Source organism: Desulfoluna sp. CLI2B (assembly GCF_056847375.1).
This window is the reverse complement of record NZ_CP186557.1, coordinates 4,907,462-4,965,132: the sequence shown is the minus strand read 5'-3', so window position 1 is coordinate 4,965,132 and position 57,671 is coordinate 4,907,462. Positions and strand designations below refer to the sequence as shown.

The 57,671-nt window shown below is 60.6% G+C and carries 38 protein-coding genes, 2 pseudogenes and 1 riboswitch (2 of these 41 running past the window's edge); of the genes and pseudogenes, 12 read left to right on the top strand and 28 right to left on the bottom strand.

Annotated elements, in window-relative coordinates:
- From murA to ACOYW2_RS23050, 3 genes are all read right to left on the bottom strand, one after another.
- On the bottom strand, positions 1–598 hold the 5' portion of the coding sequence (gene murA / locus ACOYW2_RS23060) for a UDP-N-acetylglucosamine 1-carboxyvinyltransferase (RefSeq protein ID WP_482768138.1). It extends 659 nt beyond the left edge of the window; only the first 598 of its 1,257 coding nucleotides appear in the window; it begins with the start codon at positions 596–598; its stop codon lies beyond the left edge, outside the window.
- 310 nt (positions 599–908) lie between these two features.
- Positions 909–2,648, bottom strand: a complete 1,740-nt coding sequence (locus ACOYW2_RS23055) for a PAS domain-containing sensor histidine kinase (RefSeq protein ID WP_482768137.1) — start codon at positions 2,646–2,648, stop codon at positions 909–911.
- Positions 2,649–2,983: 335 nt separating this feature from the next.
- On the bottom strand, positions 2,984–3,946 hold the full coding sequence (locus ACOYW2_RS23050; RefSeq protein WP_482768136.1) for a thioredoxin family protein: 963 nt from the start codon (positions 3,944–3,946) through the stop codon (positions 2,984–2,986).
- Between the two features lie 699 nt (positions 3,947–4,645).
- On the opposite strand from ACOYW2_RS23050, the gene ACOYW2_RS23045 reads away from it, so the two are divergent.
- Positions 4,646–5,452, top strand: coding sequence for an SPOR domain-containing protein (locus tag ACOYW2_RS23045; RefSeq protein WP_482768135.1), 807 nt, complete (start codon positions 4,646–4,648; stop codon positions 5,450–5,452).
- Positions 5,453–5,554: 102 nt separating this feature from the next.
- Here the strand turns inward: ACOYW2_RS23045 and ACOYW2_RS23040 are convergent, their stop codons facing one another.
- The 12 genes and pseudogenes from ACOYW2_RS23040 to ACOYW2_RS22985 all read right to left on the bottom strand — a co-directional run bounded on the left by ACOYW2_RS23040 (position 5,555) and on the right by ACOYW2_RS22985 (position 22,066).
- Positions 5,555–9,169 (bottom strand): DUF3683 domain-containing protein, encoded by a 3,615-nt coding sequence (locus ACOYW2_RS23040; RefSeq protein WP_482418256.1) that lies wholly within the window; start codon positions 9,167–9,169, stop codon positions 5,555–5,557.
- Positions 9,169–10,783: pseudogene (locus ACOYW2_RS23035) on the bottom strand (peptide chain release factor 3). The gene ACOYW2_RS23040 and the pseudogene ACOYW2_RS23035 overlap by 1 nt, the downstream one beginning before the upstream one ends.
- 503 nt (positions 10,784–11,286) lie before the next feature.
- Positions 11,287–11,562 carry a hypothetical protein gene (locus ACOYW2_RS23030; RefSeq protein ID WP_180142278.1) on the bottom strand — a complete coding sequence of 92 codons (276 nt, stop codon included), beginning with the start codon at positions 11,560–11,562 and terminating at the stop codon, positions 11,287–11,289.
- 318 nt (positions 11,563–11,880) lie between these two features.
- Positions 11,881–13,404 carry a sigma-54-dependent transcriptional regulator gene (locus tag ACOYW2_RS23025; RefSeq protein WP_482768134.1) on the bottom strand — a complete coding sequence of 508 codons (1,524 nt, stop codon included), beginning with the start codon at positions 13,402–13,404 and terminating at the stop codon, positions 11,881–11,883.
- A 353-nt stretch (positions 13,405–13,757) separates the two neighbouring features.
- Positions 13,758–15,440 carry an energy-dependent translational throttle protein EttA gene (ettA, locus tag ACOYW2_RS23020; protein WP_180142281.1) on the bottom strand — a complete coding sequence of 561 codons (1,683 nt, stop codon included), beginning with the start codon at positions 15,438–15,440 and terminating at the stop codon, positions 13,758–13,760.
- 404 nt (positions 15,441–15,844) lie between these two features.
- Positions 15,845–16,312 (bottom strand): TFIIB-type zinc ribbon-containing protein, encoded by a 468-nt coding sequence (locus tag ACOYW2_RS23015; protein WP_482768133.1) that lies wholly within the window; start codon positions 16,310–16,312, stop codon positions 15,845–15,847.
- Positions 16,296–16,526 (bottom strand): double zinc ribbon domain-containing protein, encoded by a 231-nt coding sequence (locus tag ACOYW2_RS23010; RefSeq protein WP_482768132.1) that lies wholly within the window; start codon positions 16,524–16,526, stop codon positions 16,296–16,298. Before ACOYW2_RS23010 ends, ACOYW2_RS23015 begins: the two co-directional genes overlap by 17 nt.
- Before the next feature lie 179 nt (positions 16,527–16,705).
- Positions 16,706–17,839, bottom strand: a complete 1,134-nt coding sequence (locus ACOYW2_RS23005; protein ID WP_482418253.1) for an SPFH domain-containing protein — start codon at positions 17,837–17,839, stop codon at positions 16,706–16,708.
- A gap of 340 nt (positions 17,840–18,179) precedes the next feature.
- Complete coding sequence (locus tag ACOYW2_RS23000) at positions 18,180–18,764, bottom strand: DUF2914 domain-containing protein (protein ID WP_482418252.1); 585 nt, start codon at positions 18,762–18,764, stop codon at positions 18,180–18,182.
- A gap of 54 nt (positions 18,765–18,818) precedes the next feature.
- A pseudogene (locus ACOYW2_RS22995) lies at positions 18,819–19,112 on the bottom strand (ArsC family (seleno)protein); the annotation flags it as partial.
- A 187-nt stretch (positions 19,113–19,299) separates the two neighbouring features.
- Entirely contained in the window at positions 19,300–19,782 is a 483-nt protein-coding gene (locus tag ACOYW2_RS22990) for a YchJ family protein (RefSeq protein ID WP_482420196.1), read from the bottom strand.
- A 127-nt stretch (positions 19,783–19,909) separates the two neighbouring features.
- Positions 19,910–22,066, bottom strand: coding sequence for a DEAD/DEAH box helicase (locus ACOYW2_RS22985; protein ID WP_482418250.1), 2,157 nt, complete (start codon positions 22,064–22,066; stop codon positions 19,910–19,912).
- 412 nt (positions 22,067–22,478) lie between these two features.
- Here ACOYW2_RS22985 and ACOYW2_RS22980 point away from each other — a divergent pair, with 412 nt between their 5' ends.
- The 3 genes from ACOYW2_RS22980 to ACOYW2_RS22970 all read left to right on the top strand — a co-directional run bounded on the left by ACOYW2_RS22980 (position 22,479) and on the right by ACOYW2_RS22970 (position 25,613).
- Complete coding sequence (locus ACOYW2_RS22980) at positions 22,479–23,807, top strand: hypothetical protein (protein WP_482768131.1); 1,329 nt, start codon at positions 22,479–22,481, stop codon at positions 23,805–23,807.
- On the top strand, positions 23,752–24,099 hold the full coding sequence (locus ACOYW2_RS22975) for a hypothetical protein (protein ID WP_482768130.1): 348 nt from the start codon (positions 23,752–23,754) through the stop codon (positions 24,097–24,099). The genes ACOYW2_RS22980 and ACOYW2_RS22975 overlap by 56 nt, the downstream gene beginning before the upstream one ends.
- A gap of 521 nt (positions 24,100–24,620) precedes the next feature.
- Positions 24,621–25,613, top strand: coding sequence for a hypothetical protein (locus ACOYW2_RS22970; RefSeq protein WP_482768129.1), 993 nt, complete (start codon positions 24,621–24,623; stop codon positions 25,611–25,613).
- 505 nt (positions 25,614–26,118) lie between these two features.
- Here the strand turns inward: ACOYW2_RS22970 and leuB are convergent.
- Positions 26,119–27,201: a 3-isopropylmalate dehydrogenase gene (gene leuB, locus ACOYW2_RS22965; RefSeq protein ID WP_482420191.1), complete on the bottom strand. Its 1,083-nt coding sequence runs from the start codon at positions 27,199–27,201 to the stop codon at positions 26,119–26,121.
- A gap of 314 nt (positions 27,202–27,515) precedes the next feature.
- Here leuB and ACOYW2_RS22960 point away from each other — a divergent pair, with 314 nt between their 5' ends.
- The 3 genes from ACOYW2_RS22960 (at position 27,516) to ACOYW2_RS22950 (ending at position 30,834) form a co-directional block, all read left to right on the top strand.
- Positions 27,516–28,010 (top strand): TrmO family methyltransferase domain-containing protein, encoded by a 495-nt coding sequence (locus tag ACOYW2_RS22960; protein WP_482768128.1) that lies wholly within the window; start codon positions 27,516–27,518, stop codon positions 28,008–28,010.
- Between the two features lie 96 nt (positions 28,011–28,106).
- Complete coding sequence (locus ACOYW2_RS22955) at positions 28,107–29,315, top strand: MerR family transcriptional regulator (RefSeq protein WP_482768127.1); 1,209 nt, start codon at positions 28,107–28,109, stop codon at positions 29,313–29,315.
- A 238-nt stretch (positions 29,316–29,553) separates the two neighbouring features.
- Positions 29,554–30,834, top strand: coding sequence for a GNAT family N-acetyltransferase (locus ACOYW2_RS22950; protein WP_482768126.1), 1,281 nt, complete (start codon positions 29,554–29,556; stop codon positions 30,832–30,834).
- A gap of 218 nt (positions 30,835–31,052) precedes the next feature.
- Here the strand turns inward: ACOYW2_RS22950 and ACOYW2_RS22945 are convergent, their stop codons facing one another.
- The 11 genes from ACOYW2_RS22945 to ACOYW2_RS22895 form a co-directional block, all read right to left on the bottom strand.
- Entirely contained in the window at positions 31,053–32,093 is a 1,041-nt protein-coding gene (locus tag ACOYW2_RS22945; protein WP_482768125.1) for a magnesium chelatase ATPase subunit I, read from the bottom strand.
- Between the two features lie 335 nt (positions 32,094–32,428).
- Positions 32,429–34,399: a putative cobaltochelatase gene (locus ACOYW2_RS22940; protein ID WP_482768124.1), complete on the bottom strand. Its 1,971-nt coding sequence runs from the start codon at positions 34,397–34,399 to the stop codon at positions 32,429–32,431.
- Positions 34,396–38,169 carry a cobaltochelatase subunit CobN gene (locus ACOYW2_RS22935; protein WP_482768123.1) on the bottom strand — a complete coding sequence of 1,258 codons (3,774 nt, stop codon included), beginning with the start codon at positions 38,167–38,169 and terminating at the stop codon, positions 34,396–34,398. Before ACOYW2_RS22935 ends, ACOYW2_RS22940 begins: the two co-directional genes overlap by 4 nt.
- Positions 38,170–38,501: 332 nt before the next feature.
- On the bottom strand, positions 38,502–39,242 hold the full coding sequence (locus ACOYW2_RS22930; protein WP_482768122.1) for an ABC transporter ATP-binding protein: 741 nt from the start codon (positions 39,240–39,242) through the stop codon (positions 38,502–38,504).
- A complete protein-coding gene (locus tag ACOYW2_RS22925) occupies positions 39,239–40,099 on the bottom strand; it encodes an ATP-binding cassette domain-containing protein (protein WP_482768121.1) in 861 nt (286 codons plus the stop codon). Before ACOYW2_RS22925 ends, ACOYW2_RS22930 begins: the two co-directional genes overlap by 4 nt.
- Complete coding sequence (locus tag ACOYW2_RS22920) at positions 40,096–40,914, bottom strand: ABC transporter permease (protein ID WP_482768120.1); 819 nt, start codon at positions 40,912–40,914, stop codon at positions 40,096–40,098. Before ACOYW2_RS22920 ends, ACOYW2_RS22925 begins: the two co-directional genes overlap by 4 nt.
- A gap of 3 nt (positions 40,915–40,917) precedes the next feature.
- Positions 40,918–41,862, bottom strand: a complete 945-nt coding sequence (locus tag ACOYW2_RS22915) for an ABC transporter permease (RefSeq protein WP_482768119.1) — start codon at positions 41,860–41,862, stop codon at positions 40,918–40,920.
- A complete protein-coding gene (locus ACOYW2_RS22910; RefSeq protein ID WP_482768118.1) occupies positions 41,859–43,511 on the bottom strand; it encodes an ABC transporter substrate-binding protein in 1,653 nt (550 codons plus the stop codon). Before ACOYW2_RS22910 ends, ACOYW2_RS22915 begins: the two co-directional genes overlap by 4 nt.
- 92 nt (positions 43,512–43,603) lie before the next feature.
- Positions 43,604–45,664: a TonB-dependent receptor plug domain-containing protein gene (locus ACOYW2_RS22905; protein ID WP_482768117.1), complete on the bottom strand. Its 2,061-nt coding sequence runs from the start codon at positions 45,662–45,664 to the stop codon at positions 43,604–43,606.
- Between the two features lie 221 nt (positions 45,665–45,885).
- A riboswitch (cobalamin riboswitch) is annotated at positions 45,886–46,076 on the bottom strand.
- A 150-nt stretch (positions 46,077–46,226) separates the two neighbouring features.
- Positions 46,227–47,186: a bile acid:sodium symporter family protein gene (locus ACOYW2_RS22900; RefSeq protein ID WP_482768116.1), complete on the bottom strand. Its 960-nt coding sequence runs from the start codon at positions 47,184–47,186 to the stop codon at positions 46,227–46,229.
- A 618-nt stretch (positions 47,187–47,804) separates the two neighbouring features.
- The gene (locus tag ACOYW2_RS22895) at positions 47,805–49,430 is read right to left on the bottom strand and encodes a PfaD family polyunsaturated fatty acid/polyketide biosynthesis protein (RefSeq protein ID WP_482768115.1); all 1,626 of its coding nucleotides are present in this window, start codon (positions 49,428–49,430) and stop codon (positions 47,805–47,807) included.
- 1,019 nt (positions 49,431–50,449) lie between these two features.
- On the opposite strand from ACOYW2_RS22895, the gene ACOYW2_RS22890 reads away from it, so the two are divergent.
- Positions 50,450–51,115, top strand: coding sequence for an aminotransferase class I/II-fold pyridoxal phosphate-dependent enzyme (locus tag ACOYW2_RS22890; RefSeq protein WP_482768114.1), 666 nt, complete (start codon positions 50,450–50,452; stop codon positions 51,113–51,115).
- 665 nt (positions 51,116–51,780) lie between these two features.
- Here ACOYW2_RS22890 and ACOYW2_RS22885 read toward each other — a convergent pair.
- On the bottom strand, positions 51,781–52,887 hold the full coding sequence (locus ACOYW2_RS22885) for a M20 family metallopeptidase (protein ID WP_482768113.1): 1,107 nt from the start codon (positions 52,885–52,887) through the stop codon (positions 51,781–51,783).
- Positions 52,888–53,207: 320 nt separating this feature from the next.
- Here ACOYW2_RS22885 and ACOYW2_RS22880 point away from each other — a divergent pair, with 320 nt between their 5' ends.
- From ACOYW2_RS22880 to ACOYW2_RS22865, 4 genes are all read left to right on the top strand, one after another.
- The gene (locus tag ACOYW2_RS22880) at positions 53,208–53,900 is read left to right on the top strand and encodes a GAF domain-containing protein (protein WP_482768112.1); all 693 of its coding nucleotides are present in this window, start codon (positions 53,208–53,210) and stop codon (positions 53,898–53,900) included.
- A complete protein-coding gene (locus tag ACOYW2_RS22875; protein WP_482768111.1) occupies positions 53,833–55,491 on the top strand; it encodes a sigma 54-interacting transcriptional regulator in 1,659 nt (552 codons plus the stop codon). Before ACOYW2_RS22880 ends, ACOYW2_RS22875 begins: the two co-directional genes overlap by 68 nt.
- Before the next feature lie 418 nt (positions 55,492–55,909).
- Positions 55,910–57,280, top strand: a complete 1,371-nt coding sequence (locus ACOYW2_RS22870) for an acetyl-CoA hydrolase/transferase family protein (RefSeq protein ID WP_482418237.1) — start codon at positions 55,910–55,912, stop codon at positions 57,278–57,280.
- Between the two features lie 138 nt (positions 57,281–57,418).
- Positions 57,419–57,671 carry the 5' portion of an acyl-CoA dehydrogenase gene (locus tag ACOYW2_RS22865; RefSeq protein WP_482420167.1) on the top strand. It continues 1,550 nt past the right edge of the window, so only the first 253 of its 1,803 coding nucleotides appear in the window; its start codon is at positions 57,419–57,421; the stop codon falls past the right edge of the window.

The window sequence follows — 57,671 nt, the reverse complement described above, 5'->3', positions numbered from 1 at the left end:
CGTTGAGCACATCGGCCAGGGCCATGATCTCGGGCTCCCGGGCCGCGTTGGAGAGAATGGTGACCCCATCGGCCAGGGTCGCGGCCATCATCAGGTTCTCCGTTGCCCCCACTGAGACGGTGTCGAACACGATGCGTGCCCCTTTAAGGCGGTCGGCTGTGGCCTCCACATAGCCCTGCTCCAGGCGAATGGTGGCGCCCATGGCTTCCAGCCCTTTGAGGTGGAGATCGATGGGGCGATCCCCGATGGCGCACCCTCCGGGCATGGAGACCTTGGCCCGGCCCATGCGGGCCACCAGGGGGCCCAGGACCAGAATGGAGGCGCGCATTTTTCTTACCAGGTCGTAAGGGGCCTCCACACAGTCCACGGGGCCGGCATCGATGGTGACCTTGTCTTCGGTTCGTTCAACCGTTGCCCCCAGTTCGGCCAGGAGGCAGGTGATGCTGTGGATGTCCATGAGCTCAGGGACATTGCAAAAGGTGGTTTTGCCCTTAACCAGAAGGGAGGAGACCAGAATGGGCAGGGCTGCATTTTTGGAGCCGCTGACCCGAACACGTCCGTGAAGGGGGGCACCCCCCCTGACAACAATTTTATCCATACAGGTATCTCGGTCGGCAGGTGATGCCGTTGTATTCGTGCGGGGAGGGTTCAGGTGATCGGGAACTGGAGTGGGGACCGGGCGCAACCCGTGACAGCCCCTTGACGGCAGGAGGCGGGCAAGGGGCAGGCGCAACCGGTTCCGGGCAGGTGGTTGAACGGCTTCCCCCCGATGGTTGATGATGGGATGCCGTCCCGAACGGGGGGCATCTACAGCCTTTGTTCCGGCAACGATATACCAAGGCCGGAGACAAAGCAATGCCCCATTTTTGTTGCGGGTGTCTGCGGGCGGGCCTCCAACAATTTGCTGATTATCTGACGGATCCCACCTCGTTGTAGATCTCTTCGAGTTCCTGTTCGCTCATGTTGAAGGGAACCCGGATCACAAGGGCTGTGCCTTCCCCCGGGCTCGAGATGATGCGAAAGCGCCCGCCCATGAGGTGGACCCTCTCTTCCATGCTGCGCAGGCCCATGCCTTTGGCGTCTTTTCCCTTCCCTTTGCCCTGGTCAAACCCCACCCCGTTGTCTTCCACGCGCATGATGATGTCCGGGAACGAGGCCACCAGCCGGAGCACCACCTTTGAGGCCCTGGCGTGCTTCAGCACGTTGCTCAAGGCCTCCTGGACCAGGCGGTAAAGGTTGATCTCGGTTTCGGAGTGCAGGGGGATGCCGTTGAGGCCCGCAGAGAAAAAGTCCACCTCGATGCCGGTCTTGCGCTGAAAGTCTTCACAGTGGCGGAACAGGGCCGTGGGAAGGCCGAGTTCGTCCAGGATGGGGGGCCGCAACTCGTAAGCGATGGTCTTGACGGCCTCGATACACTCCTGGAGCACGCTGGAGACGTCCTTGAGCCTGGACCGAAGGACCGAGGCGGAGATGGGGCCGTCCAGCAGGCTGCTGCAGGTGATTTTCAGGGAGGAGAGGTCCTGGGCCACGCTGTCGTGAAGGTCCCGGGCAATGCGCCTTCGTTCTTCCTCCTGGACCAGGATGATCTTTCTGGTGAGGTGCTTGATCTGGCTCTGGGCCTGGGAAAATTCGGTGATGTCGTTGACCGTGGTCAGGGCGTAATGCTCCTGGGCCAGGGTGATGCGCCGGGAGGAGAGGAGTACCGACCGGCTCTCCCCGTCGCGGGTGCGGAAGCGGCACTGAAAGTTGGTGACCCACCTGCGGGTTCGCATGATGTTGAGGTAGGTCTCCCAGGCCGTGGGCTCTTCCCAGAGGCCCGCGGCAAGGGGTGTTTTGCCGATGACTTCTTCCCGGGTGTAGCCGAACTGGGAGGAGAAGATGGCGTTGACATGGCTGAACTCACCCGTGGAAAGACGGTTGAAGGCAATGGGGTTGGGGCTTGTCTGAAAGGCCTGGCGGTAGAACTCTTTTTTTGCCGTGACGGTTTTCAGGTGGCTGTCCTGCTCGATGAGCCCTTTTTCCAGGTTCTTGTTCTTTTGGTGCAGGGCCGATGCCTTTTTGTCCATTTCCGCGATATGGAGGGAGAGGCCCGATACCCAGGTCCGCGTCTCTTCGGTGACGCGGGTGGCGATAAGAAAGTAAAGCAGGGCCAGGGCAGCGATGATCTGCCCTTGGAAGGATTGGGAGACACCTCCCCAGGCGATGAGGGGGAACAGGAAGATCCCGGTGTAGATTTTTGTGCTGGCCGAAGGCAGCACACTGAAGACCGGGGTGATGCTCAAAATGGCGCCGGAGCAGAAGATGATGAGGTAGCCAGGCCATACCAGGCCGTACCGGGTCAGGACAAAGGTGGCAAACAGGGCAAAGACCATGGCCGAGAGGTAGTTCAGGCCGAGGCTCCATCGGCGGGCCGTGGGGGTGCCCAGGCGCTGGAAGAGAAAATAGGCGGAACCGATGACCACCCGACAGCCCAGCACGAGCAAGGTGGCGGCCAGAAAGATCAAGGTGATGACAGGGTGGCGGGCGTAGAGGTCGGAGGTGCCCATGATGATGGCAATGAGAAGGGGGAGGATGGGAGACGCCAGACTAGAGCGCAGGATGTACTCCACGTCCAAGGGCCGTTTGTTTGGCGTCCGGGTCAGTTTCATGGGGTACTCGCATCCTGCGAGGGCGAATCGCATACCGGCCGGTGCGCTGGCACAACGGCCCCAGGGGGGGCTGGTGTCGTATCGCAGGTGTGGTTATAGGGTCAGAGTCTGAGCTGTTTGTGCTTGTGGTATGTGTAAGTAAATACGGTAAGATAGTTACTTTGGAAGCAAAGCGGTTGTCAAGTAAAAAAACAAGTAACCATTCAGCATGCCTTCGGCGGAGCCCTGAAGGGATTGTTTATTATCTGTTCGGCAAATCGTTGGCCCCCGCCAGGGTCGCCGGAGGCTTTTTTGAGCGGCATCGTTACAAAAACACGCCCTTTGGCAACGGAAAATCAGGATGTCTGTTCCTCGATGGCCTCAATGGCTTCCTCCACCGCCTCCCGGAGTGCATCGTCGCAGGGGCCTTGGAGGATGGCGCGAAGGGTGGGCAGATGGGCGATATCGCAGGAGAGCCCGGCAATGTAGACAATATCCCCCAAAGCGGCGGGATCCAGAGCGTCCCGGTGGGCCAGGAGGGCAGCGGCGGTTTCGGAGACGATGGCCGGGTGGGATTCGGCAAGCTCTTCCATTACCACCATGGCTCCCAGACGGACGGACCATTTCTCATGGGCCAGCAAGGTGTTGAGGGAGGCAAAGGGTTTTGCCGCATGGGCCACCATGGCTGTGACCCTGGCTGCCTCTCCCTCCTCCAGAAGGGCCCGGATGGCATCGGCGCTGAGCTCTTCGGGGGCACGGCCGGCAACCACCTCCATGGCCGAGGCCACATCAAACTGCCCGCTCCATCGCATGTCCCCGTCGTAGATCAGGGTGGGGGCGGCCTGAACGCCGCGCTTTTCCGCCTCTTTGGGAAAGAGGCTTCCGTCGTACAGGGAGAGGCGGATATGGGGATTGGCCAGGGCCAGGGTGATGAGCTGTCGCGCGATGCGGGGGCAGTGGGGGCAGAACTCCGCCACAAAGAGATCCAGGGTGGCGGGGAGTGCCAGGCGCTCCAAGGGGGCGGCCTGGGACGAGGGAATCGCTTCGGGGGATCCTTTCAGGGCATAGAGGAGAAGGTCGAGCAGCTTTTCCCCGGGGAGGGTGAAGAACTTCAGGCCCTGTTTTGTTTCAAAGAAGGGCAGGGGGCCCTCGCTTTTTTTCAGGGTCAGTACGAGGCGCTCTCCCGCTGCATCGGCAAGGGACTGCCCGAAGCGTGTCATCTCGTTGCTTTCGGCATCGCCTGTGGTGTGGAGGGTCAGGGCCACAGGGGCGGAGAGGGCGGAGGCCCAGGAGCGGATGATGGGAGCGGTATCGGCCATGGCAATTGCTTCCTTTTCTAAGGCATCGGCGGAATCTGCGGAGCGCCTGTTTAGAGACACTTTTCCTGTAAGGGCCCTTTCCCGATGGGCGCTGCCGTAGCCTATGCCGCCTTCCCCATGTTGTCAACACTCGGGCGGCGCGGCGGCAGGGCCAACGCATTTAACAATTCAATGGCCTCCGGCGGGTCGCTTTTTGAAAAAAGCTCCGCAAAAACGTTTCGGTAATCAAGGCGCTATGCACGGTTGCTGTGTGCCCCAAAAAAAGAAACCCTGTTTGTCAAACTTTTCAAAAGTTTGGCCCCCGGCAGGGCCGCCGGAGGCAAAAATCTAAATGCGTTTGCCCTGGACGCGGCGGACCATACGATTTCGCATTGACAGGGGACGGAAGGGCGGTGTAGGCAGTTGAACGGTATAACGGAAAAAGAACAATGACCCCTGCCCGGATATTTCACGAGTCGAGTGCACCCATATTCAAGGCATCAGAGCTGCAGATGTAGTGGTTTACCTCAAGGCTCTGATAACGCAGAAGATGGGTGCACTCGGCTCGCCCGAAGGGTGAGAAAATCGTGAATTACATTTTGTATTTTTGAAATGTCTGATTTTTTCACAGCAACCATCTGTAATAATTTTGAATCATTGCAGGTAACCCGTTTTCTCATGAAATATCCGGGCCAGGCCCTTGAAAGATGAGGCATCACCATGGCTGAACAGGACGTACATCAAGAAAACGGGTACCCACCGGAGCCGGGGAATTCCGGGGACGGGTGGCCTCGAAGGGGAAAGGCCTTTCGCCGCGCAGCCCTTTGGGGCGGGCTCCTTGGGCTGATGCTTCTGGCCCCCATGGTGTTTCTCGTGGGAACCGGGGTCAAAATAGCCCGGGACCCCGATTTTGTGCCGGCCCCCAGGGCAGAGAAGGTGACGGTGGACCTTTTCCAGAAACCGGCACGGAGAGAGCCCGAGGCAAAGGCAGAGCCCCTGACGCCTGAGCCCCTTGACCACGGTATTGCCGCCATGCTGGCAGTCCCCTCGTCAACCGCTGGCCTTTCAGACACCTACCCCTTTACCCTTCACGTCGGCTCCTTTCGCAACGCGGCCCGGGCCGCCGCCCAGGTGAGCGCCCTTCGGGAGCTGGGCGGGGCCGCCTTTTCCGCTTATGTGACGATTCCCGGCATGGGGGACTGGTACCGGGTGTTCTGCGGCAACTTTGCAAGCAGGGAGGAGGCTGAGGCCGCGCGGGAGACGCTCTTGGCCCAGGGGGGCTCGGAAGCCTCTCTGACGAAAAAAAGCGTGGCCCTTGCCGTGGAGGGCCCCCTGCCCGTCAGCGATGCTCTGATTCTGGAGAGCCGTCTCCATGCCCTGGGTTTTTTTGCCTACGTCATGCCCCGCCCTCCGGCGGATGGCCGGGTGCAGGTCCTGGTGGGCGCCTTCCAGACGGAGAGCCGGGCGGGCGTGATGCGCAAGCGCCTGACCAAGGCGGGGTTTGAGGCCAGGGCCGTCAGGCGGTGACACAGAGAACCGTTCCAGGGGATACAACCAAAAAAGGCGCCTGACCCGCTTACGGGGGAGGCGCCTTTTTTATTGGGATGGTTCAAAAGACCGGGGCGTTTTTTAGAAGGTCACCACCTCGGCCTGTTTCACCATGGCTTTGAGTTTCTCTTCCCAGTCCTTGCCGCCGGTCTGGATGGCCAGCTCCACGGCCAGGTGACGGGGAACGATGTCGAGGTCCTTGTTGCGGCCCAGGCCCTGGATGCAGGAGGGGCAGTTGGTGAGTATGGTGGTCTCACGGCCCTTGCCCAGGGTGCGCAGCTCGATCTCGTCATGCTTTCTCTGGAGCATGGCGTTGGTGATGTCCGGTCGGCTCATGGAGAGGGTCCCGCCTTCGGAGCAGCAGTGGGGCACGCTGTCCACGGAGTAGCCGGTAAACTCTTCGAGCATGCCTGCCGCGTCACCGTCCAGGGAGTCGTGGCAGGGGGCGTGGTAGAGGCAGCTGTTGCCCCCTTTGACCTCCAGGCCGTTTTCCAGGGCAAAGCGGCTCACGTCGGCAATGTTGCAGTCCAGGATCTCCGGGGCCTCGATCTCTTCCAGGGCCTCTCGGCAGGTTCCGCAGCTCACCACGCAGGCGTCGAATTCCACGTAGCTGATCATTTCGCGGATCTGGCTGAAGATCACCGAGTCCCGAAGGGTCATCTGGCTGTGCTGCACGCCCTTGGCGTTGACCTTGGCAGGAAAGCCGCAGCAGATATACGGGGGCGGCAGCACCACCCGGACCCCTGCGGAGAGCAGGATGTAGATGGCGGCCTTGGAGATGTCGGAAAAGAGCCGCTCGGACCCGCATCCCGGGAAGTAGAAGACAGACTGCTCCGCCTCCTCCGGCGGGTTGAGGATCATGGCTTGGTTGTTCCCGCACTTGGGCAGGATGTCCCGGAGGGTTCCCGCGGGTGGCCGGGGAACGGGAGACGCCAGGATCTCGGCTGCGTGGGTCCCGGACAGCACCTTGCGCATGGGGGCCATGTTCTTGAGCATCTGGTGGCCGGTGCGCTGAAGAGAGCCGCCCCAGGAGACCAGGCCTTTTCGGAAAAGGGCGTTGCCCAGGGGGTTACGGGTCTCCAGGTACGCCAGGGAGGCCCGGGTGGCCATGCGGGTCTTCTTGTACTTGCGGGAGACGAGGATCTCCCGTTCCATGAGGGAGACCTCGGCTGTGTCGATGTCCACCGGGCATGGCTTGAAGCACTTGTGGCACATGGTGCAGTGGTCGGCGATCTGCTCCAGCTGCTTGAGGAACTTGAAGCGCGTGGAGTGCGCACGCTGCACGTCGTAGAGGATGGCCTCGATGAGGGAGGCAATGGCCAGGTTCTTGTTCCGCGGGTGGTAGAACATGTTCTTGGCCGGGTAGAAGGTGCAGCAGTCGATCTTGCACTTTCCGCAGCGCACGCAGGTGGCGATTTTGGCCGCCAGGGTCTCCAGGGAGCCGTGCTGAAGGATACTTGCCTCCAGCTCCAGCAGGTTGAAGGAGGGGGTGTAGACCTTGGACTGGATGTTCGGGTCCGTAAGCTGTCCCGGGTTCATCACCCCTTTGGGGTCCACCTTTTTCCGGTAGGCGGCCAGGGCCTTGGCAAGGGACGGATCCAGGTACTTCATCTTGGTGATACCGATGCCGTGTTCCCCGCTCACCACGCCCCCTAAGCGCACCGCCTCCTCCATGACGTCGTCGGCGGTTTTGGCGGCACGTTTCATCATCTCCATGTCGTTGGAGAAGACCGGGATGTTGACGTGCACGTTGCCGTCCCCTGCGTGCATGTGGGTGGCGATGATGATCTGGCGCGCCCTCACCTCGTTGAAGATGCGCTGGATGTCGCCGGTGATGCGCTTGTAGCCCCGGAAGAACTCCAGGAGCTCAGAGAGGAGCTGCCGGGCCTGGGCGCCGTCCTGAAGCATCTCCGTGGTGGCGTTGCGGATGGCAGAGAGGGCCTCGCTGCAGATTTCTCGGGCTTTGGGGATACGTGCCTCAAGCCATTCCGGGTCTTCGATGGGCTCGGCATGCTCCAGGTAGGCCAGGGTGGCGTTGAGGAAGTCCAGCTGGTTGTATCGGTTCTCTTCCAGGTTGTAGGTGTCCACAAACCGCGTAAAGGCCCCCAGCACATCCAGGGGAAGCACGATGTCCTCGTTGAGTTTGAAGGCGTTGGTGCGCCGCGCGATGGCTCCCAGCTTCTTCCGGTCTTTCCAGAAACGCTCGGCCTCGTCCTCGTCTCGTGCCACAAAGATCTCGGTGTTTTCGTAAGGGCCAAGCAGGTCCTGGAGGCGCCGGGTCCCCCGGTCGATCTCCTCTTCGTTGTGGCCCACCATGTCGATGAGAAGGACCGCCTTGGGGCTCCCCTTACGTGTGGCCTTTACCTTGTAGTTGATGGCGAGCATGTACTCGTCGTCAAAGTGCTCCAGGGCGATGAGGGCCTCTTTGCCGCCGTTGTCGAACTCCTTGGAGATCTTGACGATGACATCGCTGGCCTCCTCCATGTCGTTGCCGAAAAATTCCAGGCAGAAGGTGGTCTTGTATTCAAAGGATGGGTAGAGGATGAACTCGGCGGAGGTGATGATGCCGTCGCAGCCCTCTTTCTGGATCCCGGGCAGGCCCCCAAGGGCCTTGTTGGTGATGTCCTTGCCCAACCCTGTTTTTCGTATCTCCGTGCCGGAGAGGCTGACGGTCTTCTTGATCTGCCCCTCTTCGTCCCGCACGGAGAAGAGGACGGTGTCCTCGGGCAGGATTTTGCGCATGGGGTGATCTTCCCGGCGCACCTCCATGAGTCGGCCGCCGGGCATGGCAATGCGGTAAGAGACCAGGTTGTCGATGGCCGTCCCCCACATCACCGCCTTTTTTCCCCCTGCGTTTTCGGCGATGTTGCCGCCGATGGTGCAGGCCCAGGAGCTGGTGGGGTCGGTGGCAAAGACAAGGTTCTCCACCTCGGCGTAGCCCATGGCCGTCTGGGTGATGACCCCGGCCTCCAGTTCAAGGACCGGCATGGTGGACGCACCGGTGCCCGGAGCCGCGGGCAGGTGCTTGATGCCCCGGATGCGGTTGAGCTTTTCGGTGTTGATCATCACGCAGCCTTCGGTGACCGGCACGCTGCCCCCGGTGAGGCCCGTGCCTGCACCGCGGGGGATGATGGAGAGGCCGAGCCTCTCGATGGCTTTCACCAGGCGGGGAACCTGGGATTCCCGGGTGGGGCGCAGCACGGCTACGGCCAGGTGGCGCCGCCAGTCCGTGGCGTCCGTGGCGTGGCTGATGATGGAGAAGGGCTCGAAACAGACGTTGTGGCGTCCGATGATGGCCCCGAGTTCGCGCCTGATGCGTCGCCGCTGACGTCGGTGCCCCTTGAGGGTGTCGTTGAGGCCCTTCAGGGCTTTGCGGCAGCGTCCGGTGATCTCCAGAACCTCTTTTTGCTCCGCCATTTTTTCGATGATGGCCAAATCGTTGGCGGCGGTCTTCAGGAACAGGCGACGGCGGCTCCGGGACCCTGCGAGGTCGTCGAAGAGAAAGGGGTTGCGCTTCAGGATGAACAGGTCACCCATCAGGCGCATGAGCAGCTTGGCGGAGCGCCCGGTGATGCGTTTTCCCCGGAGTTCCTGGAGCTTGTTCCACACCTTGGCGTCAAAGAGGTAGGTGACGACGAGTTCGTCGTCGGCAGAGGTGTAGTTGTACGGTATTTCGCGGTAATTTTGTGCTTTCATCAGTTGTATTCCCGTGTCTTGTTGAACACAATGTCGGGGTTCTGTTCCATCACAAAGCCCAGTTGCCATTCGCTGGTGGTGAGGTAGGTGAGGTGGCCCTCGGAGTCCGTGGCAAGGCTGGCCACCTGGCTTTCCTTGAAGGCGTCCAGGCATTTTTTATCGTCGCTGTCCACCCAGCGCGCCACACCGATGCTGACGTGTTCGTAGGCGGCGTCCACGCTGTACTCGTTTTTCAGGCGGGCAATGGTGACCTCAAACTGCAGCTCACCCACGGCGCCCAAGATGTAATCGCTTCCGCGCAAGGGGCGGAAGACCTGCACCGCACCCTCTTCGGCAAGCTGCAGGAGCCCTTTCTGGAGCTGCTTGGTCTTCAGCGGGTTTTTCAGCAGCACCCGTTTGAAGTGCTCCGGTGCGAAACTGGGGATGCCGGTGAATTTCAAGGGTTCCTTGGTGGTGAAGGTATCCCCGATCTTGATGGTGCCGTGGTTGTGGATCCCGATGATGTCCCCGGGATAGGCCTCTTCCACGTTGGTGCGGTCCTGGGCCATGAAGATGGTGGCGTTGGCAATGGTGATGTCCTTGCCGATGCGGTGGTGCTTGACCTTCATGCCCCGGGTGAATTTGCCCGAGCAGATCCGGAAAAAGGCGATGCGGTCCCGGTGAGCCGGGTCCATGTTGGCCTGGATCTTGAAAACAAACCCGGAGAACTCCTCTTCGGAAGGGGTGACCTCCCGGGTGACGGCCTTCCTGGGGATGGGCGTCGGGGCCATCTCCACAAAGGCGTCTAAGAGCTCCTGCACACCGAAGTTGTTGATGGCACTGCCGAAGAAGACCGGGGTCTGGGTTCCCTTGAGGTAAAGCTCCAGCTCAAAGGGGTCGGCGGCGCCTTCGATGAGCTCAATGTCGTCCCGAAGGTCATCGGCCTGGCTTCCCAGGAGCTCGTCGAGCTTGGGGTCGGACAGGTCCTGGATGTGGATGCCGTCCTTGGCCAGGGTCTCTTTCTCCGGGGAAAAGAGGTGGATCTCTTTTTTATAAAGGTTGTAGACCCCTTTGAACTGCTTGCCCATGCCGATGGGCCAGGTGGTCGGCCACAGCGTACTCGATCTGCAGCTTCTCTTCAATATCAGCCAGGATGTCCAGGGGCTCCATGCCGTCCCGGTCAAGCTTGTTGATGAAGGTCATGATGGGGGTGTTGCGCATGCGGCACACCTCCATGAGCTTTTCGGTCTGGGTCTCCACGCCCTTGGCGCTGTCGATGATCATCATGGCGCTGTCCACGGCGGTGAGGACCCGGTAGGTGTCCTCGGAAAAGTCCTTGTGACCGGGGGTGTCCAGCAGGTTGACGTCGTAGTCCCGATAGTTGAACTTCATCACCGAGCTGGTGACGGAGATGCCCCTCTCCTGCTCGATGGCCATCCAGTCACTGGTGGCGTGGCGGTCTGTCTTGCGGGACTTGACGGCCCCGGCCTGCTGAATGGCCCCCCCGAAGAGAAGGAGTTTTTCCGTTAAGGTTGTTTTACCTGCGTCGGGGTGGCTGATGATACCGAAGGTTCGGCGCTTGCTGATCTCCCGGGTGAGGGGAGTGTTTTTTTCAAAAGACATGCTGTTTGTCATACCTGAATATATAAAAAAATCATGAAAAGCGCCTCCCCGGATTCCGGGTGACGCGAAGGGAGCCGAAGGGGTGACGAAGGCGGTGTCAACAGCACCGAAGTGGTGGCTTTACGGGGAGATGCTGGGTGTTGTTGATGTTTTCCGCAATCGTCGTGTTGCTTTTGACCGATTTGTATCAAATATCCCGTTTTTTTCTGTACGGTACACACGGCAAAACAACCGGTGAAAACCATTCTAAATAAGCTATTTCACATTCTTTTTCAAGGGATTTCAAGGGAATTGACGCGGCTCTGGGTTTTTCGCTGGGGGGAGGTGCCGGAAAAAAGAGCCAAGACGACGGTGGGAAGGCGGGAGAGGGCGTCGTCCGGGTGGGAGGCTCATTTCCGGTGGGATTGCAAAAAAGGTGGGGACCACCTACGCATGGTTTGGTGGTGGGAAAGGGTTGCGTAGATGGCCCCCGGCAGAAGGCTAAAGTAAGGTGTCGGGGGTAAAGCTATCAATTTTTAGTGGACCGTGTGGGTGCTGATGGAATAATCGAATTCATTTTTTAAAATGGTCAGCACAAGCTCAATGGCGTCTTCGTCGATGATGTGTCCGGTCCATCCCATGCTGTTTAGCTGGTGGTTGATGAAACCCACCGTGAATGTTCCCCCGTCCTGGAGGATGCAAAAAACATCTTTGACCAGTCTGTTGACCTCCGAGGGGCCGAGCCCCTTATCCGACAGGTGCCAGAAGAGGGAGGTGCAGACATCGATGGTGGTTTGATTTTGTTCGTGCATGGTACCCATTCCTTGAATGGTTGCGACATCATCCGTCGTTGTCTTGCCTGAATAGAAATGCAGGGAGCGTGCCGGATATGCCGTGGAATGGGCTTTTTTTTGTGATTTCTTGGTCGGGGGATGAAACTGCCCGGAAACACAGGGGGAAACGATCGGCCGAGAGTGAAGGGCCTTTTCAGGCTGCCTTTGCCGATGTGGCGTGCACGGTGGAAAGGGGCCGCTTAAGTGGATGGGGGATGTTCACAAAAGTGAATAGATGGTTTGGATTGTGGCCGGAGAGGCCCTGTAATCGGGGCTCTCCGCCGTCTGGTCCGTCCGCTATTCAAGGGGGGCGGACGGGCAGGCATCGTCTTTTTCCGGCTCTGCGGTGGACCAGCCGAGTCGGGAGATGCCGTACTTCTTCATCAGGGTGTACAAACGGGTCCGCCCGAGACCGGAGACCTGGCAGGCCTCTTTGATGTTTCCACGGGTGACCCGCATGAGGTGCTTGAGATAGGCCTGGTCCGCCTGGGTGAGCACCTCTTCCCGGGAAGGCATCTCGTGAGCCTGTGATGGAAGCGCCGGGGAGGGGGCAGGGGAGAGAAGCGGGGGAACCGCGGTGAGCCCTTCGGGTTTTTTCTCGACCTGGTACGCGGTGGTGGCCTGCGGGGGCATATCACCCGCCAGGTTGGCCCGGGCAACGTGGACCCGGATGGCATCGGGCAGGTGCATGGGAAAGAGGATGGGCTCTTCCCCTGCTTTGCTGATGGCCCCTTCCAGGGTGTTGACCAGCTCCCGGATGTTACCGGGCCAGCTGTAGGCGCAGAGCACCTGGAAAAAGTCCGGGGAAAAGCCCTTGGGCTCGATGCCGAAGTTCCGGCAGATGGCCCCGGTGTGGTAGAGGATGATGGCCTGGATGTCCTCGGGGTGCATGCGCAAAGGGGGCAGCTCAATGGCCACGGTGCGGAGTCGGTAGAGGAGATCGTTTCTAAAGGTGCCTTCGGCCACCATCTTGTCCAGGTCCCGGTTGGTGGCCGCCACCAGCCGGAAATCACTTTTCTGCTCGATGCGGCTCCCCACCGGGCGGTAGCACTTCTCCTGAAGGACCCTTAAGAACACCTTTTGAAGGGGCAGGTCCATTTCCCCCACCTCATCCAAGAAGAGGGTGCCTCCGTCGGCCTGCTTCACCAGGCCTTCCGATGTTTTTTCAGCCCCGGTAAAGGCGCCCTTTTCATGGCCGAACAGGGCGCTCTCCTTTAAGGTCTCGGGCAGGGCCGCGCAGTCAACCACCACAAAGCGGTTCTCTTTGCGCTTGCTGTTGTTGTGGACGGCCCGTGCAAAGAGCTCCTTGCCGGTTCCTGTCTCGCCGGTGATGAGTACGCTGGCGTTGTTTCGGGCGGCATGGGCCAGGGTGGTGAGGCAGTCGTGGATCACGGGGCTGCTGCCGATGATCCCCTGGCTGTCCACAGGGTCCTCCTTGACCGAAGAGGCCTTGAGGTTCTCCCGGTACTGGAGGGCCCGGCTCAGGGTGAGGGTGATCTCTTTTAAATTAAAAGGCTTTTGGAGGTAGTCCCAGGCGCCGTTTTTGATGGCCATTTCCGCGCCGTCGGCATCGCCGGCACCGGTGATGATCACCACCTCGGGCTCTCCCGGGGTGCTGCGGATGCGGCGCACCAGCTCCAGGCCGCTTCCGTCGGGAAGGCCGACGTCGAGGAAGACGAGATCAAAGGCCGCGCTCTCCAGTTGCTGCAATCCCTCGGTGAGGGTCTGCCGGGACATGGAGCGGTGGCCTTCCCTTCGGATGAAGGCTTCAAGGATTTCACAGATCTGTTGGTCGTCGTCGATGATGAGGATGGTGGCCATGGGCAATGCATTCTCCCCGAATCAGAAGATGGCGTTGGTGAAGAGTGACGGCGGCGCAAACGGTGTGGGCGTGAACCACAGGGGGCAGGGCCGAAAGATACTTGAAATACAAGCTGATTCTCGGTCTTTGTTTCGAAGCCCATCGCCGTCTGTCACGTCGGGTGCTTCGGATTTATTGTGGGTATATAACAATCTATATAACAAATTTTATCAACTCTGCAATCACTTATCAATGGAGGGATCGCCGCAACGGGCCGTGTTTCCCGGGGCGGTGAACATCTTTCCTCGGAACGCCGTGCCCCCTTGGAGAGGGCCGACGGAAAAGGCGCCGTGCCTTCCGTCGGCCCCGACGATTATCGGGTCAGGTGCCGGTACTTGATCCGATGGGGCTGGTCCGCGTCGATGCCCAGGCGCTTCTTGCGGTCCTCTTCGTACTCGGAGTAGTTGCCGTCGAACCAGACCACCTGGCTGTCCCCTTCAAAGGCGAGGATGTGGGTGACGATGCGGTCCAGGAACCAGCGGTCGTGGCTGATGACCACGGCGCAGCCCGCAAAGTTTTCCAGGGCCTCTTCCAGGGCTCGCATGGTGTTGACGTCCAGGTCGTTGGTGGGTTCGTCAAGGAGAAGGACGTTGGCGCCTTCTTTGAGCATGCAGGCCAGGTGCACGCGGTTTCGCATGCCGCCGGAAAGGGCGCCCACCTTTTTCTGCTGGTCAGAACCGGAGAAATTGAAGCGGGAGACGTAGGCCCGTGAGTTGACCTCGCGGTTGCCCAGGGAGATGGTGTCCTGGCCCCCTGAGATCACTTCCCAGATGCTCTTGTCCCCGTCCAGGCTGTCCCGGCTCTGGTCCACGTAGGCCAGCTTCACGGAGCTGCCGATGTTGATGGTGCCGTCGTCCGGGGTGTCCTGACCGGTGATCATGCGGAAGAGGGTGGTTTTGCCCGCGCCGTTGGGGCCGATGACCCCCACGATGCCGCCGGGGGGGAGCATGAAATTCATGTTCTCCACCAGAAGCTTTTCACCGTAAGCCTTGGCCACCTTGTCTGCCTCGATGACCATGTTGCCGAGGCGGGGGCCGGGGGGAATGAAGATCTCCATCTCCTGCTCACGCTGCTTGGTGTCCTCGTTGAGGAGCTTTTCGTAGGCGGTGATACGGGACTTGGACTTGGCGTGCCGTCCCTTGGGGCTCATGCCGATCCACTCCAGCTCCCGGGCGAGGGTCTTCTGGCGGTTGCTCTCCTGCTTCTCTTCCTGGGCCAGGCGCTTGCCCTTCTGATCCAGCCAGGAGGAGTAGTTTCCTTTCCAGGGAATGCCTTCGCCACGGTCCAGCTCAAGGATCCAGCCCGCCACGTTGTCCAGGAAGTAGCGGTCGTGGGTCACGGCAATGACGGTGCCCGCATAGCGCTGGAGGTGCTGTTCCAGCCAGCCCACGGTCTCGGCGTCCAGGTGGTTGGTGGGTTCGTCAAGGAGAAGGATGTCGGGCTTCTGGAGCAGCAGGCGGCACAGGGCCACGCGGCGCTTTTCACCCCCGGACAGGACGCTGACCTTGGCGTCGGCGGGCGGGCACCTCAGGGCGTCCATGGCCATCTCCAGGCGTGAGTCCAGGTCCCAGGCGTCCAGGTGGTCCAGTTTTTCCTGCACCACGCCCTGGCGGGCAATGAGCTTGTCCATGGCGTCGTCGTCCATGGGCTCGGCAAATTTTTCGCTGATCTCATCGTACTCCTTCATGAGATCCACCACTTCCTGGACGCCCTCCTTGACCACCTCGATGACCGTGCGGTCTTCGTCCAGCAGGGGCTCCTGCTCCAGGTACCCGATGGAAAAGCCGTCGGACAGGATGGTCTGGCCGTCGAATTCGGTGTCCACCCCTGCCAGGATGCGCAGCAGGGAGGATTTCCCGGAGCCGTTGAGGCCCAGGACGCCTATCTTGGCCCCATAGAAATAGGAGAGAGAGATGTTTTTGAGCACCGGTTTTTTATCGTAGTATTTGCTCACACGGATCATCGAGTAGATGACCTTGTTGCCTTCATTTGACATGGAATCACTCCTTGGGTGGCGAGGCGGGGGCCCGTTATGGATAAAAAAACGGGGTGGTCCCGGCCCTTGTGTTCAGATGGCGCGTCGTTAAAGATACCGCGCGTGCGTGGCCCCTTTTCTGCCGCATAACCGAGGTAACCTACCAGACTCCTTCGAAACTCGCAAGTATCTGGTGCGCAAAGGGGCCCGGCTTTCCGGGGGGCTGGCTCATTTTCCGGGCTGACGGGGCAAAGGCGGGGGGGGAAATGCCGGGATGGGGCGATGAAGGTGAAAGGTTCAGACAGGTTGTCGGCGGGATGTGTGGGGGCCCAAAGGGGCTTGCGCCCCCCGGGCCCGGAAGGCGGGGTACGGACGCCACGTACGCGCTCCGTCGGTGCCGTAGATTATCAGCGTGTCACAACGGCTTATCTCACCAGCCAGCGGATGACGCGGCCCACCATGGTGAAGAGGTCCGGGTCGCTGTGGCGCAGGGTGGCCCCGTAGGTGTCGAAGCCTCCGCCACCGTGGACCGTGGTGGCCCGCCTGACCTTGATGTCCTCCCGGGCGTCCATTTTTCGCTTCATGGCCTCGCGCTGGTCGTTGTACATCTGCCCGCCGGCTTTGACCCACTCCAAAAGGTGCCGGAGTTCTCCACCGTCCAGCCAGAGCCCGTGGTCGGGGCAGCGGTCGATGATCACACCGCTTCGCTGGCCGAAGTTGACGCGGTTCATCACCGTCTCGCACACCGGGCACTTGATGTAGGAGATGCCGTACTCGTCGTGGCGCTGCAGGGCGTAGAGCTCTTTGAGCTTCTTGTGGTTGACGTGGCCCACGTTTTTCACCGTGGCCTTGATGAGGGCTTCGAGCTCACCGGCATCAAAGAACATGCCCATGCACGTTTCGCAGCGTTGAGATCGAGGTGCCGCCGATCTTGAGGTCGATGGTCTTCATGGCCTTCTCACACCTCGGGCAGATGCGCTCTTTTTCAGGGGCCACCTCGGTGTACTCGTGGATGCCGGACAGGTCGGTGTCGTTTCGGGTTCCGCAGTAACTGCAGACAATGGTGTCCGCAGGGATGGGGGCTGAGCAGTTTTTGCAATTGGCCATAGGTCAAACTCTGTGGGGTGATAAGGATGTCAACCAGTGGGGGCAGCACTTTCGCTTGCCTCCGGCGGGGCGCTTGAAAAAAAGCCCCGCAAAACATGTTCCGATTGGCGCCGAAGCCCGTGGGCGAAGGCGGATGAAACCTCTGGCCCCCGGCAGGGCGCCGGGGGCGTGTTGATCTATCAAGGCAGCGGGGGCGGCCCGTCTTCCAGGAGGAGCCTGAGCTCCTGAAGATCGGTGGCCTTTTCCCAGCCTTCCATGCCTTTGCGCCAGACCAGGGTCTCTTTGGTGATGGCCTTGTCCCGGATCATCTCGTGGACGATCTTGGGGGAAAATGGACCCTTTTGTTCTCCGCCGATGCCCAGGTAATACGAGATGGCTTCCTGGGGGGGCAAGGGGGGCGGTACGGCAGCGCCGGAAGAGGTGGGGGCCGCCGCAGGCTGACTGGCCTGGGCTGCCTGGTCGGCCATGGTCCGGGTCATCTGGTTGGCCATGGCAAACCCCATGCCCATGCCCACCCCTGCCGAGGCGTCCCCCGAGGGGTTTTCCGCCGCTTTTTCCAGGGCGTTGGCGGCCTGGAATTTGGTGTAGGCGTCCAGGTCCCCCACGATGCCCATGCTGGTGCGTTTGTCCAGGGCCTCTTCCACGGCCTTGGGCAGGGCGATGTTTTCGATGAGGAGCTTGGTGAGGTCCAGGCCGTAGGCGGAAAACTCTCCGGCAAGCTTGGCGGTGACCCAGGCCGAGAGCTCGTTGTAGTTGGCCGCCAGGTCCAGGACCGGGATCTTGCTTTCGGCCAGGAGGTCGGCAAAGCGGGTGATGACCATGCTGGTGAGCTGGCCGGTGATCTCCTCCACGGTGAAGTGCCCCTCGGTGCCGGCGATCTCCGTGATGAAGGCCTTGGGGTCTGCGACACGGACCACGTAGGTGCCGAAGGAGCGAAGGCGCACCGGCCCGAACTCGGGGTCCCGCAGGGTGATGGGCTTTTTGGTTCCCCACTTGATGTCCGTGAAGTTTCGGGTGCTTAAGAAGTAGACCTCGGCTTTAAAGGGGCTGTCAAAGCCGTGGTACCACTTTTGGAGGGTGGTAAGGACGGGCAGGTTGCGGGTGGTGAGGCTGTAGAGCCCCGGCCCGAAGACATCGGCGATGCGGCCTTCGCTCACAAAGACCGCGGCCTGGGACTCCCGGACGGTGAGTTTGGCCCCGTACTTGATCTCGTTCTGGTACCGCGGGAACCGCCACACCATGGTGTCCCCGGAGTCGTCCAACCAGTCGATGACATCGACCAGTTCACCTTTCAGCTTGTCCCAAAGAGCCATGTGGGTCCTCCTTCCTCGTGATGGGGCCGTCATGCGGCCGGTTACGGAACCGGGAACGTGTGTGCCTTATTCCTTATGTCGGATAAAGGCACATCGGACTTTAAACGTGCCGTAACTATTCAGCTTATGTTTGCCTCCGGCGGCCCTGCCGGGGGCCAAACTTTTGAAACGTTTGACAAACAGGTCTTGACGGCTTTGGCATGAATTTCAGCGATTTTGATTGTTTTAATCTTTTTGCGGAGCTCTTTTTTAAAAAAAGCGACCCGCCGGAGGCAAGCTGAATAGTTACAACGTGCCTCCGGTTGTGTCCGGCCGGAGGCACGTGGTGTTGAGCGTCTGGCTATTCCACGGAAAAATCGGTCTGGGCCAGCAGGGTCCCGTCTTCGGCCAGGATTTCCACTCGCCAGGGCGCAGGAAGGGAAGGGCTCATGGCCTTGGAACTCCAGGTTCGCCAGGACGCGGAGGCGCCGATGGTCAGGGGCACCTCGGCCACGCGCTGACCGTCACGGTACCAGACATGGGTGATGGTGGTGGGCTCGGGGGAGACAATGCGGCTGTGGCAGAAGAGGCGCGGGGTGTCCGTGGAGAAGAGGGTACCGGTCTCAACGGGCTCACGCTCCACAATGTCTGTTGCGATGACCATCTCCGAGACACTCACAAGGATCGGGATGTTTTGCTCTTCGGCAGGTTCCATGTCCGCTGCGGTTTCAAGGTCCTCGGAGGTCATGGGCTCCGGGGGCAGGGGGACTGCCTCGGCCTCAACGTCGGCTTCAACGGCCGTGGGCTGAGGGGTGGTGTCGGACTGGGCCGTGAAAATCACCTCGCCTGGGTTGGCGTCGTCCAGGGTGGGGGCGGCGGAGGCAAACGATCCGACAAAACACAGGGAAAAAACGGCAATGAGAAGCGGTGCAAACAATTTCAACATGTTTCTTTCCTTTCGACTGGGATGCCAGGGGATGTTGCCCCGAGGCATCGGGTTCTATGGAGCGAAGGTTGCCTTATAATAATCGTCGTGAAACCCCACCACAATCCGGTCTTTCAACCTGAGGGTGGGGGCGCGCAGGTTTCCGGACGGCCCCATGGCCGCCTTGAGTATGGCCTCTTTGTTCTCGTCGCTGGCCTGCCATTCCGTCACCTTTTTTCCCCGGGCCGTGATTACCAGGGGGCGTGATGAGAGGATGGCCCAGGCCGCATCGGCGTCAATGCGCTCTTTTCGCGCATCCACGACCTCTTTGGGGGCGAGGTTGAGGGGCCCAAGAAACTCCTGGGTCTTGGTACAGGACGTTCAGCCTTTTCGAAGGTATGCCCATTCAATCATGATATGCTCCTTAACGTGATGGTTGGGTGTGACATGTGTGGGAGACCCACAGGGTGCCGGAGCAGGAATCCCCGGCGGAAGAGGGGGAGGGGAAAGCCCTCGGCAGGAGGGCTTTCCCGGAATGAAACGGATTACCGCTGTGCTATCCGCAGCATTTTTTGAACTTTTTGCCGCTGCCGCAGGGGCAGGGATCGTTGCGGCCCACCTTGGGGCCCTGGCGGACAACGGTCTCGGGGACAACGCCCACGCCGTCGTCAAAGTACCAGGCACCGTCGACCTTCACGAAGCTTGCCAGCTCGTGGTGGCGAGCCTTTTCGCCTTTGACGGCGTAGTTGGCGATGAATTCCACCTGGCCGGTTTCGTCGCCTTCGCCGCCCTTGTCGGTGCGAACCACCTCCAGGTTGAACCACTCGGATTCGCCACCAGTCGAGTTCTGGCGTTCGTCATGGGTGTGGCGCTTGTCGGGGTGGATGGACTCCTTCAGGAAATCGGTCTCCACCTTGGCATAGGCGGTGTATCGGGCGCGCATGAGCTGCTCTGCCGTTTCAGCGGCTTTTTCGCCTCTGATAATGGGTCCGCAACAGGTATCGTAAGCCGCATCAAGTCCGCATGGGCATGGTTCCATGAATTTACTCCTTCAAGTCTGTATCGTTGCTTCGTCTTTTTGGCCCTTGTGCATGGGCCGGATCATCACAGGTTATCCTCGTGAGGTCCTATATAAATAAAATGACGCATAAAGTAAACGCCCAGCATTATACGGGAGAACCTGCAACGGGCCCCTCCCGGTGCTCGGGAATCTCTTCCAGTGTGGTGACGATGGGGTCCCTCATGATCGCCTTCTTGGCCTCGGCTGCGGCGGCCGCTGCCTGGGGGAAGACCGCGGAGAGGGCCGCAATGTGGTGCAGGTTGTCGGCGGTGCGCAGAACCAGCCTGGAGAGGTCCCCCTCCTGAAGGCCCGAGAACCTTACCACATCGTTCCACGGGGTGCCTGCTGCCCAGAGGTACAGGGTGGCTGCCGGGTGGAGGTAGAGAAAGGGGACGTTAAATCCCCAGTCCAGCATCTCCCGGGCAAAGGGGGTGAGCCCCTTTCTGATGGTGAGGAAGGTGTGGATGAGCTTCTTGGGCAGAGCGCTCCGGTCGATGCTCTCGTCGTCCCGTTCCCGTTCGTTCACAAAGGAGGCCACCATGGCCGTCATGAGGGCCGGGTCTTCGGGGAAGAGCTTCAGGCGGAAGCATTCCCCCACCAGAAGGGGCGAGTCGATGCGCAGGCGGGATGCCCACTCGCCGTCGGCGGTGAGGCGGTTGTCGTCGTCCACAAATCCCTTGAACTTCAAAAACTCCAGGTGAAGGGTGAAATCCTCCCAGAGGCGCCTGTTGTTTCGGCCTCTGCCCCGCTTTTTCTCCAGCAGGAAGGAGGCAAATGATTTGTCCAGGAGCCCTTCGATCTGGTGGGGGCTGTGGGAGAGCAACAGGTTCAGCACCATGGAGAAGTTGATGCGGATCTGGCTCTCCACGCGCTCGGGGGCCTGGTTGGTGAGGCGCGCCAGGTGCCGGAGGTCGTTGAACTTGCCGGGCAGGATCACGGCAAAACCCACCTTGTCCTTGCCACGCCGTCCGGCACGGCCCGTCATCTGGTTGTACTCCGAGGAGGACAAGGGCATGAACTCCACGCCGTTGTAACGGTCCGAGTTCATGATCACCACACTCCGGGCGGGGAAGTTTACCCCGGCGGCAACGGTGCTGGTGGCGAACATGGCGTCTAAAAGCCCTTCGTTCATGAGGGTCTCGATGACGATCTTCCACCCCGGGAGCTGCCCGCTGTGGTGGGCGCCCACGGCCAGGTGCTCCAAATGATAGCGCTGCTTGTGGCGGCTGAGATGGGGGTGGGCCGTGAGGATCTCGTCCACACGCTGGGAGAGAAGGTCGGCACGGGCCGGGTCCCCGGCCAGGATCTCGCCGGAGCAGAGCTCCAGGGCACCGTTGCAGTCGGCCCGGGACTTCATGAAGAAGATGGCGGGGAGCAGCCGGTATTTTTTCAGCACCTTCATGATCTCGCCCATGGGGGGCAACCGGTTGGGGGGCGCCAGAATGGGGGGATTGTCCTGATTGACGTAGGAGTTGACCTTTTTGTACAGCCCCACGCTTCCCTTGCCCCCTTTCTGGCTCACCAGGGGAAAGAGGGTGCCCGAGGGGTGGAAAAACAGGGGGTGCAGGGGCACGCTGCGCTTGGTCTCTTCGATGACCTGAACCTCCCGGCCCCTTAGGTCGGTGAGCCAGTCCGCGATCTGGCGGGCATTGCCCACGGTGGCCGAGAGCAACAGCAGGGGAATCCGCGAGGGCAGGTAGATCATCACCTCTTCCCAGACCACGCCGCGGTCGGCGTCCCCCAGGTAGTGGGCTTCGTCCATGACCACCAGGTCGGTGGTAAGGTCCCGGCCGGTGTGCATGGCGTCGTAGAGCTGGTTCCTCAGGATCTCGGTGGTGCCCACGATAATGGGGGCGTCCGGGTTGTCCTTGATGTCCCCCGTGAGGATCCCCACGCTCCCTTTGCCGAAGAGATCGCAGAAACGGCTGAAGATGGTGTTGGTCAGGGCCTTTAAGGGCGTGGCGTACCAGCACCGCTCTCCCCGCTCCAGGGCCCCCATGATGACCTGCTCGGCAATCCAGGTTTTTCCCGATCCCGTGGGGGCCGTCACCAGGCAATCCCCATGACGAACCGCCTCCACCGCTTCCAGCTGAAATCGGTCCGGAGAAAAAGGACGGGCCTCCGGGGTGCCTATCTGCTCAAAAATGGGTTTCAGCCGCTCATCGGAGCCGGCCTTGATGGTGGGTGCGAATTTTTTTCTGGGCGGCCGTCGGTGTCTCCGGCGCTTGGGGTGGGGACTGCGTCTGTGGTAATTCTGTGTCATAGGGTGAGGTCTCTAACCAGCCATAGGCTATGGATACAACGTTTATCATGGATGGCACGCCCGAAGCGTCGGACCATGTCCGGTTGCGGGCGGCGCTCAAGTCATTTGTTTGCGTATTTTTTATCAACAGCCCACTTTATCATATCCGGCCGCGTTCTGTACCACCAAAAGTCCCTTGTCATATCCCGGGCAGTTCAGAAAGAGGCAACGTTTGCCGATACCTAAAAATAGAAGAGGGAGGCCCTTGTGTCGGTAAAGGGCTGGTCGTGCGAACGCAAACCGTCTGGAGTGCCTTGTGAAACGTGTGTTGCCTGCCTTGGTTGTTCTGTGTCTTTTCAGCGCATGTACCCAAAAACGCTTTGCCTTTGAATACGCCGGTGAGCCTGTACCAGGGCCCGGCGGGCCATGTCGTGTGCACGTGGCACAGGAAGGAGATGGGCAGCCCGGGTTTCGGGTGAAGGCGGTGCGGCTTGTGCCGGAACGGGTGGTCAAAACCCGGGTGGAAGCCAGGGGGGTGACCCGCCTGGAGATATACGGGTACGAACCCGATGCCCGGTTGATCCTGGGCAGCGCCCTCTCCACCGTGGCAGGGGTTGTGGTAACCCCGGCCATGTGCGTGGACACCGGCTGGGGGGAGCCCGACGGGGAGGAGGCCATGCGGCAGCGGGTTGTGGACAGCCACCTGCGCTCCTGGCTTTTCATGGGGTACCTGTGGGCTCCGGTGGACTATGATGTCGTGGATCGACGCCGGATCCATGAAGAGACCGGAACCGTCCGCGAACAAAAGGTCTGGGGGAACATCCGGGTGACCGTCATGGACGATCAGGGGCGTTCGGTGGAGACCCTGGCCCTGGGAGACGGCCTCTATCGCCCGGACGTTACCGACGCCCTCCTCGAATCGCGAACCCTGTATGTGAGCGCCTCCTGCGAGGGGGCCTCCGATGCCCAGACCCTGGACCTGCTCCCCTGGTACCGAAAGCGGTACGACCTTACCCGGAAGGAGGCCTCTGCCTTCGGCCGGCTGGACCCCGACCATCGCCCCTACCTTTTGAAACTCCCCCCGGAGCTGCGCGCCGATTTTCTCGCTTTTTCTTCACCGGAGCGAAACAGGTTTACAGAGCTGCTTCCCCTGGCAGCAATCCAGGATCGAGGGGCGGTGAAAGCAGCCCTGACCGCTGCTGTCGAAGGAGCCCCTCAACCCATCGCCTCCTTTGACGATGATCTTCCTGCTCTGCTTAAAGCCAGCAGCAAGGTGCAAAGGGATTCGCGGAACTGGCTCTTTGCCATGGGCATCGAGGCCTACGACCAGACCGGCCCCATCACCTATTCACGCCGCAGCGCAGAGCTCTTTACCCGGGTGGCCATGAAGCGCCTGGGGGTTCCGCCTGAAAACGTCTTTCTCCTGACCGACGACGGGCAAAGCGACATCCCGGAGCTTGCCCCCCGCACCTTTCCCGTCACCGCCGCCTCCATCAAAGACCAGTTTCGCTTTCTCCTGCGAGGCTGCCGGGAGACCGTGATTGGTCCTCCACGACAGCGGCCACGGCCTGCCCTCCCTGACCCAGGGCAGCGCCCCTTATCTCCTGGCCCGGGACCAGGCACCGGACTTTGTCCATACCGACCCCTTTTTCAGGGTAGACGCCCTGCTGGACGCCCTCTCCCAAAGCCGGGTCGCAGAAGCCATCGTGTTTCTGGACAGTTGTTTTACAGGGGCCTCCGACGGCTCATCCGCCTTTGGTAACGGCCGGGCCGCCACCCGCCTCGTGCCCAAAGGGATAGAGGTCGATGACCGCAGCATGGCCGTTCTCACCGCCGGAACCGAACGCCAGTTTTCCAACATGTACCCGGAAAAAGGCCACCGACTCTTCAGCTATTTTCTCATGAAAGAGCTGTGCCACACCCACCATACCCTGGAGGGCCTCTTTGAGCGCGTCCACGACCAGACCCGCCGCGTCAGCAGGGCCAGGGGCGGCACGCAGCTCCAGGAACCGACCTTGAGGGGCAACGGCCGGTTGAAACTGCCGGGGACGTAAAAGGACGCCTCCGGCGGCCCTGCCGGGGGCCAAACTTTTGAAAAGTTTGACAAACAGGTTTTGAGAACAATTCCGGTCGTTTTACTGATATTGGGGAGTCATATGTTCTGGCCTTAACGAGTCTGTAGCCCTCTTTTCCCTCAGCCTTTCAGGGCTGAGGGAAAAGAGGGCTGAAACCGAAACGTTTTTGGTCCGGTTTTATTTTAAGCTACCGCCGGAGGCAGTGCGGTTAAATCGGCAATGGGCAAATAGCGACAACGTACCCTGTGACTTCGAAGCTTGTGAGCCAGACCGCACAAATCATTAGCGTTTATGTCGGGCGTAGCCCGAGCCGAAGGCCATTGCGCTTTGCCCTGAGGAACGAAGGGCAAAGCGCAATGGCAATCAGCTTTCGAGGTGGCTCACCTCGCCGCCGGAGGCTTGCTTTTGCTCCCGACTTTAACCATAGAAGGCTGTTTTGAGCAAAATAGTTATTTAGACTTAGGGCGTGTGTGATGCGTTGTGTCGGATGGATTGCTGGTGTGGTTATTCTGTTGGGTTGTTTCGGTTGCGGCGGCCCTGCCTGGTATGTGAACCGGGACCTTGCGGGGCCCGGGCATGTGCTGGTGGGGTACGGGCAGGGAGAGACCATGGCGGAAGCCCGGGCGGACGCGGCACGGGAGATTGCCGAGTCATTGGGGGTCCGGGTCTCGTCCACGGGGGAGGTGGTGCGGGAGCAGGGGGCTGACGGGGCGTCGGGCTCTGCCCGGTTCCGGGTTTCCCTTGTCAGCCGGTTTTATTTCGGTAGTATTCTCACCCCGGTGAAGCACGGCAAGGCAGGGGGAAGGCATTTTGTGGCCCTGGCCTATGACAACCGCACGTTCATGCAAAAGCTCGGGGATGGCCGCATGGGGGATCGGGCTTCGGGATACGTCCATGCCTCCGGGTACAAGGCGAGCCTTCCTTTTTCGTACAGTCTTTCGTTTCTCGGCATTTTTCCCGACGACTATCATGTGGTGAGGCGGCACGGCGGATGGGCCATGGCCCTTGAGGGAAAAGTCTATCCCATTCCCCCCGAGGATTGGTTCCGGCAGCTTTTTGTGGAAAAGGCCGACAACCAGGGCTTGCGGTTGGTCGTGACGCCTTCCGGCGTCTTGCGGTCGGGGCGCTGCTATCGGGTGTTTCTCTCCCCGCCACACCCCACAGGCTACCTCAGCCTCTACCATATCTCGGAATCGGGTCAGGCCCTGACCCTTATGGACAACCATCCCGTTACATCCTCTGAGCCCGTTGCCTACCCGGATGAGACGCATTACGCGGGGCTGGAAGCCATTGCAACCGGTGGCAACGGCAGCCGGGACATGCTCCTTGCCACCTGGTCGTCGGAGCCCACGGAATCCCCTGTGGCACCGCCCCCGGTGTCCGACACCCCATGGCCCGACACCGACACCCGGACCTTCAGCTACGGCGACCTGCTGGACGCCCTGAAAGATGCCCTCTGGGCGAGTCGGTTTGTGTGGATTCAAGGCTGGTAGGTGGCGGTTTTACCTTCGGCTTTCCGGTTCGGGAGGCCGTGTCTCTCGAATTGAGCGGGCTCCACTTTTTCCACAGGGAAGCCAGCGGTAACAACCATTGGCTTTACTTGTCAGCCACAAGAACGAGTTTACTTTTCAGTCCCCCCCCTGTCTTCCCAACGCAAAACGGGACACAGCATACGCTTGTGTCCCGTTTCCACAATTGGGCCCTTGCGGGCACCAACCAGCCCATGGCGGGACCGGTTATACAGGGGTGGTGAGGGCAGCAACGCTGCCCTCACCGTCCTGATTTCATACCATCTCAGTACACAGAATCTTTGTGACCATACAGGTTGCTCCTTCCCCGGACAGCCCCATTTCTGTCCATATAGCGGGGTGGTGCCAATCTGCCCATATGGTCTGCCCCACGGGCGAAGCCCGTCAGCGAATGTGACGGGGCGAAGCCCCGGAGCATTCGCAATCCTGGGGTGCAGGGGATTATCCCCTGCCCGCCGGAGGCACGGTTTTACATTTTTGCCAATTCGGCCACGATGGCGTCACCCATGGCGGCGGTGCCCACCACGGTGCTGTTTTCGCGGGCGATGTCCGCGGTGTGGGTGCCGGCTTCGAGGACGTTGGAGATGGCCGCTTCGATGGCATCGGCCGCTTCGCCGAGGTCCAGGCTGTAGCGCAGCATCATGGTGGCGGAGAGGATCTGGGCGATGGGGTTGGCCACGCCCTGGCCCGCGATGTCGGGGGCGGAGCCGCCTGCGGGCTCGTAGAGGCCGAAGCCGTCGGCGTTTAAGCTGGCCGAGGCCAAAAGGCCCATGGAGCCGGTGAGCATGGCGCACTCGTCGGAGATGATGTCCCCGAACATGTTGGAGCAGACGAGGACGTCAAACTGGTGAGGGTCTTTGACCAGCTGCATGGTGGCGTTGTCGATGTAGATGTGGTCCAGGGTTACCTCGGGGTACTCCTTGGCCACTTCGTTGACCACTTCACGCCAGAGCACCATGGTGGTCAGGACGTTGGCCTTGTCCACGCTGGTGACTTTTTTGCTGCGCTTCATGGCGGCGTCAAAGGCGTTTCTGGCGATGCGCTCGATCTCGGCGCGGGTGTAGATCATGGTGTCGAAGGCGGTCTCGTCGGCGCCTTCGCCGTGGCGGCCTTTGGGCTCGCCAAAATAGATGCCGCCGGTGAGTTCGCGGACGCAGAGGATGTCAAAGCCGTCTTTGGCGATGTCGGGCCGCAGGGGGCAGGCATCCACCAGTGTCTTGAAGACCTTGGCAGGGCGCAGGTTGCAGTGGAGCTTGAAGTGTTTCCTCAAGGGCAGCAGGGCACCGCGCTCGGGCTGCTCGGCCGGGGGCAGGTGCTCCCACTTGGGGCCGCCCACGGAGCCGAAGAGGATGGCGTCGCTCTCCTCACAGACCGTGACAGTGGGCTCGGGCAGGGCCTTGCCCTGGTTGTCGATGCCCGCGCCGCCCACGTCCGCCCAGGTGTAGGCGAGTTCAAAACCGAATTTTTTCTGGGCCGCGTCCAGGACCTTGACCGCTTCATCCATCACTTCGGGGCCGATTCCATCACCGGGTAAAACCGCAATCTTTTTCATCACATCACCATGTAAAATGAGTCTTGCCGAATTCGTTGGCTGGATTCGGCGGGGTTCGGGCCTGGGGAGAGAGACTCCGCACCGGGCTTATATCGTAGGCGTATGCCGTATTAACCAATACTGTATGGGCTGTAGTATTGTTTAAGTCGGTGGGGTTTGTCAAGGCGTATGTCATTCTAATATTTGTATGCGGTGCGTTGCCCGAGAGGAATAGCAAGATGGGCAAACCGGAAAGCAATCCCGGAAAAGTAAGGCCCTTGGGTTCTGGTGTATTCATCTCTTCATTTGATGAACCCAGAACCCAAGGAGTGTTCATGATGATCGATTCAACGAAAGAGACCTATTCCATTTGCCCCGTGGGCCAGGTGCATGAAGAGGCCGAAGGGGGCTTTACCCTGCAGGTGGACAAGGCTTTTAGACGTGCCTTGAAAGAGCTTCATCGGTTCAGCCATGTACAGGTTCTCTGGTGGGCGAACGACCACGACACAAGGGAAGACAGGGCGCGTCTGCTGACGGAGCTTCCCTATGCAGAGGGCGTTGAGGCAGGCGTCTTTGCCTGCCGCTCCCCGTATCGGCCCAACCCCATGGCCGTGACCACCTGTGCCTGCCTTCATGTGGACATGGAACGGGGCATTATCCGGGTTCCCTGGATCGATGCCCACGACGGCACACCCATCATCGATCTGAAACCCTATATCCCGGTGTCGGACAGGGTGCGTGAAGCCGTGGTGCCGGAATGGTTCCGAAACTGGCCCCAGTGGCATGAAGACGCATGGCAGCTCGAAGAGATGTTCGGGGCATGCGAATGACCTGAAAAAACCTTTGACCTGTCTACAGGTTTATAGGCTACTGAGTGGAGCCGGATAGAGTGTTGGGTTGACGGAACAGATGAAAGGAACAAGGTCATGTACACCGTTTCCGATGTCACGAAAAAGCTCGGCATATCCCGTTCCACGCTTCTCTATTACGAGAGGGGCGGTTTGGTTGTGCCTGAAAGGGATCCGGTGAACGGGTACCGGCTTTACTCGCAGGGTGCCCTGGACCGGCTTGTGATGCTAAAGCAGCTCCAGAAGGCGGGGTTTTCCCTTGCCGAGTGCCGACATTTTATGGACGGCGACCCTGATATGGCGCTTATCCGGGAGCGGCTCGTGCACCTGGAAAAGGAGCTTGTGGAGATGACGGTGGCCCGGGACCTGCTTCGTTCCCTTTATCATCGGATCACCGGGGATGCCCCGCCTGAGATGGCTCCAGCCGATGCCCGTGAGTGGCATGCGGAGTTTGAAAAACGTTCGGCAGATGCTCATGCTGCCTGGTTGCGAAAGATGGGGTTCAGTGAAAAGGAGGCGCTCTACATTCGCTGGGTATCGCGGGACATGCACGACAACGCCACCTACGTGAATCATTTTTTCCACGTCTTCGAACAGATGAAGCGGCAGGGGCCGGGGAGTACCGAGGCGACCCTCAAGGCGTTTGGCAGCATCGGCCATCCTGAGGAAATCCGTTCCATCCTCGATATCGGATGCGGCTCCGGTTCGGCTTCCCTTGTCCTGGCCGGGGCGTGCGGTGCACATATCACGGCCGTGGACAACCACCAGCCGTTTCTGGATCGTCTTCAAGGAGAGGTGACCCGCCGGGGATTGGAAGATCGGATCACCCCCCTTAACATGAGCATGCACAGCCTCGATTTTCCGGAAAATCACTTTGACCTTCTGTGGGCCGAGGGCAGTGCTTACATTGTTGGCGTGGAGGAGGCCCTTTCTCTGTGGCGCCCCCTTATCCGCGACGGCGGCTACCTCTTCCTGAGCGACGCCGTATGGCTTACCCGCAAACCTTCCAAAGCCTGCCAGGACTACTGGCGCATTGAATACCCCCGGATGACCGACCCCGACACACGGAAAAAGCAGGCGGAAACCCTGGGCTATGAGGTCGTGGACACCTTTATCCTTCCACGCAGGGACTGGCAGGATTTTTACAGCGACATGAAAGCCACCGTTAAAAAGACCATCGAAACCTTTGGCATGAGCCGCGCCCTCCGGGAGATGACCGACGAGATTCTCCTGGATGAAACCCATGGCGACGAATACGGATATGTCTGCCTGCTTTTGAAAAAATGACAGTCCTGCCTCCGGCGGGCAGGGGCTACAGCCCCTGCACCCCAGGTTCGCGAATGCTCTCGGCCTTCGTCCCTCAGGCCGATCTCATTCGCTGACGGGCTTCGCCCGTGTTGAATACCAATGGCAAGGGACAATAAATTTTTTGTTGCATGAGGGGCAGTCAGCTTTCGAGGTGGATCACCTCGCCGCCTGAGGCGCGTTTTTCCTTGCAATTTACACCCATGATGGAGACAGAACCATGCACACTGAGTATCGCATACGCCGCGCAGAATCCAAGGACGATGGAAAACGCCTTCACGACCTTTTTCAGGAGGTCTTTCACCCGGAAGAGGTGGGGGTGCTGGCAGAGACCATGTTTCATCACCTTCCGGGCATGACAAAGGAGAACTGGTTCATTGCGGAGGAGAAGGCCACCGGCCGGGTTGTCTCGGCCTTTGCTCTCATTCCCTGGGCCTGGGAGATGGAGGGGGTGCCCCTGAAGGTTGCGGAGATGGGCATCGTGGGGACCCTTGAAGCCCACCGGGGCAAGGGGTTGATGCGGCTGTTGAACAAAGAGTTCAACCAGGCCCTTGCGGACGAGGGGTACGACCTTGCCGTGATCCAGGGCATTCCCGGGTTTTACCATCGGTTCGGGTTTCACTACGCCGTGGAGATGGAGAACCATATCAACCTGCACCTGGACGTCCTTCCCGGGAAGCTTGAAAAGCCCCGCTTTGACTTCAGGCGGGCGGGGGTGGAGGATATCCCTTTTTTAATGGCGAAAGACGAGGCTTACCGGGGCGCTTATTCCATTGCCGTGAAACGGACGGAAGCAAACTGGCGGTACCTTTTTTCCGAAAGCCTCAAGACAGAGTACGGCTCGGAGTTCTGGGTGATGACGGATCCCAAGGGCGAGGCTTCCCATTACTTTCGTATCGCCTTGAACGGATTCGGCAAGGGCCTCATTGTGAGTGAAGTCAGCGAAGGCGTTGACGAGGGCGCGGCACAAGAGATTCTTTCGTTTTGCAAGGGAAAAGCCCTGGAAAGGGACAAACCCTATGTCCGCCTTAACCTGCACCGGGAATCCACGTTGGGAAAGATCGCCCGGTCCATGGGCGCCCCGGAGAGTCTTCCCTACGCCTGGCAGGTAAAGGTGGTGGACAAAGAAGCTTTTCTGAAGCGCATGGCACCGGTCCTGGAGCGCAGACTGGCGGACAGCCTTTTCCCCAGCTACACAGGCACCCTGCGGCTCAACTTGTTCGACTCCGGCATCGACCTTGCCTGGCAGGACGGCAAGCTTTACCACATCGGCCCGGCAACAGGCGATGACTGCGATGCCATGATGAGCATGACCGACGATCTGTTTGCCCTGCTCTGCCTGGGTCACCGGTCCTGGCAGGAGATCCGCCACATCCGGCCCGATATTTTTCCGGATCTTATTTACGTGGATCCGGCCGTGTGCCCCGCCTCAGGCAGCACCGCCCGCCTGGTGGATGCCCTGTTTCCCAAGCGGATGTCATGGGTGTACTGCCAGTACTAAGTAAACTTAAGGGTAACTATTCAGCTTATGCCTCCGGCGGCCCTGCCGGGGGGTAAACTTTTAAAAAGTTTAACAAACGGGCTTTAAAAAATCTTTTTGAGTGAATTTTTACTTTAAAGGCGGATGTGATTTGACCCGAGGACGGCAAGTGCGCAGTCCGCAACCTGCTTTCAAGGTGGCACACCTTGCCGCCGGAGGCATCTTTTGATTTACGCTGTCTACGCAGGTTGTTTTTTTCTCAGTGTTTTGACGTGTTGGGTGACCTCCTGCAGGGGCTTTCGGCGTACGCGGTGGGGCAGGGCGAGTTCGGCAGCGGTTTCGATGTCCTTTTGGGTGACGGTGTCGCGGCCGTCATAGGCGGCAAGGGTTTTGGCGGTTTTGAGGATAATGATATCGCCCCGGTGTCCGTCCACCCCGACATCGAGGCAGATGGTGGCGATGTCGTAGAGGCAGGCCTGCTCCACGGTGACGGTGGGGTAGAGGGCCACGGCCTTTGATATGCGCAGGGAAAGATCAGCAGAGGCCTTTTCCCATCCCTTGCAAAATCCTTCCGGGTCCTGGTCAAAGGCGGCCCGTCGCTCCATGACCTGCACCCGTTCTTCGGGATCCCGGCTGCCTTCGATGGTGACGCAGAGGCCGAAGCGGTCCAGGAGCTGGGGGCGGAGTTCTCCCTCTTCGGGGTTCATGGTCCCCACCAGGGTGAACCGGGCCGGGTGGGAGACGGAGACGCCTTCCCGCTCGATGGCGTTCACGCCCATGGCCGCCGAATCGAGGAGGACGTCCACCACGTGGTCATCCAGCAGGTTTACCTCATCCACATAGAGGATGCCCCGGTGGGCCGATGCCAGCAGGCCGGGCTCCATGCGTTTTTCTCCTTTTTTCAGGGCATGTTCCAAGTCCATGGTGCCTACCACCCGGTCTTCGGTGGCCCCCACGGGCAGCTCCACGACCTTCACAGGGGTACTCTCCACCTCCGGCGCGTCTTTTTTCTCCGCCCCTTGAGCGGGGCACTCTTCCACCATGCACTCCGTGCAGATCTCTCCCATCTCGGAAGGCACCAGTTGAAACGGGCATCCTTTAACTTTTTCCATGGCAGGCAGGATGTCGGCCAGGGCCCGGACAGCCGTGGACTTTGCCGTGCCTTTCTCTCCGCGAATAAGAACGCCGGAAAGCCCGGGGTTGATAATATTGAGAATCAGGGCAAGCTTCATGCGCTCTTGCCCCACAAGGGCCGGAAAAGGAAATATTGATGGTTTCAACGTGGAACCTCATGTCTGTCCATTGGTTGTCAAGTGCCCCCGGTGGGCAGGGGCTACAGCCCCTGCATCCCAGGTTTGCGAATGCTCTGGGGTTCGTTCCTCACCCCTTCCCATTCGCTGACGGGCTTCGCCCGTAGCCAGCATTGATGTTTATTCAAACGTTTTCGTGTTCTTCATGGTTGGATTATTGGTCCATGAAGACAGGCTTGGGGTCGGGTATGGCCGATGTTTTTTCGGTACTCTTTGGTTACCCCGATGAAAATGGGCGAAGCCTGTTTGTCAAACTTATCAAAAGTTTGGCCCCCGACAGGGTCGCCGGAGGCTGTTTTTTACGTTTATGTTGCAGGGTGTCGTTTTTTCACCAGCCCCACCAGGGCGTCAGCTTTGAGGTCGTCGATGCGGTAGCATTCGGCGCCTGCGGCGTTTGCCAGGGTTTGGGCCAGTCCGAAGCGGAATCGTCCGGCCTGTTCGGTGTCCACCACGATGGTTTTCACGCGGGTGTCCTGGGCCAGGCGGGTGGCAAAGGTCAGGGCTTCGTCCACGGGTTTGGCGTCTCCAATGGAGACGTTGCTTTTGCCGTCGGTGATCATGATGATCACGGGCCGGGCCCCCGGGTCCCGTCGCGTGACGGAGGCGACCATGGCCGCGGCTTCGCTGAGCCCTGCGGAGAGCGGGGTGCGGCCTCCCACGGGCAGGTCGTTTAAGAGGCGGGCGGCCAGCTCCACGGAGGAGGTGGGGGGCAGGTTGACGATGGCTCCCGACCTTCGAAAGGAGATCATGGCCACCTTGTCTCTTTTTTGGTAGGCGTCCAGCAGCAGGGAGAGCACGGCGCCCTTGGCCGCTGTCATGCGGGCCCTGGCGCCCATGGAGCCGCTGGCGTCCACAAGAAAAACAAGGACGTTCCCGGTCTTTTTTTCCCGGATCTTTTCACGGATGTCTTCGGGGCGGATGCAGAGGCGTTGACCTTGGGGCGCTGTTCGGATTCTCTGGTACGGGGCAGCGGCCCGCAAGGTGGCATCCAGGGCAATGTCCCGGCCTCCTCGGTTCATGCAGCTTTTTATGTAGCGTCCCTGGTTGCCTTCTACTCGGGTCCGGGACCTTCGCCCCGAGCCCTTTCGGGCTTTACGGTCTTTGCCCGTTTCAATGGCGCGCACCCGAAACGGGGTGCCGGTTTTAAAAACGGTGTCGTCCTCCTTTACCCTCTCCGGAGTCGGTGGGGTGTTTTTTGGTGACGTGTCGCCTGAAGGCTGGCTCCCTTTAGACGATGTGGGCTCCGACTGGGAAGCGTTTTCCTCGCCTTGATTATCTGCGGTATTCTGGCTTTTGTCTGACGGGGAGGGTTCGGGGGGAGGTGGGGCCATCTCCCGGGCCCTGTGGCTCAGGGCAAGGGGGGTAACTGTTTGGCGATCTTCATCCGTGGCTATCTCTCGGCCCATGAGGGCTGCGTGGGCCCGTGTTGCCTGTTCCATGACAAGATCGGCACGGTGCCCGGTCACTCCGGCGTTCCGGGCCTGCTCCGCCACTTTTCGCCTTAGGGTTGTGGGCAGGGTGACCCGGGGGAGCAGGGCCACGGCTTTTTCGATGGCCCGGGCGAGTTCCCGTGTCTGGGGTTTCCAGGTGTTTCGGAACGCTTCCGGGTGTTGGTCAAAGGTCTCCCGCTGCACCATGAGCTCCATGCGGACGGTGGGGTCCTGCTCGGCGGTGACGTCCACGCAGAGCCCGAATCGGTCGAGGAGCTGGGGCCTTAAGGCCCCTTCTTCCGGGTTCATGGTTCCCGCCAGGAGGAATCGGGAGGGATGGGAGAAGGAGAGCCCTTCCCGTTCCACACGGTTTTCTCCGGAAGAGGCGGCGCCCAGGATGCTGTCCACGAGGTGGTCGTCCAAAAGGTTTACCTCATCCACGTAGAGGATGCCACGGTGGGCTGCTGCCAGAATGCCCGGCTGGAGGACTGTTTGTCCTTCCCTGACGGCCCGGTTGAAGTTCACCCCACCGATGAGGCGGTCTTCCGTGGCATTCAAGGGAAGGGTCACCACCCGTCTTCGGACGCGAACCGGAGGCTGTGTGTGCTGTGTGCCGCATACGGGGCAAGTTCGGCTGCCGTTGGGGGCGCAGTGGAACGGGCAGCCCGGGAGCATCTCGATTTCGGGAAGGACTTCGGCAAGGCCCCGCACCAGGGTGGATTTGGCCGTGCCTTTTTCTCCGCGGATCAGCACGCCGCCGATCTTCGGGTTCACGGCGCAGAGGAGAAGAGCCAGTTTGAGGGTCTCCTGGCCGGTGACGGCGGCAAAGGGGAAGAGGTGGCTCATGAGATACCCCCCATGGGGGCGTCCCCGGGGTCGGTGGCCGCTTCGATGTCTCCCTCCAGCTCCATGTACCTTTCCCGCAGGTCCATGATCTCCTCATCGGTGGCATCCCAATAGCCCCGTTGCCAGGCTTCGAGCATGCGTTCCAGGATGCGGGCGGCGGCAAAGCGGTTGTTGGCAAGGAGTTTTTCGTACACCTCTAAGTTGTCCACGTAGGTCTCCTTTACCTGGCTGAAGACCCAGGAATCCACCGTGCCCGTGGTGGCGGAGAGGCCCACGAGGTTTTCGATGCGGGCGTTGATCTCCTGGGCTCCGTGGACCTTGTGGGCCAGCATGTTGTCGATGTACTCCGGGTTCAACAGGCGGGTGCGAACCCCCAGCTCCACGGCTTTGGAGGCTTTGTCCGTGAAGAGTTGGCTGCCGGAGCTGTCGGTGATGAGCATGTCCGGCTTTTCCCCCCGCACAGCCTGTACCGAGCGGGAGAGCCCGCCGAAAAATTCGTAGTAGTGGTCCAGGTCGGTGAAGGTGTAGTCGGCGGAGCTTCTCACCTGGGAGACCAGGTCCACGGTTTTCAGCCCTTCGCGAAAGAGGTCGACCCTGGCTTCCCCCCGCCGGTTTCGGGTGTAGATGTGTTTCTGGGAGGCGAGGTAGGCCTCGGCGATTTCGGTTTCGTCCTGCCAGTTGCCAGACTCAATGATGCTGGTGATGCCGGTGCCGTACTCCCCCTGGGGCGGACCGAAGATCCGGGCCCGGGATAGCTCTTTTGCCTCTTGCTCCCCGTGGTCTTTGACCAGGGTCGCAAACCGGTTCCTGCTGTGTTTTCGGACATGGTTTGCCTCGTCGGGTTCGTTCAGGGAGGCCACGGTGTCAAAGGCGTTGTCCAACAGGTCCAGCAGGGTGGGGTACATGTCCCGGAAAAAGCCGCAGATGGTTGTGATGCAGTCGATGCGGGGACGCCCCAGCTCGGCGGACGGGATGATCTCAAAGGTTTTTTCCATGGACGCCCGGGTGGAGGTGATGCGAACGCCCAGGTAGGCCAGGACCTGGCAGAGGGTTTCGCCCCGGGTGCGGGAGGTTTCGAGGCCCCAGAGCACCACGGAGACCGAGTCCGGCCATTTTCCGTGGTGTTCTTTCCGGTAGTGCGCAAGGGTGCTCTCTGCAATGCTCTGGCCCCTTGCCATGGCCGCGTCCGAAGGCACGAGACGGGGATCGAACTGAAAGAGGTTGTGGCCCGTGGGAAAGATTTCCGGGTCGCGGATGAGGTCTCCCCCCAGCTTGGCCTCCACACGGGAGCCGTTAAGGGCCCCCAGCAGGGCGTCTATCTCTTGTGTCTCCCGGATCCTGTGGCGGCATTGGGTGCCGTAGCTGAGCACTCTGTCCAGGAGGGCTTGGGTCCCATGGTCTGCCTGGCCCGCCAGCTCCCGGTAGAGGTCTTTGTCTCCCATGTAATAGGATCGGATGATGGATTCGCAGGCCTTTTGCGCCGCATCGGGTGCGGCAAGGCCCGGAAGGCGGCGGAGAACCGCCTCCAGGGCCGGGATTTCTCCCCTGTCCCAGCTGAGCATGGCTGCCAGGTAGAGGGTTTCGGTCTCTGTGGTGAAGGGTTTGCCCACGGTGTGGAGGCCCACGGGCATGAGCATGGTTTTCATGCGCATGAGTTCGTGGGCAATGGCATCCGGGGTGGGCTCCCCTTCCAGGTTGAGATTCATGGCTTTCGCCATGTCGGAAAGCTTCTCCTCGAGCCTGCTGCGTCGCTCCGGGGCAATGGCCTCGGATTCGGCCAGTTCGTTCAGCACCCCTTCCAGCTCGGCGGCCTCGCCGTAAAGGCCCGAAGGCTTCAGGGGCGGCCCCGCATGGCTGATGAGGCAGCCGTGGATGCGCCGCTTGGCGATGGTGGCCTCGGCGGGGTTGCCGCTGTAGTACAGGTAAAAGTGGGGCATGCGGCCGATGAGGTGGTCGGGAAAGCAGGCGTCGGACATGGCGCTCTCTTTTCCTGGGAGGAATTCCAGGGTGCCGTGGGTCCCCACGTGCACCACGGCATCGGCTTTGAATTCATGCTCCAGCCACCGGTAAAAGGCCAGGTATTGGTGGTGGGGGGGAAGGGCCTTGTCGTGGTACTGCTCGGACGGGTCGTCATGGGGGCCTCGGCTCGGCTGGAGCCCCACAAAGAGGTTGCCCTCCAGGATGCCTGGTATCATGACATCCTGGGCTTCGGCCATCACCTGTCCGGGGGCCGGGCCCCAGGCCTGGCTGATCTCGTCCACGCGCTCCCGGTGAAGGGCATCCCCTTGCAGGTATGCCTCTGAGGGCCAGCGGATGGGAACGGCGTCAGGCAGGTGCCATTGGGCCGTGTTGCAGACGCCTTCCGCCATGAAGGTTGTTTCCAGCCGGTCTGCCGAGATGGGGTTGCACCCGTAGCCCGCATGGTGAAGGGCCGTTGTGATGCGCTCCATGGAGGCAAAGGCGTCCAGGAAGGCGCCGCCCCCCACGCTGCCCTCCCCGGGGGGGTAGTTGTAAAGGAGAAAGGCGATTTTTTTCTCGGCGTTGGCAAGCTCACGGAGCTTGAGGTAGCCCCGGGCCCGGCCCATGAGCTTATCCAGGCGCCCCTCCAAGATGTGCAATTCGGATGCACCGCCTTCGGGGGTGTGGTCCCCAAGGGCTGCCACGGGCACGGTGTCGATGACCCCGTCGAGCTCCGGGAGCATGATCTGGATCACCAGCTCCATGGGGCTCAAGCCGCAGACATTCTCTTTCCATTCGGTTTTCTTTCGTTTGCCCAGGAAAAAGGGGTGCATCACCGGAACCCCCAGTTTTCGAAAGATGGCAAGCCCCGCCTCGGGGTCGCCTCCCATGGGCCCGGCCCCGAATCGAAAGGGGAGAAAATCCCAGAGCAGGTCCACGGTCATGCCGTCATCCATGAGGGCTTCGATTTGCCTGAATTTTTCCATGCCGGAGGAGACGCCCAAGGGAACCACGTTGTAGGTCTCCCGAAGCCTGTCCATGATCCGCGACAGGACGCCCGACGCGTAATGGGGGTAGTCGAAGTGGTGGAAGAGGACGCCCACGGTCTGGCGGCCGGGGTCCCATCCCCAGGCTGCCTTGAGTTCGTCAAGGGTCGTGAACCCCTGGTGGTGCCGGGGGTCGAAGAGGACATACCGGGAGTAGTCCACCAGGTCACCATGTGTGGGCAGGCCCTTGATTCCGCCGTAATGGCGACAGATGAGAAGGAGCATGTTCAGCAGGTTCTCCGGCCCGGCAAAGCACCAGTACTTCGACAGGAGGATCCAGTGGCGCATGTCCTTTAAGGGGCCCACGGGAAGCACCTTGCCCAGGCTCTCCATCCGTCCCATCATCTTTTCCATGTTCAGGGGCTCTTTTTTCCCCTTGCCCGATTTGCCGGAGGGCATGAACCGCGAAAGGGCCGCCATGCTGAACCGGCCCAGCTTCATCCGGCTCCGTAAAAAATCCGTGCCCGCCCCCAATACCACCAGGTCGCCGCCGTAATCGGCCGCCACCTCTTCACAGGCTCCCACCACGGACGGGGGCGCGCCCATGAGGTCCAGGAGGATCATGTGGGACCGGCGCATCTCGTCTTTCATGGCGGAGAGGGTGTCCCCATAATCCCGCAGCTCCCCCACATGGTGGCGGTGGATGGTCAGGTTTTTCTCGACCACCGCAGCGGCCTCCGGGTTTTGGGCAAGCCGCGCAAAGGCGTCATCCAGGTATCGGAACCCGCTGTCGGAAACAGAAACAATTGTCAGGGTAAATGCCATGGGATTTCTTTCTTTGTATTTAGGGTAACTATTGAGCCCCAGTTTGCCTCCGGCGGCCCTGCCGGGGGCCAAACTTTTGAAACGTTTGACAAACAGGCCTTAAGAAAGCCATCCCAGTCTTCGCCGAAAGAAATGAGTCATTCCTGCACCCGCCCTTTGTGTTGATCGCCCCGAAGGGCGGTCAACACAAAGGCGGGTGTATTTGGAACGTTTTTTGCGGAGCTTTTTTTCAAAAAAGCGACCCGCCGTGGGTGCTAAGTGTTTAAAAAATTTAGAAAACAGGTCGTGGAAAATAGTGACATGAATGCCGTTTTAAGTGCAAATTACATCTGCTACCTGCTTTCAAAGTGGCACACCTTGTCGCCGGAGGCCACGCCTGCCTTTAAGGTGATGACGCGGTGGCACAGGGCGTCGATCAGGGTGGTGTCGTGGGAGATGAGGAGCATCCCGGTGCCGTGTTTTTTGCATTGGGCTTTGAGGAGACCCGCCATGTGCGCGCGGGTGATCATATCCAGGTTGGAGGTGGGCTCATCGGCGATGATGAGGGCCGGTTTTGTCGCCATGGTCCGGGCGATGACCACCCGTTGCAGCTCGCCCCCCGAAAGCTGCCTCGGCAAGCGTTTCAGGCAGGCGGCGGGCAGTCCCACTTCCTCCAGCATGTGGCTGAGCTTTTCTGGGGTGGCCTTGGCAAGGGCCGCCTTTCCCAGGGGGCGGAACACCTCGTTGAGGCTTTCGGCGATGGTGAACCGTGGGTTCAGGGCCGATTCCGGGTGTTGGGTGATGGCCTTGACCCGTTGCCGGTAGGCGGCAAGTTTCCTGCCTTTGAGGGTGAGGATGTCGGTGCCGCCCAGGAGGACCCGGCCGGAATCGGCCGGGGTCACGCGAAGAAGAATCCGGGCCAGGGTTGTCTTTCCCATGCCGCTGGGGCCGGTGATGCCCAGGATCTCACCGGGGTGAAGGTCAAAGCAGAGGCCGTTCAGTACCGCTGTTTTTTTCGGGAAAAGGCCCGTTGTCCGGTAGCCTTTGGTGAGGTGCCGTACGGCGAGATGCCCCGGAGCGTTTGGGGTGGTCATGGGGTCCTCCTGTGTGCCGCGGCTGACGTGGCAAGGGGCGTCTCGTTGTCATCCAGGCAGAGGGTGCCTGCCTGAAGGAGCCTTTGGGTGTAAGGGTGGGCCGGGGCTGCAAAGAGCTGTCGGGCCGGTCCCTGTTCCACGATGCGCCCTTGTTCCAGAACGGCCACATGGTCGCAGGTGGCGGCCACCTCCAGGTCGTGAGTCACCAGGAGCAGAGCGCTCTGATTTTCTTGGATGGAGACGGCCAAGGTGGCCAGGAGCCGGTCCCGGGTCTCGTTGTCAAGGCCCTGGGTGGGCTCGTCGGCCAGGACGAGCCGGGGATCGCAGGCCAGGGTCACGGCCATGAGAGCCCGTCGGGCCATGCCACCGCTGAGCTGGTAGGGGTAGGCGCGGGCGATGCGGTTGGCCCCGGGGAGGTGGAAGCGCTCCAGGAGTTCCAGGGCCCGGGTCCTGGCATGGCTCCGGGGGAGGCGGCCATGGGCCGCAAGGGTTTCGATGATGTGGTTGCCCACGGTCATGAGGGGGTTCAGGGCGTCGATGCCCTGGGGAAGCAGGGCCACTTCGGCACCGTGGAGGGCCTGACGCTCTGTTGCGGAGAGGTGGAGCAGGCAGTGCCCCTTAAAAAGGGCCTGGCCGGAAACGGTGGCCGGGGCATGCCGGTACAAAAAGCTCCGGGCCGGGGTGAAGAGCCCGGTGAGGGTGTTGCACAGGGTGCTTTTCCCCGAGCCGCTTTCCCCGATGACGGCAAGGCTTTGCCCTGGAGCGATATCGAAGGAGGCCCGGTGGAGGGCCGGGGGGCAGGTTGCGGGATCTCCGAAGTGCACGGTGAGATCGCGGACCGACAGGGTGGGGGTCATGGGTTGGAGCCCTCCAGCTTTTCCCCCAGCCCGTTGAAGGCAAGCACCGTCACGGAGATGGCTAGGCCGGGGAACAGGGCCAGGTGAGGGGCGCTTCGGATCCAGGTGGCTCCGTTGTTGAGCATGGCCCCCCATTCCGGTGTGGGGTCGATGATGCCGAGGCCGAGGAATCCCAAGGCCGATGTCATGAGCAGGTTGCGCCCCATGCCCAGGGTGGCCATGACCACCAGGGGTCCGGTAATGGATGGGAGAATGTGGTGGCCCAGGATATCAAGGCGTGACAGGCCGGCCATGACGGCCACCTCGATATGGTGTTCCTCCTTGGCCTGCATGACCATGCCCCGGACCATGCGGGCGTAGCCGGGCCACATGCCCAGGGAGAGAATCCAGATCAGGTTCACGGGGCCGGGGCCCAGGGAACGGGCCAGCACCATGGTCACCACCAGGGAGGGCATGGCCATGAAGAGGTCGGTGAGGCGCATGAGAAGGCTGTCCGTAAGGCCCCCGGCATAGCCCGCCACGCCGCCGATAAAGGTGCCTGTCACAAAGGAGATGGCCAGGATGCCCAGCCCCACGCCCAAAGAGACCCTGGCCCCGAAGAGGAGGCGGCTCAACAGGCATCGCCCCAGGGCATCGGTGCCCAGGGGGTAGGACCAGGAGGGGGGCTGGAGCCGGTGGATCACATCCACGGCCAGGGGGTCGTGGGGGGCCAGGAGAGGCGCCAGAGTGGCGGCTGCGGCGATGGCAGCCAGGATCCATCCGTGGAGGCCGAATTGCCCGGCCTTTTTCAGGACAGTGGAGAGGGTCGGGTGCATGGATCAGGCCTCCTCCGCGGGTTGCATGCGTTTGTGCACCAGCATGTGGGACAGGTCGGTGACAAAGTGGGTGAGGGTGATGAGGCACCCGGAAAAGAGGACCAGGGCCTGGATCATGGTGAAGTCTCTGCCCATGATGGCCTCCTGGAAGAGGTTGCCGATGCCGGGCCAGGCAAAGACGGTCTCCACGAGGATGGAGCCTTCGATGAGCATGAGAAATTTCAGGGAGAGGTAGGTGATGACGGGGACCAGGGCGTTTCTCAGGACATGGGCCCCTAAGATGCGCCGGGGAGAGAGTCCCCTGAGCATGGCGTACCGGACGTGGGGGCTGGAGAGCAGGTCCAGGACCGAGGCGCGGACCACCCTCAGGGTGGTGCCCACCTGGGAGACGGCCAGCACCCCCACGGGCATGATGAGATGCCGCAGGCTCCCGCTGCCGAAGCTGGGGAGCCATTTCAGGCGAACGGAAAAGATCAAGATCATCAAAAAGGCAAGGTAGACACTGGGCACCGAGGCGTTGACGGCGGCCAGGGACCGGGTGGCCCGATCAAACCACCCCCCCCGGAAGCAGGCGGCGGCCATGCCGCAGGGCAGGGCGATGAGGGTGCTGAGGCCGAGGGAGAGAAGCGCCAGCTTCAGGGTAAAGGGGAACCGCTGGCAAATCTCCTCCATGACGGGGACCCCGGTGCGCAGGGAGCGCCCGAATTCCCCCCTGGCCACCTGGCCGAGCCAGTTGGCGTACTGCCGGTGGATGGGCATGCGAAGGCCTTCGGCTTCGGCCATCTCGGCGATGACCTCAGGGGAGATGAGCTGGGAACCGTAGCGATCCAGAGCGATGATGGTGGCCGGGTCCCCGTCGGTGAGGCGGATGAGGATGAAGGTGAAGGTCACCACCCCGAAAAGCACCGCCACCATGGAGGCCAGCCGTTTTGCAAGGAAAGGGATCATGGGGCCGGCTTACTCCTTGTCGGGGCGTGCCACACCTCCTGGAGGGAGCCCACCCACTCTTCCGGCGGGAAGGAAAAGCCGGAAAGCCCCTTGTTGAAGGCGGCCATTTTGGCTTCATTGACGGCAAAAAGGATGATGTCCTGGGCGTCGATGAGGGCCTGGGCCCGGTTGCCCAGCTCCCGGAAGGCGGCAAGGTCCGTGGCGGCGTCCCGCTGTTCCAGCAGGGCATCGAGGGTGGGCAGGTCTATATGGGCCGACCAGCTCCCCTTGCTGTGGAAGGTCCCGGTCATGCCCAGGTAGAAGGAGGGAATGTTGGGGTGGACGGCGATGTCGAAGTCCATCTGGTCGAGGACCTCAAAGAGAGATCCTCTCTCCTTGGGCCGGATCGTTGCCTGAATACCCACCTTGGTGAGGCCGTCGCAGACCAGGGCGGCCAGGGAGGTGCTTTTGGAAACGGTAAAGGAGACGGCCAGAGGGGCGTTGGCAAACTCTCGGATGCCGTCGCCGTCGGTGTCCCGGATGCCCTCGGCGTCTAAGATGCGCATGGCCTCTCGGCGATCCATGGCGGGCAGGGCCAGGGCCGGATTCTGGAAGGGGGCCTCGGGGCCGAAGGGACCCGGGCAGACTGTGGCAAGGCCGCCCAGCACGGTGTTGATGGCCTCGGTGTCCATGGCAAGGCGCAGGGCCCGTCTCACCCTGGGGTTATCAAAGGGGGGCCGGGTGTGGTTGATCATCACCAGGCGCGTTCCCCAGTTGCTGCCGTGGGCTGTGTGGATAGAAGGGTGGCCGCTCAGGGCGCGAAGGTTCTCCTCTCCGAAGCTGGCCCCGGGGGCGTGGCCGGAGAGGTGGATGTCCCCTGCTTCCAGGGCAATGGTGCGTGCCGCCGCATCGGGGATCACCTTCCAGGTGATGCCCGTAAACGCCGGCTGTCCCTGCCTGAAGTCCGGGTTGCGCGTGACGCGGAACTCCCGGAGGCGCCGGTAGTGGGACTCATCCCACGCGTAGGGGCCGGTGCCGATGGCCCGGGCCACTGCAAAGCCGGTGGCCTTTTTGGACCCCATGGCCGGGGGCATCTTTGCCTTGGCTTGCCCCATGGCCTTGCCCTTATTTCCCATGGCAGGGCCTGCCGTGGCCGGGGCGGGCTTTGCGACAATGGCGGACGGGGCCACGATGCCGTACCCGCTTCCGGCCATGTGGAGGAAAAAGAGGGGCAGGGGGCGCTTCAAGTGGAACCGCACGGTGAGGGGATCCACCACCTCCACATGGTCCAGGGCGCTCCACACCGCTTGCCAGTTGGTGCGGCCCAGGGTCTCGGCGTTGACCTTGACGGCGGCCGCGTCAAAGGGCGTGCCGTCGTGGAATCGGATGCCCTTTCCGAGGGCAAAGGTGTACACCCTGGCGTCTTTGGAGACCGTCCAGGAGGTGGCCAGGCAGGGAACGGGGCGGCTCGCCCCGTCCAGGTTGACGAGGGTTTCGTAGATCAGGGCGGCGGGCTCCCACATGCCCAGGGGCTGGAAGTCCCCGGGCCGGGTGGGGTCCCACCCGGTGCCCACCACCAGTTCGTGGGAACCGTTGGCTTGGGCCCGGTGCAGGGGGACGCTCACCGCACACAGCAGGCAAAGGGCAAGCAACAGGCGTTTGGGGTTCATCAAGGGGATTCTCCTTTGGTTTGAGTGACCCTCATGATTTCGTTGCCTCCGGCGGAACCGCCGGAGGCCTTTGGCTTGATCGTATTGTTTTTTTAGAATGTGTAGTCGACGGCCACCCACCAGGCTCGCTCGGGACCCAGGTTGGCGCCATGGACCTCGTAGTCTTCGTTGGTGAGGTTGGTGACGGCGGCCTGGATGCCCAGCTTGTCGAAGAGCTCCAGGCGAACACCGAGGTCTGCTACCACCCAGTCGTCTACTGTGATGGCCGCTTTGCTCATCATATTTTTGTAGGCCATGTAGGTCATTTCGCTGTTGTAGCGAAGGTCCAGGGAGGTGGTAAGCCGTGCCTTAGGCGAGAGGGCCCGGGTGGCCATGAGACCGGCGTTGGCCTGGTGCAGGGGCCTGTCGGTGAGGCGCCCGGACTCTTTGTCCACGCTGTGGGTGTAGGTGTAGTTGGCGTAATACCCCAGCCATGGCATGAGCTGGCCGTCTGCTGATACTTCAAAGCCGTCGGTGGTGACCTCGTCCAGGTTTTCATATCGCATGACCCCATGGTTCATGGGGGAGGAGATGAGGTCTTCGGCCTTGGAGTAAAAGCCGGTTAAAGAGAGATTGAATTGCTTGGCCAGGCGAAGGTCCACGCCGAGGTCGTAGGACCAGATGGTCTCGGGCTTCAGGTTCGGGTTGGACTCAAAGGGCACCCCGGGCATCATCATCCAGGTAGGGGTATAGAGTTCGTTGAGGTTGGGAGCGCGGAAGGCTTTTCCCGCGGAGGTCCGGAAGCTGATGGTGTCGGTGGCACGGTAAAGAAGGCCGACCTTGGGGGAAAAGGCGTTGTCGGACTCGGAGTTGGCATCGTAGCGCATGCCGAGGGTCAGGGTGAAGGCCTGGAACAAGTCGCTTTCGCTCTGAAGGTAGATGGCCTGGTTGGAGATGGACTCATCCATCTTGGTGCCGACGAGGGCGCCGTCTTCTTTTTTGTTTTCCCATTCCCCGCTGAGGAAGTTGGAGTCCACCCCGGCGGTGAGGTAGTGATTGTCCCCTGCGGCCATGCCAGTTTTGATCTGGATGCCCGTGTCGCGGCCCCAGTACTCACGGGTTCCGTAGTCGAAAGAGTAGGAAGAGGCGCCGCCGCCCATTCCTCCCATGCCTCCGCCGCCACCTGAGGAGCCGGCCTTTTTGGAGATGAGCTCAGAAATGGCATCGGATTTGTCATAGTTGGTGTACACCCGAAAGTCCAGGTCCACCCGGTCCGCCAGCAGGGTGCTGGCATTGGCATTAAGGAAATAAAAAGTCCGTTCGGTCTCTTTTTCCCGTTGTGTGGGTTGGTAATGGGTGTACCCGTTTTCCGATTCGGTCAAGGCCAGGTTACCGCTGAAGGAAAGGCGGGTCTCGTCGGAAAGGTCGTAACAGAACTTGCCGAAGAATCGCTGGTCGTCGTAGGCGGAGTGGTCGCTGATGTCGGTGAATTTTCGGTCAAATGTGTCGGTGGTGTTGTTGTAGGAGTAACTGACCTGCTGGTCCCGCTGGTAGAGGTTGTCGACCTGGCGGTGGCTGGTGTTGAGGGTGTAGGCCAGCTTGCCCTTGCGGCCCGATGCCTCGACACCGGCTTCTCGGAGGCCGAAATTTCCCGCCTTGACCCGGGGGGTGACCTCCAGCCCTTCGGTTTGCTTCTCTTTGGTGATCACGTTAATGACCCCACCCATGGCGTTGCTGCCGTACAGAGAAGAGAAGGCACCTTTGACCACCTCCACTCGTTCGATAGCACCGGTCTGGATCTGGTTGGGGTAGATAAAGCCCGTGAGGGCCGAGTTTGTGGGGACACCATCCACCATGAGGAGGACGCGTTTGCCGCTGCCGACGCCCCGGATGTTGATGGCCATGGGGGAGGTGATACCGAAGTCCGAGGGACGCCTGATATCTACACCGGGAAGGCGCCTTAAAATGTCATCCACGTTGTTTGCCGGTGCTGTTTTGATCTCTTCCCTTGAGACAATTTCCACATCGGCGGTGACTTCATCCGGGGATTTTGCATTTCGTGTGGCAGTTACCACCACTTCATGAAGGTTGGAAGTGGCTGTGTCGTCTGCAAAACTTCCCGCAGGAAGAAGCAGGGCGGCAGCCAGGAGAGGGGCTAGAAAAGTACGCTTCATCTTTTCTCCATTGGCCGGTGTTGCCTGGAAAAAAGGGGGCGTGGCATCGTGGGCTGCTTCAGAACAGTTGCCCTACACACCACGTCGACCTGTTTCAGGCAACAGCCGTCGCGTTGTGCCGGGATAAAAAAATCCCGGATCATCATGAATAAAAATGATCTGGGATTCCCTGATTTCTTCCGCAGATTTCCGGCGCACCTTTCCCTTGTCCACGGAGAAAGGCACCATATGACATTCAGGCAGGTATTCTGACTCTCGGGTCATCCTGAGTCTAACCCGCGTCTTCCCGGCATGAAACATGCCAGTGACATCCTTGCAGCGTTCGTCTCCGATCACAGCGGCGGGCCCGTCCCTGATTCTCACAGGGTTCCCTTTTGGCCTTTTTACAGGCACCTGAATGGTGTACTTTTTGTTTGCGAGTTCCATAAAATAGCTGACATAAGATAAATGTCAACCATGATTTTTCATTTATGAGAGAATTTTTAAAGAATTATCCCCACCGAAGCATTTTGCTTAACATATATCTTCACAACGATAGATATAAATGAACAGTTAGAGCGACTCAGTCCGTTGTCAGCACGGGGCAGGCCTCTTTTTTTTCTTTTCGGGCGTCCAGAGTGGTCCACACCGTTGCCAGGAAGGACCCTGACAGGTTGTGCCAGAGGCTGAAGATGGCGCCGGGAAGGGCCGATGCCGCGGTGAAGTACTTGATTGAGAGGGCCACGGCAAGGCCGGAGTTCTGCATACCCGCTTCGATGGCGATGGTTCTGCATGTTTTTTCATCGAGCCCCAGGAGCTTGGGAAGGCCGTAGCCCGCTGCCAGGCCGCATCCGTTGTGGAGGATGATGGCCAGGGTCAGGGGAAGGGCCAGGGTGGAGAGCCTGGGCTGGTTGAGGCCGATGATGATGCCGATGAGCCCCACGATGGTCACCACCGAGATGAGGGGAAAGACCGGCTGGATTTTTTCCAGGTGCTCCTGAAAGAGGGTGTTGACGAGGATGCCTGCGGCCACGGGAACCACGACGATTTTGAGGATGCTCAGGAACATGGGGAGCATGGCCACGGGCACGGTGGCTCCCACATAGAGCTGGGTGAGCAGGGGCGTGAGTAAGACCGCCAGAAAGGTGGAGGCTGCGGTCATGACGATGGAAAGGGCCACGTCTCCACCGGCCAGGAAGGCCACCACATTGGAGGCCGTGCCCCCGGAGACGCTTCCCACCAGGACCATGCCCACCATGAGCTCGGGGGACAGGCCCAGGGCTCTGGAGATGAGAAAGGCGGCCAAAGGCATGATGAGGTACTGGATGGAGATGCCCAGAAGGATCACGTGGGGGCGCTTGAGGGGCTCTTTGAAGTCCCTGGCGCGCAGGGTGGCACCCATGCCGAACATCACCACCATGAGCAGGGGAACAATGAGGGGCTTGAGTTGGGCAAAGTGCTGGGGAAACCGGGCTGCCACCACACAGATGAGAACGGCCCAGACCACAAAGAGTCGGTTAAATCGTTCGATCCACTTAAGCATGACACGTCTACTCCTGATAAAAAAAGTTGGGGCTTTGTCACGACCCGGGGCGCTGACAGAAGCGATGGGGTGGAAGTGAATTGTGACCTGTGCCTTTGGGCCAGATGATGGGCAAAGGGCACTTGGGTTTGTAGACCGGTTTGAGACGTCAATAAGTAATCCAGGGGGCTGGGGTGTCATGCCTTGCTGTGATACGTGGACGGGGCATGGGATGTTGATAATGGGGTGGCAAGGGAAGGCAAGTCTTGGAATCAAGGGCAAATGCACTTATTGCTGAAGAAGCAGCCAAGGGGGGCGGTTGCTATGCTTCGCCTTGTAGGGGCGACGCATGGCGGTGCAATGGGCTAAGATTCCGGAATGAAATGATTTCAAGCGTGGAGGCTGAGCCTCCGTGCATCGTTCCCAGGCGGAGCCTAGGAACGAACGGTACCATATCTATAGCCAAGCAAATCGTGTTTTCAGAAGAATGAAGAGGGCCTCTCCTGCAAAAACGGCTGCCACATGCCACACCCCACGCGAATGCTCCGAAAACGTTTGCATGATGTCTGCCTTCAAGCATTCGCCATCAGGTTTCCAGGTGCCTTCACCTGGCCGCCGGAGGCTTTTTTTATCAATTGCTCAACGGATCTCCACAGAGCACCGGACAAGGGCTTCCCGGGTTTTGGGGAGGAACCGGATCCCGGCAAGGCTGGGGTACTGGCTGGCCAGGATGCGGGAGCGGGCTTCCACGGAGGCGCCCACCAGGAGGTTGAAGGCCACGGTGGTGACGTCCCGGTTGTCGGGTGAGGCCAGGGGCGTGTCCTTGGTCCAGGCGTTGAAGGCGCCGATGGCGGGCCCGCACCAGATCTGGTAGTCCCCGGATCGCTCCGGGATGCCCCGGATGGCCCAGAGTGAGGCCTGGCCGAGGTAGCTTCGGAAGATCAGGGCCATGCGGTGCTTGGGGTCGGACTGGGCCTTGGCCAGCTGGGAGGGGTCTCGCTCTTCAAAAAAAGCTTTCGTCTCCTGCCATACCTGCTCCAGGGGCTTGCCCAGGATTTTTTTCTCCACAAACATACGATCGGACTCGGGCAGGGCCTCGATGCTCGGGTGCTCCTTGTAGAGGGCAAAGAGCTTGGCCGCGCGCATGGCGAACATGGTGCCCCGCTTGAGCACCTGGACCTTGCCCCCCATCTCGAACATGTCGGCGGCAGGCGCCATGGTGACGTCGGCCTGGCGGGCCTGGGCCAGGGCGATTTTGACCGGCTCGGCGGTTCCTGCCTCCACGCAGGCCTGGTTGATGGTGCCGGTGAGGACGTAGTCTGCACCCATGGCGTAGGCGGCGGTGGCAGACACGGGCGCGGCAATGCCCCCGGCCAGGCCCACACCGATCTTTTCAGGGTATCCGTGGGTCTCCATGAGGCGGTCCCGCACGGCCTGGATGGCCGGAAGCAGGGCCAGGGCAGGGCGGTTGTCCGTGTGGCCCCCGGAGTCGGCCTCGGCCGTGATATCGTCGGCCATTGGGATGCGGGGGGCCAGGGCCAGCTCGGTGTCGGTGATGAGTCCCCTGGCGTGGAGCTTTTTGAGGATCTCCGCAGGGGGCGGGCTCATGAATTTTTCGGCGAGCTCTTCCCGGGAGAGTTTGGCAATGATCTTGTTGGGCGTGATCACCCGTCCGTCGTCGTCTAAGTAGATGCCGGTGACCCGGTAACGCACAAGGGCCATGGTCATGGTGAGAAAGGCCGCGGCGCTGACGCAGCGGATCCCTTCGGAGAGGTAGAGCTCGCACAGGGCCATCTCCGCCTCGGGGGCGCCGTGGTGGTGGAGAAAGTTGAACCCAAAGGGAAACGGCTGAGCCGCAGCCGCTTGTTTCAGGCGGGCGATGGCCTCCTTGATGCGGGGGAGGGTGCAGCCGCCGGATCCGAAAAATCCCAGCATGCCGTTTTTCCCGGCAGCCTCCACCATGGCTTCACTGGTGATGCCGTTGGCCATGGCCCCCATAATATAGGGAAAGCGCAGCGCGCTCGACAAAAGTTCGGACCCAAGGGCAGAGATGGGCAGGGCGCGGACCGTGGCCAGGGCGGGGTGCCACTGATCACCGGGCTTGTCGCACCCCAGGCGGATCTCTCCGGAGGTGTGGGCCTCGGGACCGTTTCCTTTGTCTACAAGGAAGAAGGGACTGTCGATGGTTTCAAGGGCCTTTCGGACATCCACGGCAGAGTCGTCGGGGGAGGTGGCGCGCCACCAGGAGGGTACGGATTCGAACATCGGGTTTTTCCACTTGGGTTCGTGCAGTGAGAGGGCCATCAGGAGGCGATGGAACCTCGGGTGCTGGTTATGTATTCAGGCTCCGGCCTCGCATCAGGGGCGATTGTCACTTCCTTGGGCGTGGGGTTTCCTGAACCTTGGTGTTCAGGGGGAGCTGATCATATCGTGTGTCGGTTCGGTTTTCGGAAGGATTTACATGCTAAATGGTCTGGCTGTCAAGGATTCCTGTTCGGGGAACGATTGGGGTGTTGCGAAAATCGTGTCGGGTTGTGTGGCCTGTGATGCTTGTTTGATGCCCTGCGCTTTACCGGGTACACCGGAATTTTCGACGGTATTGCCCAGGCAGCAACCCCGTTTCCCTGACAAAGACCTTTCGTAAATAGCCGCTGTCCGCGTATCCTGACTCCCATGCAGTTTGGCCCCCGGCAGGGCCACCGGAGGCTCTTTTGAGCTGAATGGTGAGCGTTTTTTCTGGTGCCTTTGGTTTGTGGCGGGTATGTTCTTTGGGTAACGAAAGGGCACTTGCCTGTGACCAGAGATGAAGGAGTTGTCATGCATTTTGATAGGCCCATTGACCGCAAAGGGACATCAAGCCTTAAGTGGGATTGGTTTAAAGAGGATGTGTTGCCCCTGTGGGTGGCGGATATGGATTTTGCAGCACCCGAGGCCGTGACCACGGCGCTCACAAGACGGGCTGGCCATCCGGTGTACGGGTATACCCTTCCCTCCGATGCCCTGTACGAGGCGGTGCAGGGGCATATTGCGCGGCACTTTGACTGGCGCGTGGAGCGTGAGTGGATTCTTTTTATCCCCGGTGTGGTCACCGGGTTCAACGTGGCCGCCCGGCTGGTGGGGGAGACAGAAGATATCGCCGTGCCCACCCCCGCCTATCCGCCGTTTTTGTCTGCCGCTAAAAACGCCCGGCGGCAGATGGTGAAGGTCCACCTGCCCGTGGAGGACGGCCGGCTCGTGATCAACCGCGAGGTGCTCGAAGCCCAGGTGACCCCGGAGTATGTACTTTGGCGGCCTTTCGCACCCCGTATAACCCCGGTGGTACCCTGCTCACACAGGACGAACTCGCCGGTATCGTTGATTTTTGCGAGGAACGGGATATTCTCATCTGCTCCGACGAGATCCATGCCGACCTGGTGCTGGACGAAAAGGCAGCGCATATCCCCACGGCCTCCCTTTCGGAAAAAGCCGCCGCACGCACCATCACCCTCATGGCCCCCAGCAAGACCTTCAACATCCCGGGCCTCGGCTGCTCCATGGCCATCATCTCCGATGAGAAACTTCGCACCCGCTTCAAGGCCGCCATGGAGGGCATCGTCCCCCACGTGAACCTCATGGGATACGAAGGGGCCACTGCCGCCTATATCCACGGCGGCCCCTGGCTGAAAGAGGTCTTGTCGTACCTCCGGGCCAATCGGGACTACGCCTTTGAACGTCTTGCCGCCATGAAAGGTCTCACCCCCCTCCTGCCGGAGGCCACCTACCTGATCTGGATGGATGCCCGGGACCTGGGCCTGGATAACCCTGCCACCTTTTTCGAAGAGCACGGCGTGGGCCTCTCAGACGGCGCCTACTTCGACGCCCCTGGCTGGCTTCGTCTCAACTTTGCCTGCACCCGTGCTCTCCTTGAAGAGGCCCTGGACCGCATGGAAAAAGCGTTGGAACAACTTTAAACAAGGCCTTCTGCGGTTAACGTCGGCTCAAAAAGCGTGCCTCCGGCGGCGAGGTGAGCCACCTCGAAAGCATATAGCCCTTGCGCTTTGTCCCTCGTTCCTCGGGCCAAAGCGCAAGGGCCTTCGGCTCGGGCTTCGCCCGATACAAAAGCCGGTAGCTCAGGCGGACAGGCTCTCAACCATCGAAGGTACGGGATACGCTATCATAGCTTGTCCATTATCGGTTTAACCGGACTGTCTCCAGCGGCAATGGGCCAAGCGTTCGCAAATGCTCTCGGCCTTCGCTTGTCGTGCCGTTGCCCGGTGACGTTGGCTGAGTGGTTACACGCAGGCACGGGCGTAGGCGGATTCCTCAGGGCCGTCACATTCGCTGACGGGATGCGCACGTGGTAGGCGGTGTGGGGCACTTAACTATCTTCTTTCGTTCCCAGGCTCCGCCTGGGAATGGTGCATGGAGGCTCTGCCTCCACGCTTGAGTCCCTTCTCAATACCTCACACCGGCAAGGCGGAGCCTTGCAACAGACACTCACAGGCCTCTCCTGAATAAGCGGTTGCCCCATGTCACACATCACGCGAATGCCCTGTTAGCGTTCGTATACCCGCCATCTCCATGCATTCGCCATAGGGTTTCCAGGTGCCCCCACCTGGCCGCCGGAGGCTTGCTTTTAATCCCTGCCATCCGGCAGCATGGCGTGTAGCACTTCCCAGCCCTGGGCCAGGGAGTCGATGATGAGGAACTCTTCGTGGCTGTGGAAGCGGCCGCCCTGGCAGAGGCCCATGCAGACGCAGGGCCATCCTTTGGAGAGGGGGACGTTGATATTGGTGCTCATGGGGATCTCTTTGGGGGTGATGCCGGTGGCGTCGTGGATGGCTTTGACGGCCATGGGTTCGATGCGGTGGCTCTCCACCGGGGAGGCTGCGGGGCGCTCTCCCGTGGTGGTGCAGGAGAAGGTGACGGCTTCTGTGACGTGGGAGGCAAGGCTCTCTTGCAGGTCCTGGTCCAGGCGGTTCAGGATCTTTGGGTCCACGCTTCGGAACTCAAAGGTGGCCGAGGCCCCTGCGGCGATGGAGTTGATCCCTTCCCCGCCCTGGATGGTGCCGACGTTGCAGGAGGCCTGGCCGGGGTGGGTGGCGGTGATGGCGCCGAACCGGTGCTTGACGTCGGTGAGCAGGGCCATGAGGGCATCGATGGCGCTGGGCAGGCCGAAGTCGCTCCAGCTGTGTCCACCGGGGGCCTGGGCTGCGATGCGGTAGCGTTTGGACCCCAGGGCCGTCAGGCAGATGTGGTCGAAGTTCAGGTCAAAGGAGACAAAGAGGTGGGGCGGCTTTTCCTTTTCTGCCACCAGGTGCCGGATCCCTTTGAGGTTGCCGTGGCCTTCTTCCCCGGTGGAGAAGAGGATGAGAAGCGGGCGTTCCAGGGCCACCTTGCGGTCACAGAGGTCTGCTGCCAGGTGGGCCAGGAGGGTCACGGCAGCCAGGTCGTCGGCCACGCCCATGCCCGCGAGCCGGTCTTTGTCGCGGGTCACTTTGGCCTCAAACCCTTCCTGCACCACGTCCATGTGGGCATCGAACACCACGGTCTCTTCCCAGGGGCCTTCTCCGAAAAGCACCCGGAGGTTGCCGGCGTCGTCCACGGAAAAGGGCACGCCCCGGGTGGTGAAAAAATCCTCCAGAACCTTTCGTCTCAACGTCTCTTCCAGGCTTGGCCCGGGTGTTTCCGCCAGGGTAATGAGAAGATCCATGCAGGTGGCTTGCTGAAATGGGGGGCGCATCGTGTTGTTCCTTTCGCGTTGTGGGGTGGGGCCGTGGCGAAACATCTGGTGCCGCCGGGATGTTGATGCATCCGTTGCCGCGGCACGTCGCCTGTTATCCTCGACCATTACCACATGGACAAAAAACCGTTAAGTGAAAGACGGCGAAATTTTTCTTCGTCGCCATGAGACGGTGAGGCGTTTTCCTGAACAGGGATCATGAGAGTAAATTTTGAACTTCTACTTCCCTTGTGTTACCATCCCGCCACGATGTTTGCCTGCCCCGTAACTTAGGCATCGACGTGTGACGAGTTTATCTTTTATCACGAGGCCAGCCACCCATGGACGATCGCAGAGCGCAGAACCACAAGGCCTATATCTCTTTTCTCAATATCATGATTCACTCACAAACCGAAGACGAGCTTGTGGACAAGCTTTGTCTTCTCCTGTCTTCCGGGGAGAGTCGCTACGACTATGCCTGGGTGGGGGGGCCGCCCGCGGCAAAGGGGGAGCTTTTGTCCGTACGCGCCGGGGACGGCCTGGAGGCATTCTGCCCCGACCTGGCGATGATCCGGGGGGACGGCGCAGACAGGCTGGGCTGTCCGGCTGCGGTGGCCATGGCCGACGAGCGGACCTGCATTGTCCAGAATATCGAAACGGATTACAATTTTGCCCAGTGGCGCGATGAGGCCCTGAAGATGGGCTACTCCGCTGCGGTGAGTTTGCCCATTGCCCTTTCCATGGGGGAGTCGTGGGTCATCACCCTGTATGCTTCGGGCGATTATCTTTTTGATGCCGAGGAGCTGAACCTCCTGGGCGTACTGGCAAAGGGGGTGGGGGAGGCGGTCCACAAGCTGCGCCTGGGCGCCGGTCGCTTAAAGTCCATCAAGGCCCTTGCCAGGAGTGAAAAGATGTACCGGGCGGTGTTACGGAGGCCCAAGGCGCACCATCATCATCGACCACGAGATGACGATCCTTTTCTCCAACGAGCGGTTCGAGGCCATGGTGGGGTACACCCGGGAGGAGATCGATAACCGCATGAAGTGGTCCCAGTTCGTGGTCCCCGAGGACCTGGACCGCATGCAGCGCTACCACTACGGGCGGCGAAAGCCCGGGGCGGATATCCCCATCGAGTACGAGTGCCGCATCCACGACAAGGCAAAGAACCTCACCTATATCTACATGAAGGTGGGGATGATCCCGGGCACCATGAACAGCATCGCCTCGTTCATGGACATCACCGAGCGCAAGCTCGCCGAGAACAGCCTGCGGGAGAGCGAGGCCAAGCTCTCCGCCATCTTAACCACCTTCGAGGGGTTTATCTACATCATCACCACGGATCGTCGCCTGGAGTTTATCAACCGAACCCTGGAGGAGAAGATCGGCCGCAACGCCGTGGGAGAGCTCTGCCACAAAGTGATCTACGGGCTGGACACCCCCTGCCCCTGGTGCACGGAGAAGGTGTTCACCGGTGAGACGGTGCGCCAGGAGGTGAAGAGCCCCAAGGAGGACCGCTGGTATTTTGCGGTGCGCACCCCGATTTTCGATACGGACCGCAGCGTGATCAAGGTGCAGTCCATTGTCCTGGACATCACCGACCGCAAGCTCACGGAAGAGGCCATCGCCGCAAGCGCCAAGCACTTGCGAAAGGAGAACCTCCGGCTTCGCTCCTCCATCCGGGAGCGCTACAAGTTCGGAGACATCGTGGGCAAGAGCGAGGTGATGCAGGAGGTCTACGAGCTAATTCTCAACGCGGCGGCCAGCAACGTCCACGTCATGGTCTACGGGGAGTCGGGCACCGGCAAGGAGCTGGTGGCCCGGGCGATCCACAAGATGAGCGACCGGAGCTCCAAGCCCTTTGTGCCCGTTAACTGCGGCGCCATCAGCGAGAGCATCATCGAAAGCGAGTTCTTCGGGTACAAGAAAGGGGCCTTCACCGGGGCGAGTGCCGACAAGAAGGGTTTTCTGGATATCGCCGACGAGGGCACCCTGTTTCTTGACGAGATCGGGGAGATCGGCCTCAACATGCAGGTGAAGCTCTTACGGGCCATCGAGGGCAGCGGCTACACACCGGTGGGGGGCACCCTGGTGCGCAAGCCCAACATCCGCATTGTGGCGGCCACCAACCGGAATCTCAAAGAGCTGGTCCAGAAGGGGCTCATGCGGGAGGACTTTTACTACCGCGTTCACATCATCCCCATCAAGCTGCCCCCCTTGCGCAAGCGCAAGGACGACCTGCCCCTTCTCATCGATCATTTTCTCTCCATGTATGCGGACGGGCGGGAGGTTGCGCCCATCACCGGGCGGCTCCTGGCGGCCTTTACCCGCTACCACTGGCCGGGCAACATCCGTGAGCTCCAAAACGTGCTGAAGCGTTACGTGACCTTGCGAAAGGTCGATTTTATGGAGCTGATGGAGGCGGAGACCCTCGTGGAGGATCCCGAAGAGGAGGAGGCCCTGCCCGACGCCGGGGTGGGTCTGACAGCGGCTGTGGAGGCCTTTGAAAGGCGGGTCATCGAAAATGCCCTGGAGAAGACCCGGTGGCAGAAGGGGCGGACGGCGGAGATTTTGGGGATCCATCGCAAGACCCTGTTTACCAAGATGCGCAAGTATGGGTTGAAATAACCACGTGGTGTGGCGATTCCGCCACAAAATGGCGTAAGCTATTCGAACCAAACAGGGAACGGTCGGAAGGGGGGAACGGGTTGTGGCGATATCGCCACATCGGTTCTCCCCTTCCTGTTCAGGGCTTTCGGTTCCTCTCTTTACTACTTTCCTTATGAAAAACAGGCTTCTGGAATCTTGTTGATAGAGGTGGCATGTTTGTTGCCCATGATTACTCATTGAAACGGCGTATGCGCCGGATAACGGTGGAATGGAATCGTCACCGGGTACCCAGCCCGGTTTCACCGGTTCGGCGGCACCGTGGGCCATGTTGTGCGGCAGCACTCCCCATTGACGCAGGGTCTCCCACACTCCCTGCAGGGGGGTGCCCCCGCCTGGCACCGCCTGTTGAGACTTACCATCGGCACAGGGAGGAGTTATGGGGTTCATCAACGATTACAAGAACAAGCTCATGTCGGCCATGGATGCGGTGTGTCTGGTTCACCCGGGGGACTGGGTGGACTACGGAGCGTTCTGTTGTGCCCCCGAATACCTGGACGCGGCCCTGGCCATGCGCCAGGACGAACTCTGGAACGTCAAGGTCCGGGCCCTGGCCTTTCCCGGTGTGGCCGCGGTGGCCAAGGTTCCTGCAGAAAGCGGTCGTTTTGTCTACAACAGCTGGCACTTCAGCTCAGGGGAGCGCAAGAGCCACGACAAGGGGAGCTGCCACTTTATCCCCTTTGTCTACCATGAAGGGCCGTCCCACTACCGACAGAACCTTCATTGCGATGTGTGCATGGTGCGCACGGCGCCCATGGACAGCTTCGGCAATTTCAACTTCGGCATCGCCAACTCCTTTCAGCGGGCAATTATCGAAAACGCCCGCACCGTCATCGTGGAGGTCAATGAGAACATTCCCCGGTGCCTGGGCGGGGCCGAAGAGTCGGTGCACATCTCCGAGGTGGATGTGGTGGTGGAGTCGGACAACAAGCCCCTGCTCACCCTGCCGGACGCGGCGGTTACCGCCGTGGACAAGGCCATCGCCACGCGCATCGTCCATGAGATCGAGGACGGCTCCTGCATCCAGCTCGGCATCGGGGGCATGCCCAACGCCGTGGGCAAGCTCATTGCCCGTTCGGATCTCAAGAACCTGGGCGTGCACACCGAAATGCTCGCCGACTCCTACCTGGAGATGTTCGAGGCCGGGAAGATCACCAACAGCAAGAAGGCCATGGACCGCGGCAAGATGGTCTACGCCTTTGCCCTGGGAAGCCAGCGCCTCTACGACTTTCTGGACAACAACCCGTCCTGCGCCAGCTACGCCGTGGACTACACCAACGATTTGTTCAACATCGCGGCCAACGACCGGGTGGTCTCCATCAACAACGCCCTGGAGGTGGACCTCTACGGCCAGGTCTCCTCGGAGTCCGCAGGCTTTCGCCATATCACCGGCACCGGCGGGCAGTTTGATTTTGCCTACGGCGCGTATCACTCCAGGGGCGGAAAATCCTTTATCTGCCTCTCATCCACGGCAAGGGATGCCGAGGGCAAGCTCATCTCCCGCATCAGGCCGGTGTTTGATCCCGGCACCGTGGTGACCCTGCCCCGGTCCATTACCCAGTACGTGGTCACCGAGTTCGGCATGGTTTCCCTCAAGGGCAAATCCACCTGGGAGCGCGCCGAGGCATTGATCAGCATCGCCCACCCGGATTTTCGGGATGACCTGGTGCGGGAGGCCGAGAACATGCGGATCTGGTGTGCGGCCAACCGCAATGACGAGGTGCTTCACATGGTGGGAGCCTGCGCCTAAAGCGATAAAGCGCACAGGCACCACCTGCTATTCATTTACGACGGTTTTAGGCAATCGCGGCTTCGTCCCCCTTGTCGCCGGAGACAGTATTCATTCAGCTTTGATCATTACTCACACAACGATGAAAGGAACCGATTCATGGCTCAACTGATTGCAGACAAACGGGATATCGACTTCGTACTTCATGAACAGCTGGACGTCGGCACAGAGTACAAGGGCGGGTCCTATGCGGAGTTCAATCGAAAAACCATCGACATGATCATCGGTGAGGCCCGGAATCTGGGGATCAAGGAGATGCTCCCCCTGCAGAAGGTGGGGGATGACGGATGTACTTTTGACGCGGGCACCGTCACCGTGCCCGAAGGGTTCAAGCACGCCTACGACCTCTACT

Excerpts from the sequence above, each read along its gene's own strand:
- ACOYW2_RS23055 (WP_482768137.1), bottom strand. The coding sequence starts at position 2,648 with ATGAAACTGACCCGGACGCCAAACAAACGGCCCTTGGACGTGGAGTAC.
- ACOYW2_RS23050 (WP_482768136.1), bottom strand. The coding sequence starts at position 3,946 with ATGGCCGATACCGCTCCCATCATCCGCTCCTGGGCCTCCGCCCTCTCC.
- ACOYW2_RS23045 (WP_482768135.1), top strand. The coding sequence starts at position 4,646 with ATGGCTGAACAGGACGTACATCAAGAAAACGGGTACCCACCGGAGCCG.
- ACOYW2_RS23040 (WP_482418256.1), bottom strand. The coding sequence starts at position 9,169 with ATGAAAGCACAAAATTACCGCGAAATACCGTACAACTACACCTCTGCC.
- ACOYW2_RS23030 (WP_180142278.1), bottom strand. The coding sequence starts at position 11,562 with ATGCACGAACAAAATCAAACCACCATCGATGTCTGCACCTCCCTCTTC.
- ACOYW2_RS23025 (WP_482768134.1), bottom strand. The coding sequence starts at position 13,404 with ATGGCCACCATCCTCATCATCGACGACGACCAACAGATCTGTGAAATC.
- ettA (WP_180142281.1), bottom strand. The coding sequence starts at position 15,440 with ATGTCAAATGAAGGCAACAAGGTCATCTACTCGATGATCCGTGTGAGC.
- ACOYW2_RS23015 (WP_482768133.1), bottom strand. The coding sequence starts at position 16,312 with ATGGGCATGTTCTTTGATGCCGGTGAGCTCGAAGCCCTCATCAAGGCC.
- ACOYW2_RS23010 (WP_482768132.1), bottom strand. The coding sequence starts at position 16,526 with ATGGCCAATTGCAAAAACTGCTCAGCCCCCATCCCTGCGGACACCATT.
- ACOYW2_RS23005 (WP_482418253.1), bottom strand. The coding sequence starts at position 17,839 with ATGGCTCTTTGGGACAAGCTGAAAGGTGAACTGGTCGATGTCATCGAC.
- ACOYW2_RS23000 (WP_482418252.1), bottom strand. The coding sequence starts at position 18,764 with ATGTTGAAATTGTTTGCACCGCTTCTCATTGCCGTTTTTTCCCTGTGT.
- ACOYW2_RS22990 (WP_482420196.1), bottom strand. The coding sequence starts at position 19,782 with ATGGAACCATGCCCATGCGGACTTGATGCGGCTTACGATACCTGTTGC.
- ACOYW2_RS22985 (WP_482418250.1), bottom strand. The coding sequence starts at position 22,066 with ATGACACAGAATTACCACAGACGCAGTCCCCACCCCAAGCGCCGGAGA.
- leuB (WP_482420191.1), bottom strand. The coding sequence starts at position 27,201 with ATGAAAAAGATTGCGGTTTTACCCGGTGATGGAATCGGCCCCGAAGTG.
- ACOYW2_RS22960 (WP_482768128.1), top strand. The coding sequence starts at position 27,516 with ATGATGATCGATTCAACGAAAGAGACCTATTCCATTTGCCCCGTGGGC.
- ACOYW2_RS22955 (WP_482768127.1), top strand. The coding sequence starts at position 28,107 with ATGTACACCGTTTCCGATGTCACGAAAAAGCTCGGCATATCCCGTTCC.
- ACOYW2_RS22950 (WP_482768126.1), top strand. The coding sequence starts at position 29,554 with ATGCACACTGAGTATCGCATACGCCGCGCAGAATCCAAGGACGATGGA.
- ACOYW2_RS22940 (WP_482768124.1), bottom strand. The coding sequence starts at position 34,399 with ATGAGCCACCTCTTCCCCTTTGCCGCCGTCACCGGCCAGGAGACCCTC.
- ACOYW2_RS22935 (WP_482768123.1), bottom strand. The coding sequence starts at position 38,169 with ATGGCATTTACCCTGACAATTGTTTCTGTTTCCGACAGCGGGTTCCGA.
- ACOYW2_RS22930 (WP_482768122.1), bottom strand. The coding sequence starts at position 39,242 with ATGACCACCCCAAACGCTCCGGGGCATCTCGCCGTACGGCACCTCACC.
- ACOYW2_RS22925 (WP_482768121.1), bottom strand. The coding sequence starts at position 40,099 with ATGACCCCCACCCTGTCGGTCCGCGATCTCACCGTGCACTTCGGAGAT.
- ACOYW2_RS22920 (WP_482768120.1), bottom strand. The coding sequence starts at position 40,914 with ATGCACCCGACCCTCTCCACTGTCCTGAAAAAGGCCGGGCAATTCGGC.
- ACOYW2_RS22915 (WP_482768119.1), bottom strand. The coding sequence starts at position 41,862 with ATGATCCCTTTCCTTGCAAAACGGCTGGCCTCCATGGTGGCGGTGCTT.
- ACOYW2_RS22910 (WP_482768118.1), bottom strand. The coding sequence starts at position 43,511 with ATGAACCCCAAACGCCTGTTGCTTGCCCTTTGCCTGCTGTGTGCGGTG.
- ACOYW2_RS22905 (WP_482768117.1), bottom strand. The coding sequence starts at position 45,664 with ATGAAGCGTACTTTTCTAGCCCCTCTCCTGGCTGCCGCCCTGCTTCTT.
- ACOYW2_RS22900 (WP_482768116.1), bottom strand. The coding sequence starts at position 47,186 with ATGCTTAAGTGGATCGAACGATTTAACCGACTCTTTGTGGTCTGGGCC.
- ACOYW2_RS22895 (WP_482768115.1), bottom strand. The coding sequence starts at position 49,430 with ATGTTCGAATCCGTACCCTCCTGGTGGCGCGCCACCTCCCCCGACGAC.
- ACOYW2_RS22885 (WP_482768113.1), bottom strand. The coding sequence starts at position 52,887 with ATGCGCCCCCCATTTCAGCAAGCCACCTGCATGGATCTTCTCATTACC.
- ACOYW2_RS22880 (WP_482768112.1), top strand. The coding sequence starts at position 53,208 with ATGGACGATCGCAGAGCGCAGAACCACAAGGCCTATATCTCTTTTCTC.
- ACOYW2_RS22875 (WP_482768111.1), top strand. The coding sequence starts at position 53,833 with ATGACGATCCTTTTCTCCAACGAGCGGTTCGAGGCCATGGTGGGGTAC.
- ACOYW2_RS22870 (WP_482418237.1), top strand. The coding sequence starts at position 55,910 with ATGGGGTTCATCAACGATTACAAGAACAAGCTCATGTCGGCCATGGAT.